Origin of the sequence: Myroides profundi (genome assembly GCF_000833025.1) — a bacterium.
GTDB classification, from domain to species: Bacteria; Bacteroidota; Bacteroidia; order Flavobacteriales; family Flavobacteriaceae; genus Flavobacterium; species Flavobacterium profundi_A.
The window spans coordinates 1,499,456-1,557,126 of the sequence record NZ_CP010817.1 but is presented as its reverse complement, the minus strand read 5'-3'; the positions used below and the strand labels follow the sequence as shown (position 1 = coordinate 1,557,126).

Below are 57,671 nucleotides of genomic sequence, written 5' to 3'. Positions count from 1 at the left end.
TGTCAATAAATCAAATACCTTAATTTTCCCCTATATATTTCATTGGATCATGATATCTTCTACTTCCTCCCTACTCACAGCTATTTTACACCTTTATTGAAGATATTTCTTCACTCAATATTATTATATTTTTCATTTTCTTGTATCATAACACGATGCCATTAGGTGTCACTTTTCTTATTTTTAATATCTTTTTTAAATTTTTTTAACACTTAAACAATCACTTTATTATTCAAAAACAAGCTATTAGCCCTAATTACTTTAAGATTATTTTATCATCCTATCTTAAAAAGGCTTATATTTGGATTGATTATAGTAGTTATTTGTTGTTGCACACATTATAGAGACAGTAATTCAAATAAATTATTTATAACCACAAACGGTAAATAATTTTAATAACAATAAAGAGTATTTTAATTTTCTTACTAGCGCTTTTTAATCCGAGTACACTAATACTCGGATTTTTTATTTACTATTTATAGGCTTATCTACTTAACTCCCTACTCTATTTCATTACGATTATCGACTTAGAATTGTAAATGGTCAAAAACATCTAACCTTTAATCAAATACAAAACTATTCTTTTCACAATAAATCTTACCTTTCTGCTTATTAATAAACTTTAAAAGAGTATTTATACTAACTCAACCCTAATTGATCTACTTGTGAATAAACATACTATCTCTCCAAAAAGAATATTCTATGTAATATTCTGGACAACACTCTTTATTTCTGTATGGCTTCAGATATTAGATCCTAATGATCCTTTTGAGTGGTTATTACCCACTCTTTTCTTCTTATTGATATCTATTAGTATATCACATTACGTAAGTGATTATGAGCTTCCTAAAGCTCTGAGAAAAGGAGAAATAAAACAGTTTATTGTAAAAGCATTACTGTTCACACTATTTCTATCGCTAACCTTAGCCCTTTACTTCACCTTCTTTCCGAGTTATATGAATAAGTACGAGCTGCTAATTCAACAAGAGCAAATATCAGAACAGACCCGATTTATAACCCAATTATATAAATCTTTTCCTTCTGCGATGGCTATCATAACTACTACTTGTGGTATACGTTTTTATGAAGAACACAATAAAATAGAACAAATCAATGCCAAATTAAAACAGGAACATCTAGAAGCACATTTAAAACTTTTGCAAGATCAGATTAATCCTCACTTAATGTTTAATATACTCAACCATATTTACACATTGATGCAGATAGATGTAGAACTAGCCTCTAATGTACTACTAAAGTTTTCGGATATACTGAGATACCAACTTTATGAATGTAACCATAAGACCGTTCTTCTAGATCGAGAGGTACAGTATCTACAAGACCTAATCGCTATAGAACAGGTAAGATGGGGAGACGAACTAGAGGTAAACTCCACTTGGTCAATTCACAATAAAGAACTACATATCACTCCCCTATTGTTAGTACCCTTAATAGAGAATGCCTTTAAGCATGTGTCTAGACTTCCAAATAAGAAAGGCTATATTATCATAAAATGCACAGAACTAAATAATACTTTACATTTATATATAGAAAACTCTTTTAGTACTAAATATAAAATAGAGAAAAAAGCAGGTGGCATAGGTATTGCTAATGTACGAGAAAGACTATTAATGCAATATAGTGATGCCCATTCGTTCCATATAACACATTCTGACGAAAAACATATCGTTGAACTAACTATCAATCTAAAAAATCAATAATGTCTACAGATAAAAAAACACCCATATTAAAATGCTTAGTCATCGATGATGAACCATTAGCTAGACGTGCTATCATTGAATATATTAATCAGGTAGACTTTCTTCAGACAATAGACTCTTGTGCTTCTGCCTTAGAAGCTCAAGAATTAGTAGAAAATAATAGTTATGATCTCCTTTTTTTAGATATCAATATGCCTTATCTAAGTGGAATAGATTTTTTAGAATCGATTACTCAGTCTCCTATGGTTATCTTCACGACAGCCTATTCGGAGTATGCACTAGACGGTTTTAGACTACAGGTAGTTGATTATCTACTTAAGCCTATCTCGTTTAAAAGATTCTATCAAGCAGCTATTAAAGCAAAAGAACTTTTCACACTGAAACAACAATCTAAATCAGAACCGCAAGATATAACTGATAATACAGTATATGTCAAACACGAAGATAGTTTCGTAAAAATAGATTGGAATGATATTATGTACATTGAAGCAATGCAGAATTATCTAAAACTTCATCTAAAGAACCGCTGTCTTATCATTCATCAGACCATGATTGCCATAGAAGAATTATTACCTAAAGAACACTTCTTTAGAATTCACAAATCCTTCTTGATCAATATCAATCATATTGAATCCATATCTGGTGGTCGAGTATTTATTAAAGAAACAGAACTACCTATCTCTAGAATGAGAAAAGAAGCGTTACTTAATGAAGTAGTATATAAGAATCTGCTAAGCAAATAAAACAATATACAATTATGAAATCAACGGAACAAGAATGTCAAAACCGCTTAATACTTTTTCTTTTATACATATCTAGACACCAAATTCTTTATAATAGCCCCATTTAGAAACATCAAAAAAGAAATTCACTCTCTACTACTATAAAACACATGAGCTCATTTAAAAAACTTTAAAACAACATCCTAATACCTATATCATTACTAATTTTAATGTAACTTCGCTTTGACTTTTAATCAATAACTAAACGAGTCTAATTATGTACCCTGTATTTAGCCCTAAACTATATTTTGACAAGATTGTATTTGAATACTTGAATTCTATACTAAAATCAAACGGTTTTACTAAAGGAAGAGGAAATAATTGGACAAGAACAAACGGAGCTATTTTTAGTAAAATAACAATTCAGAAGTCTAAAAGTCGATTAGAGAGAGAAGTGTCTTTTCGCTTCTATCTACATCTCTGCCCTGAGGGTATTCAAACTACAAAGGTAACTATTGACAATAAAGAAATGGATTGGACTTATAATGAACAAGCCTATTCTGTCGAATGTGAAGATGTACTATCTAAAGAAAGAAAAATGTTCAAGTTTAAAAACCACGGTTGGTTAGGTTGGTATGTAATCTTCAGAGAGAATGCATGTGATCAACTACTAAATGATGAACTCAAAGTTGATTTTGAAAACTACATCCTACCTGTTATAAATAAGATTAATACAATTGACATTTACCAGAAGGTCAAAACTGATATGAATACATATCCTAAAAAAGATATACACTTAGGGATATACGATTACCTTTTTGAGTAATAAATACAATTAGTTAAAACAAGTCTATAATCTTATAACTTATAAACTCACTTGTAAGTATTAAACAACATACAAACTAAAACACCCATAATCAGTTCGTACACCTAATTGTTCTCCTATAAATTTTATTTCACAACTTTTGACTACGTGTTCAATCTTAAAATGGTGTAGCTCTTTTTTATTAATAAAGTCAAATACATACGCATTAGTTCTTTGTACTAAAACTAATTTTGTTTGATCTTTATTAAAACAGAAGACATTCACATCTTTTGTATATTCAAGTATTTCCAGTTCTTTTAATTTAATTTCTTGATTCATTACTAAATCAAAATAACGCATCCCCCATGTACCATAGCGCTCTCTTACTACAAGTAATTGATTAGACTGAACAAATTCCATCTGTCCTACCTCTCTAAAATCTCCTGTAATAACCTGTGCAATACTTCCATCTGCAGTATTAAAGATCTGAATCTCCCCTACTTTACTGTGATAAGCGAGTAATGTTCCATCTTGTGACAACTTACCACAACACACTGCTTTACCCTTATGAGGTATAGGGAATACAGTTTCTTTTGAGGCATTGACAAATGCAATACTCTCTTCTAGACCTATTGCTATCTGATGCTCTGAAACTGATAGAAAAGAAACACTATCATTATAATCTTCTTTTAGATTAGTAAAACTATCTTTTTCGAGGTTGTATTGATAAATAGCATGATCTATATCTAAGACTATAGTATCACTATTTACTTGATATTCCATTGTCCAGGCAAAACACCTAGGCAACTTAATTTCATTAAGTAAGTTCCCCAACGAATCTAATACAACTAGAACATCTCCTTCAGTAGTGTTTTTATACACCATGATTCCTTTAGGCGTAGAAGAGAACACCAAGGCTCCCGTATATCCTCCGCCTATATAAGTATGTAAACTAGGAGTTCCTACTTTTGCGTTTTCATTAACTAATACAAAGCCTTTTTTTAAAGCTTCCCATTCCTTTTTATAGAAATTATTAATTACTTGTTCTTTATCTGAAAAAGCTTTTTCTGTTTTCCTTAATTTATCTTCTTTTCCAGTTTCAGTATACAGTACATTGTTTTTTACAGAGAGATTAAGCACTTTACCTGTTGCTCTATTGATCAGTCTATGACTATTTACGTTGTACTTCATTGCTTTCTATTTTTTAATTAAAAACGTCTGTATTCTCTCTACATAAACTAATCATAGAAAGAACCTAAACAAGATAACTAATTTACAGATATTAAAAGATTTAAAAAAACATTTTACAAACCACTTTCTTTCCATATCTCTTTAACCAAAAAACGTTTTAAAAGAAGGTGAACTATACCCTACTTTTAAAACGTTTTTTCTTATCTGTCTATAAGCTCCACTTCAAAGACATTCCTCCATAGAATGTAGTAGAGAATTTAGGATCAGCTACTTTTTTCTCCTTAAAGATACTCTTGATTTTTCTCTCATTATAAGAAAATGACCTTACTAAGGTAGTACCTGCCGTAAACGATAAAGTCATATTATCAGAAAACTTAATCACAGGGCGTAACCCTGCCACGATCTGCTGAAACCCAAGAATCTTGGTTTCATTATCTTGTTTTACGATAGCAGTCATTCCTTGCAAATCTACTGCTGCACTTAATGAAAAGTCATCTGTAAACTTGTACCCCAGCTCAGCACCTTTAGGGAAAGTTACCTTAACAAAGAAATCACCACTAGTCTCCCAATTCAAATAAATACCAGGCAATACCATAGGTACCCCAAAACTATTCGTCAATACAGGCCCACCTCCTAGTGAAAAATTAGGTCTAAAATGCTTGATAAAGAATACTGCTCCCTGCCCTAGGATAGCGTCTTTATTTATATTCTCCATATCTGTATACACCCCCACAGACCCCATCAACAATAATGACCACGAATCACTTATCGATCGAAAGTGTTTTACACCTACAGAAGCATTTAATAATTCTGACGGGAACAGCTGCTCTTCATAATCTTTATGATTCATCCTAGCATACCCTCCATAAGCCATCACAGACCATATCCTTGGCTTATCCCTGTGATCCATTTTCATAGAAAGAGGGATTTCTAGAGCAAGCTCTACTTTTTTAAAATCACTTTTTGAGTCCGTCTTTAGACTATCTATCGGTCTAATATAATTAGACATTGGGACATACTCTACCTTAAACTCTCCTTGTATCTTACTTTGAGCTTGTACAGTATAAATACTCATAAATACCAAACCTAAAGTCAGCAAATGTGTTACTATTCTCATCTGTTCTATTTTGGCACAAAAAAACAACCCCTCCACGAAATCATAAAAACTATTTGACGACTGACTCGTTACAAGTGATATACATAATGCATGCGATTACTTCTGTAATCCTGTGTCTGTACTCTTTAGACCAATATCATTTCTATACATTATCCCTTTTATGTCTATGCACTCTGAACTTTGTCTTAGGCAAATACACATTATCAATTACAAAAAAATCGTATTTTCTTATAATAAGACCACTAAAAACTAGTGATAAATTACTTTTTAAGCTATTATAGAGTTATTTTATGTCTATTTATATACTAAAAAAGGCACTCCTAAAGAGTTATGTCATAAAATCTTATCATTTTTTTTAGCCACATTAATTCATAACACCCTCAAAAATAATATATTAAAACAAAATCACTCAATATAGCGTTATATAACCAATACCTTACCACCTCAGCATATATAGGGTATATAGGCTATTCCTTGGACAATTATAGGAGAATACTAGGACTATAACTGGCTAAAAGACTCTTTTGCCCAAGAATACTCCTTTTATTCTCTGTTTACTATACTTATATATCCTCAGAATAATAACTAAAATCGCTCTTAAGAATAGAGATTTTTATCGAGATACGACTTTTTTCACCCTTTCTGTAGAGGTTAATATATTCTCATATAGCCATGGTCATATACACTTACTACTCTTCACTGCCTTTTATTTTTTAAAACATCATAAACATTTGTATTACTGTATTTTATATCTTGTATAAAGAAATAAATCATCCTAAAAAAAGCGTTGTTATGGCAGAGATTAAACAAGGAATATTAAGTGAAGTAATAGGAAAAGTAGGGACCATAGTAGGAGTCAGATGGAGAGGTAGAAATATCATCCGTGCTAAGCCTCATAAATCGCGTAAAAAAGCTACAGAAGCACAGTTGAGACAATGGGATAAAATGAGTCTAGTCTCTACGTTTACTGCTAAATTCAAGGACTTTGTGAATATGTACTGCCCTACTATCTTTATAGAAGGCAAATGGATGACGGGTAAAGAACAAATGATTTCTAGATTAATGAAACAAGGAATCGAACTCTACAATGGAGTACAGTATATTAATATACAGCAGGTATTACTCTCTATAGGAACTCTAGCCCCTGCTGTAATTAAAAAAATCAATCGCCTTAAAACGGGGAAGATTAAGGTACAATGGGATAATACACTAGTCAATGCCTTAACACTAAACACAGATACTCTTACGATGATGGCATATAATGAAGAGCTAGATGCGTTCATCGATATCCCTAATATAGGGACACGAGCAGAAAGATATGCGCACTTCAGCCTACCTGCCCATTGGGACAAAGGTAGAATATACCTATGGAGCATGTGGAAATCAGCAGACAATAGTATCAACAGCACTAGTTGCTTTCACGGAGTTTTAGAACTTGCTGAACAAGAAACCACAACAGAAGAGGAACATCAAGCTATAAAACAACAACAAACACCTGTCCATACAGATACGACTAACACAAAAGAAGATAAACCAATCCCCTCATCACCTACTGTACAAGAAAAGTCTATATCACAAGTAAAACAAGAAATAGAGACTGCTATACCTATTCAAATTAAAAACAAGGATATACCTCTTAGGGAACAACAACCCGTCGATGAACAAACAGAAGTAGACAATCATTTAGCTTATCCTCCTGGCTATATAAGGAAAGTCAGCAAAGAATTAATCAAAAGAATAAATGATCCCGAGAAATCACACATTCCTGATACAATGAATGAAGATTACTCTATTCTAAAGTTATTACTCCCTGACGACGAACAGCGAGAATGAATCAATAAATAAGCTATCTGCTTTAGATAAGTCTGTAAATAATTAAATTTTATGTACATTATACCTGTTTATAATCTAGTGGTATGCTATTATAATTTACAGTCCTACCCTATACAGACTCTGCTTTATTCTGTGTAGTATGACTATCTTTGTGATATGAATACCGTTTGATTATTATTCATAACTTTAAACAATCAAAACAGGTCAACTATGAGTATAGTACTAACAGACATAAAAGAAAACTTAGGAATTATCACCATTAATTCAGAAAAATCACTTAATGCGCTATCACTTGAAATCGTGAGTGAATTAAAAAGGATTTTAGAACAATGGAGAGATAATAGCGATATAAAATGTGTTTTTCTACAAGGTGCTGGTAAGAAAGCATTCTGTGCTGGTGGGGATATCCGCCAAGTAAGAAAAGCAATAGAAGACTATAAAACTATAGATCCTACTCAGGTACCTCCTATCTGTGAAGAATACTTTATTACGGAATACAGTGTAGATTACTTAATCCATACGTATCCTAAACCGATAGTTGTCTGGGGAGATGGTATAGTAATGGGAGGAGGCTTAGGATTATTAGCAGGAGCCTCGCACCGTATTGTCACAGAACGCAGTCTATTAGCTATGCCAGAGATTAGCATTGGATTATATCCAGATGTTGGAGCTTCTTATTTCTTAAATAAGATGCCTTCTGCTTATGGATTATACTTAGGGTTAACGGGGACTCGCTTTGATGGAGCGGATGCCTTATTTCTAGGTATTGCAGACTACTTTATACCTTCTACTGTGAAAAATAGTATACTAGACGAATTAGTACAGATCAGTAGTAGTGATCAACTATCAGATAGGCTTAATACCCTATTAGCACAGCGCAGTACTCCTAGTACAGGCTTACCTGTATCTCAGGCGATGTTACACAAGTCTCTTATAGCAGCATTAGAACCGATACACTCTGTAGCCGAATTTATCGCTATCGTAGAGCCTGTAGCTAAATCTGATGCATGGGTGGCGGCAGGATACTCATTCTTTACTAAAGGTTCTCCTACTTCTGTCCACGTTATCTTTAGACAGCTTACAGAGAGTAAACACTACAGCTTAGAAGAAGTCTTTAGATCAGAGCTTAACCTTACATGTCAGTTTACCGTTCATCCGGACTTCTCTGAAGGCGTAAGAGCTCTATTAATAGACAAAGACCAATCTCCTAAATGGACTCCTAACTCATTAGAACAAGTGAGTAACGAATGGATAGAAAGCCACTTCACTCCTCTGTGGTCTGCAGAAGAACATCCTTTTAAAAATATAAAACAAGCATAATCATGACGGAAGAACAAAAATTTATTGCTGAGTCTATTAGTTATCTCATTAAATCTGGTTTTTGGGACAGTGAAGATGTAGAAGAGTTTATTACTGAAGAAATCAATGAGAATGATTTACAAGGTAAAATAAACGAAAAGTGGGTAAACGAAACTATTCTAAAAGAAGAAAGAGCACTGCTTAAAGCAAGTAAAAATTGGCATGTACCAACTACAACACAAAGGTTAACGAAAGCCTTTGATCAATTAGTAGGTCAACATATCATCGCACTTCATTATGCTGGATATACTATAGACGATGGATACTATGAAGTAGATCAAATAGAAGAACAACTACAAGCAAAAGGTAAAAAATCTAAAGGTATCTGTTTCTATAATGAACAAGACCTTCAACGTGCTTTTAGAGAAAAAGAACCATATTTGACTCTTGCTTTCCAAGATATGCACTCTGAAAAAGAGGAAGACTCCATCGCAGTAGGTAAAAAAATTGTTCAAACCTTACAAGAAAATGGGTTTAAAACAGAATGGGATGGTACTGCGACACAAAAGATCACTATCTTAAACTTTGCGTGGCAACAAGCTTATAAACCAGAGAATGCCTTATTATTAGATTACGATTCAGTAGCTGAGAAGCTTCTTAAAACAATATAATTTTAGAAATGAGTAGTACGATATGTACTACTCATTCTTATTTATACCCTATACAGCATAGTCACCTATTACTTCATAACCTATTGTACTAAATAATACAGCTATAGGTAAATAATGAGATTATTTTAAAAAAAAACATGTTATTTATCATGTTTTCAACCTATTAAACCCCTTAAATTTGTTAGAAGAAATAAAACAATAAACAAATAGAATGATTATTACACTTATAGAATAGGTACATTTAGAATAGATTTGACTATACTTTCTCGTAAATATTTTATGGCTAACGATTAATCAATATTCTCACTAAGAGAAGAAAATATATTAATAAATTACGGTTAAAATTAGCTTTGTGACAGACGCAAAGTACCCATAGAATCACAAAAAAACTGTTTATTTAGACTGACAGGTAACCTTATAACAATTACCTGTACTTAATCCGACAGATCATAGTATGACAGAACTGTATGATAGCGCACAATTATACAACGTCTCTCTCATTCACTTCTAAATAAGAGTTACAGTTCAATTTTTTATCTCTCTATAACTCCCTTATAGAGAGTTTTTTATTTTCCTTAAGCTGTATCCTTAGCCTTTAATTTGTTGATAAAAACTGACGGAGAGTCTCCAGTCACTTTTTTGAAGGTAACAGTGAATCGGCTGTGAAAAAAGCTCACTACCTTTTATGAGGCCCTTTAACTATTAAATGATGATCACACTTAAAATCAAAAAATACGTTATACAGCACTAGATTAACTACAACAAAAAAAGGCGCCCTAAAAGGACACCTTTATATACTTAATAAAGTAAAATTCTTATTCTTCGTGGAAAGCTAACACAGGAACATAGTTGTGGTAACTTAATTTCTTAGTCATACTACTTGTAAATAGTTTTTCGAAGAAACCTCTATTTCTTTTTACAGAAACTAAAAGGTCAATATTCTCTTCGTCTAAGAAATCAAATACTGCTTTTTCTACATCGCTGCTTTCTACAATATAGAATTTCACATTGTCATTCTTAAAGTTCTCTTTCCAACTATTAATTACGGCAGGATCTGCTTTATCTTTTGCAGTTGCAACGTGAATACATTTTACAGTTGCATTAAACCCTTTAGCCATTTGAACAATAGTCTCTAAAGTAGTTTTATCTTGTGAACTGAACAAAGTTGTAAATGCAATAGAATTAATTCCATCAAAAATAGCATCATGAGGAATACTCAATACAGGAATTCCTAAAGAACCAATTGCATTAGCAGTATTAGAACCTAAGATTTTCTTATCTAATCCTGAGTTACCATTTGTACCCATCACTACTAAATCAATATCTTCTTCTTTAACTCTTTTCTTTAAGATAGTGTTCAAGAAACCTTCTTCTAAGATGAAGTGCATTGGAACGTGGTCTAAGTTATGCTGTTTTGCTATATCTCTAATTTGAGGTACTTGATCTTTGAAATTTTCAAAATTGCTCAACTCAATAGATTTATATACATCCTGTACCATTACAGGATTAGCTGTTGCAGAAATCACAGGCATCTCATAAGCATGTAGTACAAAAAGAGTTGCATTTTGGTTTTCTGCCATTCTTAACGCATATACTAGAGCATTGTTAGCTGTTTCTGAAAAATCTGTAGGGAATAGTATTTTTTTCATGGTATCCAATTGTTTTATTTGTATAAAGATATGAATAATCTTTATGTTTTTATAGTATTTTAAAGGCTAAAAGTTGTAAAATATGCTATAGAGAGCTTAAATAGCATGTAAACACATACTTTTATACCTATTAGGTATAAATAGACAAATTAGGGCACTATTCTACCTTTAATTAGCCTTATAGTGATAAACATTTCTAATTAAAATATACGTAACTAAACTCGCTACTAGTAGGCATACAAAGAACTTCTCTTCACCATCGTAGACATCATTAGATTAAATGAATTAATAGTATCTTTGCCTCATATTTAGAAAAGATATGATATTACAAGATACTATTGTCGCTTTAGCTACTCCTTCAGGAGCAGGTGCTGTAGCTATAATAAGAGTTTCGGGTAAAGATGCGATTACACTAGTCAATGGCATTTTTAAATCGATCAAGAATAAAGATTTAACGACACAAAAAACACATACTTTACACTTAGGTCATATTGTAGATGGAGAGCGTGTATTGGACCAGGTATTAGTGTCTGTTTTTAAAGGACCTAATTCATACACAGGAGAGAATACAATTGAAATTTCTTGTCATGGTTCTACTTTTATTCAACAACAGATCATCCAATTATGTCTGCGTAAAGGTGCTAAAATGGCGCAAGCAGGAGAATTCACCATGCGTGCCTTCTTAAATGGAAAGCTAGACCTATCTCAAGCAGAAGCGGTAGCTGACTTAATTGCCTCTGACAATGAAGCTAGTCATCAAATCGCTATGCAACAAATGCGTGGTGGCTTCTCAAGTGAGATTGCTAAACTTCGTGAACAATTATTAAACTTTGCTTCTCTTATTGAATTAGAGTTAGACTTCTCAGAAGAGGATGTTGAGTTTGCTGATCGTACACAATTCAGAGAACTAATCGACCGTATAGAATTTGTTCTTAAACGTCTTATTGACTCTTTCGCCGTTGGTAATGTAATTAAGAATGGTATTCCTGTAGCTATCGTTGGAGAACCTAACGTAGGAAAGTCTACCCTACTGAATGCTCTGCTAAATGAAGAGCGTGCTATCGTATCAGACATCGCTGGTACAACTCGTGATACAATCGAAGATGAATTAGTAATAGATGGTATTGGATTTAGATTCATTGATACTGCTGGTATCCGTGAGACAAAAGATGTAGTAGAAAGTATCGGTATCCAAAAGACATTCGAGAAGATCGAAGCTGCACAAGTAGTTATCTACTTAATAGATGGAGCTAAGCTAAATAGTAGTTCTCTTGATCAGATTAAAGTTGAACTAGAGAAACTAAAAAACAAATACCCTCTAAAACCACTTCTTGTTGTATGTAACAAGAGAGACTTGTTATCAGAGGAACAGATTGGTTTATACCAAGCAAATATTGACAATCTTATGCTGATGTCTGCAAAAGAAAATATGGGTGTAGAAGAACTAAAAGAGGCTCTATTAGGCTTCGTTAATACTGGTGCTTTACGCAATAATGAAACTATCGTAACGAATACTCGTCACTATGACTCTCTATTAAAAGCTTTGGAAGAAATCGAAAAGGTTAAATGGGGACTTCAGACTAATTTATCTGCTGACCTTATGGCCATAGATATCCGCCAAGCATTATACTTCTTCGGTGAAATAACAGGACAAGTTACGAATGATGAGTTGTTAGGGAATATTTTTGCGAACTTCTGTATCGGTAAATAACCTGTCTTTTTAATACTTTACCTTGATTTAAAATACTGTGAAAATCAAATAGTTAAGTGTTAAATATTTTTATAAGATGTCCTTATTTTCTATATTAGTCACAACATATTCGCAACATAATAAAAAAGTGTTGTGAAAGTGTTGTGAAAAATCGGTCTCCCTTAACCTAATATAGATATTATGAACATCACACTTAAACAACGAAAACTACCTAGTGGAAGAATCAGTCTTCTGATTGAGTATACAAAAGGAGTTGAAGTTACTTCTACTGGAAAGAAGAAGTATATCAGAGAATTTGAAAACCTAAAACTCTTCCTACATGGTGCTCCTAATAGCCCAAAGGAAAGAAAGGAAAACAAAGAAGCTCTTCAAATGGCTGAGAATATCTTAGCAATAAGACAAAGCGAGAACCTTAGAGGTAAATATGGAATTAAGAATAAGCATAAAGGGCAACGTTGCTTCTTGGACTTCTTTCTTGAAAAAACAGAAGAAAAATACGAAAGTCCTAAAAACTATGGAAACTGGACAGCTTCTTTTCTTCATTTAAAACGTTGTATATCTCCTACCCTTACTTTTGATGAAGTAGATGATGATTTTTTAAAAAGAGTTAGAGAATACATTGATAAAAAAGCCCTTACTAAAAGTAAACTTCCTCTTTCATTAAACTCAAAATACTCTTATCTCAATAAGTTTAGAGCTGCTCTTAGATTAGCTTTTGAAGAGGGCTATCTAACGATTAACTATGCCCAAAAGGTAAAGAGCTTCAAACAAGCTGAAAGTCAAAGAGAGTACCTTACGTTTAATGAGGTACAACGTCTGGTAGAAACAGATTGTAAATACGAAGTACTTAAACGTGCTTTTTTATTCTCTTGTTTAACTGGTCTACGCTGGTCGGATATTAACAAACTTGTTTGGTCTGAAGTAAGAGACGAAGATGATGTTTGTAGAGTCATCTATAGACAGGAAAAAACGGAAGGTGTTGAGTATCTTTATATCTCTAAACAGGCAAGAGAACTCTTAGGGGAAAGAGAATCACTGAATCAACTCGTTTTTACTAATCTTAAATACTCCGCTATTTACAATAATGAAATTGTCCGTTGGTGTAACCGAGCGGGTATTCACAAGCATATTACCTTCCATAGTGCAAGACATACCAATGCGGTACTCCTTTTAGAAAATGGGGCTGATATTTACACTGTTTCAAAGCGTTTAGGGCATCGTGAGATCAGAACTACACAAATCTATGCTAAAATCATAGATAGTAAAATGAAAGAAGCCTCTGAGCTTATTCCGGAACTTAAGTTTGGATTTTAAACTAAAAGTTTAATTACAGATTATAATTACAATAAAGCCAAGTAGTACTTAAAAGTACACTTGGCTTTAGTCGTTTATGATATAAGTGTAGTTTGCTTCTAAATCTAAAAAAAATGACTATGGAGACTATTAAACTTATACTTGAAAAGCTTAATTATCTAGAGCAACTTATTATCTCTAATCACAAGGAAATTCTGTCTGTGGAAGAACTAGAGAAATATACAGGTTTTAAAAAATCATATATCTATCATCTGGTTCACTTTAGTAAAATTCCTTACTCTAAACCTAATGGTAAGTACTTGTTCTTTCAGAAGTCTGAAATTGATGAGTGGTTGCTCAAGAACAAGTCTTTATCTGATGATCAAATCCAAGAAAAAGCGCGCGAATATGTCTTGAAAAAGAAAAATATTTAGGAGTTTTTTATTGAATTAAAATGTCGGCACAAAAAGTTATGGTCCTTTATTGGTGAAGGATAACGGAGGATGTGGTACACTTGAAATTTACATTTGAAAAAAAATGTTAGCGTAGAATTGTAAAAAGTAAAATTATGTAAACAGAAAAAAAATCTATCCCATTAAAAGTGTTCACCTTATTCCGATGGAACGTGACCATCTAAAATAACAAGTTCAAATGTGTCTAAATATCTTAGCAAAAAATATAGGAGATATGGTAAATAAAAATTTGACATGTTATAATGAAATTAACTACTACAACTATATACCAAAGGAATAAGTCAACTTCAAATAGTGGCAGGATTCGAACCACTCCTTGTAAATATCTTTAAAATCAATCACTTGAAGATCTTTTAAAAAAACCTACTCACCTAATTACTCACTCGTTTATTTATAGGTAATTAATTCAAAATTAATCATTTAATTCATAAAACAAATTTTATACGATAAATTTAGCTTTGTTATGAAAGATAATGTTCTACACTCCATGATTTTTTAGGTCATGGAAGTTTAATCACATGCTTTACTGTTTTATTTCCATTACTTGTTTTACTGCTGCTCCTTTTGGTTCTTTTCCAGCATTAAAAACAATCTCAATATCTTATTCAGAATCGACAAGTTTGCCAAATTGTGTTCTTCCTATTTCAATACTTTGTAAAGCTTTTCCAATTTGTCAATCAATACTCTAGTATACCCTCCTTAGCCACAAAGTGTCTAAGTTTGAAGAAACAGGTTACAATCACATCTTCTCTTTTATTGATGCGTTTATCGCTAAAAGAAAAATTCAATCGATTTTATAAAATAAAGCCTCTTACAATTCTAATTATGAGGCTTGTTTCTATAAATCAATAAAATAAATACTTTCTCTAGTGGGGAAATTTAGTTTTAAATCTTGGAAAAATACTATACCACCATCTATTTTTCTTCCATTTAACATTCAATTTATCTAAAACTTGTTCTTCTAAATCTTTCTTAAATTGTTTATTTTCATTTCTACTTAAATCTCTTAACAAAAAATAACTTCGTGCATTAATTGTCCTATTATTTAAAAATCGAGATCCTTCTCCTACAGATATCAATCCTAAAGTGGTAGTGCAATTATCTATTCTTTTTACATAGCACAATACTACTGTTTTTCTGTCTCTTAATAAAAAATATACATAATACATATTTCCATTTTTCTCATCAATTAATCCTCCAAAAGATGAACTATCTAATGGTACTTGTAATGAAAACTCTCTTTGTTTTAAATTTTGTATTTCATTTATAGTTTTATCTTCCGAAACATTTAAGATATAATGTTCTGCATAGGGATGGCTTCCCACCATAAACAAAGAATACAAAAAATTAATAATGAAAATAACAACTAAAAAACCAATCAATATTTTTAAAAATCGAACTATTTTATTCATAAAAATTATCTAAAATTAGACATACCTATATTTATTAAAACACGTTGTTCAGGTGTATATGGATAGCTATATTTTGGAGAAGGCAATATAAAATTCAACAATGTCTTTGGAGTTGCGGTAGCTCCCAAACCATACCCTAAAAGATTTGATTTGAATCTATCTACTGGACTTAAAAACCCGATCGAGACAAAAATATATGTTGACTTACAAAGGTCTAATCTGCCGAAATTGCACTCCTATCCATTAACAGTCCACTTGCACCTGTAATTTCTAACTTATCATATGCCAAGTCATGTTGTATAGCAGGAAATTCAACTAACGATGATGGATAATAAGAAAAATCTCGTATTGGCTGTCCTCCTGTTCGCCCTTCTCCTCTTGCTGATGGAGAATACCCCTTTATAGGTGCTGTATGTGTACCTACAAAAGATGGTTGTTTATAATTCATCATCGTGGTGTTAGTATTATTTAACTTTAAAGTAGCTGATGGAAAAGTATTAGTATAGGCATTTACTGATAAGTTCACACTCCCTTTATCAAAACTTATATTGAGCTTTTGTGCTACATCTACAACTTGGTATCCCATAGAGTTTAGTCCTCTTTTTTCAAAACTTGAAACACTTGCATGTTGTTCATAATTAATAGACATGCCTGATTTTGTAAAATAATTATTATTTCCATCTTCTCCTGGATAAAAATCTCTTCCTTGAAATTTACCAAAAGTCTTTCCTATCTCCGTAGTTTTTGTAGTACTTAATCCTGTTAATTCTCCACTACTATTTTCTGTGGCAGAAAGATTTATAGTTGTTGTCAATTTATCTCCCTCTGGAAGGCTTCCTAAAGGACCATCATAATTATCTGCTATAAAACTATTAAAAGTAAATGATAAGTTTCTTCTGCTTTAGTTGAAACTTGATCATTAGCCTTATTATCCCAATAAATAGAACCGTCTTTTCGTTGTACAAAATCCTCAGGCGCCATACCTGTAGGGTCGGTTAAATTAATAGGATTATTCATTGTATAGTTATACGGATTCCACCCTACAAACTTCTCCGCCAAAGGATCCACACTCAGAAATATACTCATTCCATGATCATAATAGAGTGCGCCATAATAGTAATAGCCTATGCTTTCGTCTAATTTAGCACTGTGTTCGGTTTGTTCGCCAAAAGCTCATCGCTTTCTCCTCCAAACTCGTTGAACTTATAAATGTTATCAAATATATTATTAGTACTCTGCTCTGTCATTACTTCCCCAAATGATAAATACTCTACATATTGACATGGCTTTCCTAAGATGTCTGTAATATAAAAAGAGCATCACTTTTAATACCCTAAACTTTAGCTTTAAAGCAAAAAAAGAGTATCCTCAATAAAAAAAATAGTTTATCCTCAATGTGATAACATTCGTCTTACTATATTAACTTTACTACCACTTTGACTACAAACCATTTTTAAAATACATTAAGGTATTTTGTGATTTTTAAATAATTAATCCTGTATTGGTTATTCAGGACTAGTCACAATCAAAATGCTTGTGGATAGTCTATGCTTTAATATTTATCATTTACCACAGAAGAATCAGTTTCGATTTCATGCAGTAAAAAAATTATAAAATCAAGTATATTAAAAACAATAATAAATGAACAAAACTAAAAAAATTTAATACTACTAAATCTTTCTTTTTTACTAAATCTACAATCAGAATTATAACCAACAGACTACCCAACACGCATACTATTAACCAATCTTCTTTATCTAAAGACAAAAAAGACAGAATAGATATTAATGTAATATATATTATATTGACTATTACTAAAATTCTCTTTCTTTTTGGTAGATTTCTACTTAAATTAATCAAAATGAAAGGTACTGAAGTTATTAAAAATATAATTAATACCCCCATAGCTATACCTCCTTCTCTTTTAAGAAAGAAATATATTACACATACCACAATTATATATATAACAAAATAAATATTACTTAACCCTTTTACCATTTACTGTCATATTATTTAAAGATTCTCTTACATTATTTCTAACTGTTCGACCTATAGAAGACTCCCTCGAAATAGATCCTGAAATATTCCCACTTGACTTTAACATTGAGTTAAATGTTCCTGGGCGTCTTCTATAACTATCACTTTCTAAAATCCCTGCTCCAATCAAATGATTAGAAACATTTGTTGTACAATTATTATAAATCAGATTATATTTCTCTCCCGAATTTCCTAAAGTTTCTCCTTTGAATGAAAGACTTGTTGATAAACTAGTTTTTTGTTCAGGACTAACTTTAGCAAAATAAGAATTTGCTAATGGGTACCTTTCTTTAAAATCACTTTGAGAAGACACAACTTGCTGTAAATCTGTACCAAACAAATTTCCTGCTCCAAAATCTCTTGTAGTTCCATCGTCTTTAGTAGGATAGTAATTAAATGTATTTCCATCGAAACCGATAGCACTGTGACCAATAGATCCTTCAACTTCAGCCATTATCTCAACTATTGCAAAATCTGGCGAAAACTCTTCTCCATGCTTTATATCTCCTTTCGAATTTTGAAACTTCATAGAAGTAGCACTATATGCTGATTCAGTAAAATATCTATCTTTACTATCAGTATATGTAACTGCTATTAAATTATTTTTATTATCAAATAAATAATCATTTTCTCTTCCTTCTGCTTCCATCCCGGTAGGGTCAACCAAATTAATCGGGTTATTGTGTACATAATGGTATGGATTCCATCCCACAAACTTCTCCGCCAATGGATCCACATTCATCCATCTACCAATGGCTGCATCATAGTTACGAGCACCATAATCGTAATAGTTAAGACCTAACTCTTCCTGTTTCTCCTTGCCATTGTATTGATATTTATAATCCTTCATTAAAGCATCATTCTTCTGATTATAACCTTTATGAGCCAATCCAAAAGGATAATAGTTTATTTCTTCAATGATCTTATGAGGTAATATTAAATTTTCATTATTAATATCACTATAGGATACTCTCACATTGCCCAGATGATCTTTAAATTGATACACATAAGAATTTGTTTCAGCATTAAAGAATCCCTCCGCTGTTGGTAAAAAACTAAGCTTGCCCTTTACATACTGAAACCCTCCTAGATAATCCGTTAGAGTTACAACTCCTTTCTCTGTTACTTTCTTCTGTAGTTTCTCTCCACTAGCTGTATAAAGATACTCTATTTTATCAGTTCCAAAGTTAATCTCTACAGGTAAATTTAGGTGATTATGCTTAATCTTAGTTATTTTCTTGTGCTTATCACTAGTAAGATTACCAAACTCATCATAGGTGTAATCAGAACCTACTGTATTTACTTGTTTAAAACCTTCTTGATTTCCAGAAGCATCTCTTACAGTGGATAATCTATTACTCCCTGATTCATATCCATAAGTAAGCTTATCAATTACTGTTGTTACTCCCCCTACAGAAGCTCCGTTTCTATCAAGTTTTAAAATATTTCCATTTTTGTCATAGGCTAGTTTTTCATCATATAGATTAGCTGTTGAAGCTGATCCTAAGTCTGGAGATTTAAAAGAACCTAATACTAATCTATTAGCTCCATCATAGACATAGCCGTAACTACGCTTTTTATTATCTATACCACTTGTCCATATCTGTTCTGAGATATTACCGTTATAAAGGGCGTTTACACCTGTAATACTTTGCTCAGGTTTGTTGTAGTTAAGTTTTAATAAAAATAATGGACGTCTCAAGTTAGGGTGATAATAATTAGCTATACTATTTATATCTGTTAACCATCCTCTAACATTGTATAAGTATAGATTTGTATTAAAAAATATATTTTTAGCAAGATTTCCTCCCACATCCTTTTTCTCTAAAGCTCCTAACTCATCATAAACATTTTTAAAAAGTACAACCTCTGCTAAAGTATTAACCTTATGGGTTTGCTGTAATAACCTTTCTGCGTGATCATAAACAAAGTTTTCTTCAACAATACTTTGCACTGCAACGTTATCTTTTTTATGTTTGGTGGTTACTTTTAAAGGAAGACCTGTAAAAGTATACTTTGTATCTACTTGTGTATATCCTTGTAAATAATTCTTAGTATAACTTCTAAGAACACGACTGTTATAATCATACAACATAAAAGTAATATTTGCTTTATTCTCACTAGAAGTAGTTAATACTCTTGTCCAATTTCCTGTGAGTAATCCTTTTGCATTTTGTATAACTGTTTGACCTTCTATTGCTGTAAAGTTAGTTGCTGCTCCAGGATAGGTATAGTCGTCATAATAGTTAACACTTAGTACAGTAAGATTATCTTTTGGAAAAACAGTATTAGTGTAAGTTACAGGTGCTCCTCCGATATTTGTTGATGAGGCTCTTTTCTCAAAAGATATAGCATTAGCATTTACATTATCCTGAAAAGTCTTACGCGTAGTTTCACTAACTGCTAATCCATTGTAAAACCCACTGTAAATCACTCTAGAATGAGCATCGTACTTAGTTACCATCCATCCTTTAGCCTCAGTGCCAAAAGGATTATATACAGGTCCTATAGCTACTAGTCTATCTGATTTATCATAGACCATATATTCCCAAGTCTTACCTGGTAGTTTTTTAGCAACTAGTCGGTTTTTGGTATCGTATTTATATTGATAACCTAGCTTGTCTACATTAGCCAAGGTAACATCACCATTTAATAGTGGAGAAGTTACTATAGATAGATTTCCATATTGATCATAGATATAATAAGTATCTAATGTTTCTCCAGTACCTGTAATCACTCCAGAGCCTCTTAAAGGGTTATTAGGCAACTGTTCTACTTCTTTTGTGGTATTATCTATCTGGTTGTCTACATTTTTTTCTAGATTTTCTACGATCTTGTCAAAATTATCAATGACATCCTGTACTGACTTTCCTTTAAGTTCATCACCAATTATATTACTTACACTAGGCATAGGGCTTGACATAGGTGCATTAGAAGCTGTACTAAATAAAGTAGGCACTCCTTGAGGATTGTTATAGACTCTTTTTAATACTACTTTTCCTTCTTGATCTTTAAACTCTTGTGCCACATTACCATTTTCATCTGATACAGAAGTTACATAAAGAGAATTTACAGGATATGTTCCTTTCTCTACAATAGTTACATTATAAATTCCTGTAGCTGAAGCTAAAGTTGCTTTTGCCTGTCTATACTTAACCTCATTTGCTGTATTGAATCGATACGAAAAATCGATTGTATTGTTACCACTAATTTTCCAATCCTCTCCAGGAGAACCTGTCTTTAATACTCTTTTAAGAGGTGATTTTTCATACAATGTCTCACTATAAGGATTAGTAGTTTTTTGGTACTTATCCGTATTGTAATAATTAAGTGTACCAGTTTTAGCGTTAGCTACATACTCAGAACTTCCACTAGCAACTGAATAACTTAAAAAATCTTTGGTTTGACCAATATTTAAATCGTATTCCGTGTGCTTTACAACACTATTTTTAGTTGGGCTAGCACCTACTGCCACTTCTTGTATAGGTCGTCCAAGACCATCGTAATACACTACCTGTGTTTTCTGAGCTACAGTAGTACTTGCTTGTTTGACAGGCTGTGTATATTGAGTAGTCTTAATATAATTTTGAGACTTCGTTTGAGCGACTATAGTATTTAAACAACAAATACTAAATAGTACGATATATTTATACGTTTTCATCTCTGCTTAGTTTTTAGTTGTTCTTATAGTTATACTCATATTCATTTAAAATATTACCATCCTTATCTTTTATCGCCTTTAAACGATTAGCCCCATCATACTCATAAGTTATATATACACCTTTAGGATCTGTGAGCTTAGTCACTCCCACAAGCGGCCTATGTTCATAAGTTGTAATCGATGCCTCTTTTAAGTTAGCATTAGCTCTAAGATTATTGATTTGAGTTAGTTTACCCTCATCTATAGTTGATAGATTAGCAACAGACACTCCTAGTGCACTTGCAACCTCCTCCTTAGATGCATTCTCTATCTTCGCTATTAAAAGGCTGTTGTTGTAACCGTATAAAAGTGTTTGTTTTAAGCCATTACTATTCACAAGTTCCATTATGTTTTTATAGTCTTTATCATACGTTAAAACACTTTTATCCTCTAGTTTATCATCTTTACCATATACCATTACTTCTTTAGGACTAACTTGGTTACTAAAGTTTAATACTTTTCTTGTTAGCAGTATATCATTTTTATACTCTTTCTCTTCTAATGGTATCCCAAGTATATTCTTACCTATTAAAAATGTATTATTAGTATCCAAAGCATAACTATAATCAACTCTAGACTTACTTAAGCCATTTGATAAAATAGATTCTTTACTAACTACATTTTGATTCTTATATTTAAAGTTTGAAGTTTGAGTCATAAATAAATTACCTTGTTCATCATACTCATTAGTTGTAACAGAGGTAATATTATTATACACCATAGAATTAAAATAACTAGTCACTGAAAATGGATCTAAATCAAACTTAAGTTCAAAACCGTCTCCATCCGAGGCATAATAATTTCTTCGAATAACGTAAGACATTAGTTTTTTACCTGAATTAAAGGTTTGATACTGATTTTTTGTTTCTTTTACTTTTCTATAGTTCTTTGGTGTAATTGTTTTATAATAATTTTCACTCATAAGTAAATACCTCTCTTGTCTAGTTGAACTCATCGGTACATTAGGTAGGTCCAAGTCTATTTCGGCTCTTGCTCTTTCATCTGTATTTATACTATAAAAACTCTCCTTATATCCAATATTTTCTACTTCTTCTGTTAAAGCACTATAATACACTTGATTTCCTCTATTCATAAAATCATTGTTAATACTATTATCTTGTAGTACATATCGATATCGATCTCTTTTAGGAGTAAGTGTAGTATATAAACTAAACATCTTATTACTTCCATATCCCTCTTTAGCGATACAAATAGGGTAGGTTTGTGTTTTAGATAAAAATTGCCTATCCCATCGTTTAATTATGGAACCTTTACCACTTTCTATTTCACTAAGAGAATTATAATAAATCTTTTTACTTTCTTGCTTTTCTCCTTTTTCATTATAATTTTCTATTAAAGAAACACGGGATCCCCCAGCAATAATAACATCTTTAAAAAGCCTATCGACTATTTTTTCGTTATATGATATTCTAAAACTAGCTGAAACTTCATTTAACCTTGTTAATGCTTCAAAAATCACTTTATATTTTCTACCAGGAATAACATAAATTGGACAATTTTGCCCTCCTTGAGTACATGTTGCTTTACTTTGATTAATCCTTTCCTTAGTGACATCTCTTGATACACTAAAAATAGTTTGATTGGTAACCATATCTTCTACTGAAACAGCAATACGATCATGAAAATCCCAACCACTGTGCCCAATTGGATTTCCATTAGAGTCTTTACGCAAACATCTTTCATAATCTACACTACCACTACCAAATATTTCAATATAATTCACTCCATTTAATGGAATTTCAATAATAAACTCCTTTGAGGCGTCCCTTGGATAATCAGTACATTTAGTTCTCAGATTAATACCATTTCCATCTGAAATAACAACTTTCCTCATTTCACTTCCATAATGAGGCTCATAACTAATTCTAGTTATTCCTTTGGTCGGATTTTCTATTTCTATTAAGTTACCTACTCCAACATAATTATTATCATATTCAAAATCTGATGCTAAATACTGTTTCCCGCCTGCTTTATTTACAATAGCTTCGAAATTCTCTAAATTTAAACTAGCCATGGTAGGATAGGGACTAGTATTAGAATAGGCAGATTTAGGATATCCATCCTTATCCTGCTCAAAAGAAAAACGGCTAGGTAGAGAACTTATAGCGCTGTACTTAAATTTATAATTTGTTAGTAACTTATTATCTACTACAGATGATAAAAAATATCTTTTTTCGATTGTATTTGTGTTAAGTCTATACCATGTAGCCATTCTATAATCGACTCCTCGATTAACTTGCTCATAATTTAATGTTATATCTTTTACAACAATATTATTTAAATTACTTACCTTGACTCCAGTTAGTAATTTACCAGAACCATTAATAATATCTTCTCTAATTTTATTGTAATCAAATAAAACACTTCCTATGCTACTTGTTATTTTCTTTAATCTTTTACTTTTCACAGTTAGATTATAAACATCTCTAATATCTGTCATCTCCCATCCTGTATCAAGCCCCCCAACAGTATTAGGATCAGAACTACATTTTATAGCATAAATCAGTGAATTAGATACTGATGAATAATAATCTAAATCGTTATCTTCATATTCTAAATTAACTACTTCATTACTTCTGGAAATAATTTGCTTTAAAAACCATGCACTTTCATACTCTGTTTGTCTAAAAGATTGTTTTAAAGCTTTATTTTTAGACTCTTCTATAAATTGCTCTGCTCCTCCAAAAACATATCTATTTCCTAGATTATCTATTATCTCAAACTCCAAAAAAACACCTATACTGGGATTCACTCTTTTTGCAGATATCTTTATATTATCCTTTCCGTTATAAGTGATATTAAGTTTTCTATCAATAAAAAACTCACCACTAATCCCATTGGAAATATTAAAACTAAACCAATCGTATTCAGAATCATACTTAGAATTCTCTAAACTACTATCTTTGAACTTTTTCCATTCTTCTGGATCATAACTATGGATTTTACTAAGGTTAGGAGAGTATTGATCATAGCTTTCATCTGGTTTTCCTCTAAGTACTCTAGATATAACTCCTCCTGCATTTAGATTCCATGACATACCTACACTTCCTCCTATATCATTCACCTTCACTCCACTTACATAGTCAAGTGTTACAGGAATTGATACATCTTGTAATTGTAAATTATAAATAGGTACTTGATAAGAGAATTGCCCTGTGGGTGAACTTTTTAGGTCATCTAAGATACTTTGCTTAAAAACCTCACTACTAGGTGGATGTATCTCTGGCACATTCCATTGTTGTCCAAAAATGATATTGGTACTTAATAGACTAATTATACCTCCTAATACATATATATACTTTTTCATACCTTACTCTTTTACAATGTTAACACTATCTTCTATCTCATCTGTTTTGACAGTGATAATATAAGTTCCTCTAGAATACCCACTTAGATTCAGTGGTTCAGTTTGATTTTTGATTACTTGTTGATATAAAATTCTACCTGTGATATCATATAGCTTTAGCACCCCTGCCTTATATTCTACAGGTATAATGATATTGGTATAAGTAACTACAGGATTGGGGATAGCCTCTATTTTTAGTTTTTCTTTACTTGTATCATTATCTGTCTCTTCTTGGGTTTCATTGTTCTTATCAGATGTTTTCCCCTTTACTTTAACAAGCCAAAAATCATTCATCCCCTTTTGACTACTTTTTTCTCTATCTGGTTTAGAGTCTGAGGTTCCTGCAAATACATATGATCCATCTCTAGTTTCTATCAGTTTAGAAAGCACATTTTCTCCCTTGCCAGAGATACTATTTTCCCATAGCACATCTCCTTCTTTGTTAAGTAGTGTGCCTAGAAAACTTACCTTAGTTCCTTGTTTTGTCTTCTCTAGAGTTGTACCACCAAGTAGGATTGTACCATTATCTTTAACTAGACCATTACTTAAAAAGTTTCTTGAGCCATAACCATAGGAAAGTTCTTGTTTTACCTCTCCCTGATTATCAATATCTAGTGACCAATAATCTACCTCGGATTGCAATCCACTGTTTTTAGCAGTCCCCACTTCTGAATCCGATATCCCATATAGTCTATAACCATCCTTTGAGACTTCCTGTATTTGCTTTAACTCATCATTGCCCTCTGAACCATACGTCTTTTGCCAAAGTTCCTTACCATCAGCATTTATCTTAATTACCCAATAATCATTGTTGCCAAAAGAATCACTTGTTTTATTTCCACTTACTCCTGAATTGCTATAACCTCCTATTAAAAATCCCTTATCACTTGTAGCTATAATATCTGATCCGATATCGTCGTATTCTCCCCCGAAACTTCTCTGCCATTTTATTACTCCTTCAGAGTTAATTCTTATCACCCAAATATCCTGTCCTCCATAATAAGGTACAGCCTTATTTCCTCCACTAGATGAGTTGCTATTGATCAAAAGAATATAATCTCCTCCTATTAAAGGAAGTACTTTAACAAGTTCTTCTTTTTCTAATCCTCCATAGGCTTTTTGCCATAGCACATTACGCGCTGCATCGAGCTTTATAATCCAAGCGTCACTCTTTCCTATTAAACTTTCTGTTTTGTAATTATCCCTATCACTACTTGAGCTAAGACCTAAAATAAAGCCTCCATCTTTTAAGGTATGAGCAACACTGTTTAGAAAATTGTCTCCATTGCCTCCTATACGCAAGTCCCACTCTTTCTTACCACTAGCTCTCATTTTCCACAGCCAGGCATCATAGTTACTACTGCGCTCTTTTGTAAGATCTCCGCTTTTAAAAGATTGAGTTGCACCAGCTAACAAAAAACCGTTATCTGCTGTGGGAATCATATCTAATAAGTATTCAGAGTTATTACCTCCTAAAGTTTGTTCCCACAAAATCTTTTGCGAATAACAGTTTAGGGACAAACAGAAAAATAAAGGATAGAGTAGTTGTTTTTTCATCGTTTAGAATTAATTTAATTATGTTAAAATTAATATAATATTAACTATAGATTACAAGTGTAAAAAAATATATCAAAAAACGATACTTTTATATTTAATACAATAAACAACAAAACAAAAACATACTATAAAAGACATTATATTATTATTTTAATAAATAACACAACTATAAATCAGTATCTAAAAACCTTAAGTTATTCTAAATAACACATAAAAGCTTATATTATATTCTTAAGGTAAATAACCTCTCTTTTTAATGCTTTATCCTTACAGAAAAGAAAAATATTACTCAAAAGAATAGAGTTTACTCTTGCGTTCATTATCGAGATTTAGATAAATTAGGATTAATTTTATTACCATAATACTTATACTTTCTTTTTCTTAGTAAGTGATTCAATAAAGTATTAAAAGAAAGTTCCCGAATTGAAAAAGAATTTGTAACTCTGTATAAACCATTTTAATTATGAAATTGAAACCTATAAAATCAGAACAAGATTACAAAGCAGCTTTAGAAAGACTAGAGTTGATTTTTGATGCACTTCCTGAAACAGAGGATAGTAATGAATTGGAGAGTTTAGGAATGTTGATTGAAAAATATGAAAAAGAACATTTTCCTATGGATCTACCAGATCCAATTGAAGCAATTAAATTTAGAATCAAGTAAATGGTTACACAAAAAATACAATGTAAAAAAATAACACTATGATAAAATTACCCTATTTTGAAATACTAGACCTAAATGAGGATTATTTCGAAGCTAGCTTCACTACAACAAAAGGACAAGACGTTTCTTTAGCCATAGACTTTGAAGGTGATAAACCAAAAGCATCAGATTTACAACGTGTTGAAAGTTTTTTGAACTACATAGAAGATCATATACAAACCGTACAATACAACCTATTAAGTAGTGCTTATGCTTCAAATGTGGAGGATTATATCAATCATCATCGAGATGAATTAGCAGATGAGCCTCAAATGCAATCAATTACTTCTTCTGAACAATTTGTTGATGCACTAAAAATATATGCAATCAATATCTACCCTACGTTAGAAAAACGCTTTGTTTCTATTGACTTCACTATTGATCAAGATTTAACTCAATATTTATTGGTTGTTGATTTAACACCAGATCTTTCAATTCACTATATCACCATGGAAAGTTAAATCGCTATACGATGACACCATCTCAACCAATCAATCACTGTGATGAATGCAACAGTGCATACTATACACATACTTCATCTATGGAGGGGCTATGCCCTGCTTGTGCACATGTATTATATGGGTATCCTAACTGCAACCATCTTTTTGATGGTAATCGCTGTGTCCATTGTTATTGGAATGGAAGCACGAGTTCTTATATTAATTCGATACTAGAAGCTAGGAAAAGGTAAACACAGAGTTTACCTTTTTTATTTTGTATTACGGTAGTTAGTGCTGGTTTGAAATTACAGTAGTATTATCTAAAAATTCTTGATTCTTTCCAAACAAGCCAAGTACTACCCTCAACTACACTTGATATTTATTCTTCAATGGTTAACTGTATTTTGCTCTTAAATCTAAAAACAATTGACTATGGAACCTATTAAACTTATACTTGAAAAGCTTAATTATCTAGAGCAACTAATTATCTCTAATAACAAGGAAATACTATCTGTTGAAGAACTAGAGAAATACACTGGTTTTAAAAAATCATATATCTATCACCTGGTTCACTACAGTAAAATCCCCTACTCTAAACCTAATGGTAAGTACTTGTTCTTTCAGAAGTCTGAAATCAATGAGTGGTTGCTCAAGAACAAGTCTTTATCTGATGATCAAATTCAGGAAAAAGCGCGCGAATATGTCTTAAATAAAAAGAGCATTTAAGCTCTTATTTAGTTGAATTAAAATACTGGTACAAAAAGTTATTGACCTTTGAAAGTCAAGGGTTACAAAGAATGTAGTACATCTGAATTTTACATTTTAATAATTGTATAATACATATATTCTAAAATAAATCACATTAACTCTTTTGTAGTTTTGACTGGCTATAAAAAAATTAAACCTCTCAATGAAGAACATTGGAGGTTTAGCTTTTTGTCGTTTTATATTAACTAATTCATCTCTTCATTTAATCGATAGCTATCTTCCATAAAATGGTATTTTACTATTTTACCATCACGAACCTTTAAAATATTGACAAATTGGGTATTAAATGTCTTGTTGTATTTTAAAATTACTGAAGATAACTGTCCTACTGCTACAGCATGCTCTCCTTGTATGGCAATATATTCAACAGTAAATTTTTCAGATCTTATGTTCTGAAAAAGAACTTTAAAAAAATCTTCCACCTCTTTATTGGTATGCCTTTTACCTACCCAAGGGAACTTTTGTTCATTTCCAGGTAAATCAAAATCAACAGTATCAGCAAAGAGCTCAACTAAACTACCTTGTTTTCTTCCTGATTGAATATCATAAAATTCATCAACCACTTTTTTGGTTTGGGCTTCGATTTCATTTTGATCTATGACTTCTCCATTTTGGTTGTGTTTTTTTAATAAAGCCAATATCCTTTCATCCTCCGCAGCATGGTCCGGATCTACATAGCAATACATTCTTTTTATTCGATTACCTTCAAATTCAAAAACAGTACAAAACTTTCCATAAGACACTTTGTTATCAGGAAAAGTAAGTCCAGTATAAACCTCTCCTTTTTCTACTCCCTCTACCACAACAGTATTGTCTGTAACGATAAAATTGAACTTGTCTAACTCAAAAGTAAGACTTTTAAACAAATTCCTTACCTGTTCACCAAATCGTTTAATACCGGCTTTACCTTCAGCAAAGCCAAATTTAGGATAGAATAACTTCACATCCTCTGTAAATAAATCGTAATACTGGTCGTTATCAAAATTTCCACTATTAATTTTTTCATAATAGGATTTGGCAACCTTTAGTTGCTGTTCTTGTAATGTATTATGTATCATAACATCTTTTTGATTAAACATTTGTGCTTGCAAACTACTAACGGATAGTAAAGTCATTGATGCGATTATTATTTGTTTCTTCATTGTATTAATTTTAAACCGATCGTTCCAAAATAGGACAAAAAAAATTTATTTCTTAATTTGCTCTAATAAAAATTCTACCATTTCCATAACTTCCTTTTTGTTTTTACTCAGAATGTAGTGGCTCCAATAGCTACTAAAAGAAGATAAGATATATCGAGCAATAACACCAGGACTGCTCTTACTTACAATATCGCCTTCTTCTTGTGCTTGAGCTACTAAATTTTCCAAAATGGATTGTAATGCACTACCACTTTTCAGAAGAGTTTTTTTAACTTGCTCATCTGAAGGCGCTACTTCAAAGATGGTATTGACAATTAGACAAGCCTTGTTATCATCCAATGTTTGATTAACCACATCAAAAATAACATACTCCAAGGCATCAATCCCCTTACTCTTTTCTTTAGAGGCTTTTAGATACTGCTTTTCTTTCAAAGAAGCATAATCCAATAAACATTTTAAAAATAATTCCTGTTTATTACCATAAGTATCATAAATACTACTCCTGTTCAAATTCATCACAGCAACAATATCATGCATAGAGGTAGCATTGTAGCCCTTTTCCCAAAATAGGTCGCGTACAACTTCTAATTTTTGCTGATAATCAAACTCTTTTTTTCTTGCCATAACAAAGCAAAACTACAATATTAAACCGATTGTTCCAAAATAAATTTAGAATTTAAAGCTACCTCCCACTCACATTAACCTTGAGTAAGTCAACATAATTATTATATCTAAAAAAATGTTTTACTTTATTTGAGACTAAAACATTGTATATGAAAAAACTACTCACAAGAAAAAACCTATATGAACTAGTATGGAGTACACCTCTAAACAAAATAGCGCAGAACTATAATATATCAACGAAACAACTCAAAGACTCTTGCTCTATAAATAATATTCCTCTACCTGAAATAGGTTATTGGTCTAAATTGAAATACAATAAACAATCTTTAACTCCTACATTAGATAATTCTATTCCTTTAGATCAAGAAATTACATTACACAGCGATCAAAATAAAAAACAGAAAACAAAACTTAATACAACAAAGAATCCTAAAAAATCTAATAAAGATGAGCCAAAAGATATCCTAATAATAGACTATCTAAAAAGAAAAACTAACCAAAAAAACGGAATCCACACTAAGAGCAGCCCAATCTTAGATATAAGTTCTTCAGAGGATCAGGAAAGTCGCGCATTAAATTTAATGAATGATTTTTTAAAACTAATACGACAAAGAGGATTTACCTTTATAGGTAAGTATGGTCTTATTGTACTAGAATATAAAAATATTACAATCTCTTTTTCAATAAGAGAACATCGAAATAGAATTCCAACAACAGATGGGCCTTACTATTACTCTTCTATCTATAAGTACTCTGGAAAGTTAATCTTTTCAACTGGACCATCTTATCGAGATAAACAATGGGCTGACTCTAAAACTATCAAATTAGAAGACAAACTATTAAATATCATACAAGCTATAGAACTTATGGCTCAAGAAGAATATCAATGGAAAATTAAAGTTGAAGAATCGCGAAAACAAAGAGAAGTAGACGAAAAAAAACAAAGAGAGATTGAAAAAATAAAAAGACAAGAACATACTAGATTTGAGCTTCTAATTAATCAAGCTCAACAATATGATACTTGTACTAAAATTAGAAACTATATTCAAGAAATTGAACGCAAAACTTTATTAGACAACAATTTAAATCCAGAAATACAACAATGGCTTAATTGGGCTAAAAGTAAAGTAGATGCCATCGATCCAACTCTACATCTGGATTTAGGCAAATACTCTTAATAAAAAAATAGATAGTTAGTTCAACTTTTATTCACCTCTATCTTAAATGATATAAGACCTACACATCACTAAAAAGAATATTTTACAAATTAAAGAATCTTTCGATATTTTTCTAATTCTAATACCAACAAAATTGATAAAAACTATCACCTTTTAATTATTATTCCCCTATTGTTTTCCTACAATAGGGTGGTAAATATTTCTTAGTTCCTTTTCAACCAAAGGGACAATCCAATCATAATGATCTACATTTATCTCTAATACTTTGACTCTAAAAATTTCTTCATTAAAATTCTCACGAGCCGCTAATTTCATAGCAAAAGTATTTTTCTCAAGTGGTTTATAAATGTGCTCTTTTATACGTGTAGAAACTTTTCTTGACTTTCCTATGTATAAAGGTATCCACTCTTGGTTTTCTATTAGTTTATTAAGTCTACTCTTTCTAGTGTTTGGAACAAACTTGCGTTTATAAGTTCTTTCTTCCCAACGATCAATAAAATCTTGTTTCCATTGCTCAATATCATCAAATTTAAGATTATTCTTAATTTCAAAAAAGTAGATACCTTTAAAATTACACTCATCTATTAAATTGTCTAACTTACCAAAATCATCTACTTTAAATTCACCAATCTCACGCCAAATAATATCTTTTCTAGATTCTCTTATTATCTTTTCAAAAATTTCTTTTAATAGTCTGTCTTGATTTAAAATATCATCCATACTTTATGCATATCTTCTGTTACAGGGCACTAAAATAATCTATTTCTTTTGAGTTTCTTAGAAACTTCCTTTACCTTAGTCTCCATGATTTTTTTATAAACTCTTATAATGTCTTTATTCTTTCAAGATAACGATCCTAGTTTAGAGTCTCAGTGGAGAGCTTTAATACTATTTGGAAAAAACTCTGCTACCTATAAATTTGCTTTTGGTCAAGCTTTACTTAATCTTATTGATAAGGAAACAACCTCTGTTTCTTTATCTCAAATCGCACCTTTGTACGTAGAAAGTATCTTAGAACATCTAAAGACCAATGATAAACAAGGCAACTCCACCTCTAGTGTGTTTTTAAATGCTTGTAGAGCTTTTAATGACAATACAATCACTTATGATCAGTTACTTCACTTAACTGAAAAACATGGTTTTAATAACGTTGTAGACGCTTTTCAAAATATAAATGGAGGTACGATCAATAATCGTTTTTATGAAAAAAATTATCAAGGAACTTCTAAAAATATTATCATTACAGATCATCTTTTAAAGCTTAAAGAAAGTATACAATTCAGTAATCTAAATAGTGAAGTTCAGGCTAGATGGAATCTTGTTGAAACGGCTTGGAATTTAGATCTTAATCCAAATTTGTTAGAAGTTAAAATAGATGAGGATTTAAACACTTTGTTCTTAGAAAACAATCTAATGCGTCGCAAGGATATTACCTCTTCAAGAGCCTCCTTAAATGGATATCAAAAAGGAAAGTGTTTTTACTCCTTTCAAGATATTTCTATAGTACCTGGAAATGATAATCTATGCGCTGTAGATCATTTCTTTCCACATATGCATAAACTACATTTAAATGAAAATGGAGCCAATGTAAATGGGATTTGGAACTTAGTGCTTGCCGATAAATATGTCAATCTTGACAAAAGCGCTAAAGTCCCTGAAATAAAATACCTAGACAGGCTTTATAAAAGAAATGAATTCTATATCTTAAGTAAACACCCCCTTGGAGAAACTATTGTAAATCAAACAGGAAAAACACCCCTAGCAAGAAGAGCATTCTTACAAAAACAATATAACTTAGCTGTTGATTTATCTATTCAAAAATGGAAACCAAAAATTGAACTAGAACCACTATTTTAAAATGAAAGATTTTACACAAATACCACAAGATAGAATTATATATAAAGATGAGTACTTCTTTATAATTGAAGATATTTTTCCAGTGAGTCCCGGTCATTTACTTATTATTACTAATACTATTAGACAGGATTACTTTGCTCTAACACAAGAAGAGCAGCACGCACTTCCTAAAGCTATAGAAGAAGCTAAGCAGATAATCCTTAACAAGTATAATCCTGATGGATTTAATATCGGTATGAACTGCGGGGCTACTGCTGGTCAAACAGTTTTTCATTTTCACTGTCATCTAATACCACGTTATAACGGAGATATGGAGAATCCACGTGGTGGGGTTAGGTATGTGATTCCTTCTAAAGGGAATTATTAAATATAAATGATATATAAACAAAAAAGAGGCCTTTAAACAGGTCTCTTCTTTGTTTATTATTTTATTCATATCCATGAGATTCTCTATGATACTTAAGATTAAGAAGATTTATTTTATGCTTTGTAGATATTCTTAATTTTCCGTGTATATTGTTCCCAATTAAATCAAAAGAATCAGAAATTGAAAAAGCTCCTCTATCAAAAAGAACATGATCATTAGGACATAAGCATAAGATATTATCTAATTTATCTTCTCCATCATGAGGCTTCCCCAAGGGCTTTATATGAGCACCTTCAGCATACCTTAAAGTATCAATTTCTAAAATGACACCGCATACTTGGCATTGATGATTATATAACTTTTTTACTTCTTTAGATACATTTGTATCTCTAACTACTCTTAAAATAGTCGTTTCCTTTCTTTGAGTAGTAACTTGTTCTACTGGATTAATATCACTTATTAAAGCACTAGCTATATCTGAAGAATTCTCCTCAATACTCTCTAGTCTATATCTACAAACTTTAAAACCACTTTTACCTTTCTCCATCCAAAAATCAACTACCGAAAATAATCCACCATAGGTATATCCATGGGTAGGTGAGTATTCCGATTTGTGCTGATAACCTCTTATTACTCTAACAGGTACCCCCTCAATCATACTTTTATAAAGCCCTTTATTACTAGTATTTTCTAAAGATTGGTCTTCAACTTGTTTTCCATTTTTATTCCCGCCAGCTCCAGTATATATTATTTCATTACCTAAATCAATATCATCTTCATATCCACCAGATAAAACAATCGCTGCTACTCCTTGATTCTTATTTCCATCAATACCACTACCCCATTGACGATGAAATGAAGTAGTCATCATCTCTTTTCTACCTTCAAACCACTGTCCTTTTTCAATACCGGGAATCTCTCCAAAAATTATACTTTTACTCATAATTTCACATAGTTATTTACTCAATTCTTACTTTAAAAATATTTCTGGTTGATCTTCCAAAGGATTATAAACAACATTTAGTATTTCAGAACCTGGCTTTGGTTTCCTTAACTCAGGTATATATTCTTTAAAATCAACATAAACGATAGATGCGCCATAATCCTTTCCAAATATACTAGCAGAAGCAACCATTGATTTCTTTCCACCTGTTATATCAATAATAACATTTGAGCGATGTAACTGACTATTATGAGTATCTATGTAAAGAAACTGTTCTTTCATCGTTCTATAAATTGTTTGAAAACTCTCATCTTTAAAATAAACAACTTTATAATTAGACTCTAAAAACTGTTCAATATAATTATTCGAATCCATCTTACCTTCTGTAGTAAAAATAATATGAAGTTTAGGCTTAATTGCTTTGGCCGTCAGAATAATAGGTTCTGGAGAAAAACCAAGAATAGAAAACAAAATACTTCCATTCTCAATTTTACTTCCATATGTGTGTTCAAATTCTTCTATAACATTTATAAAAAGCTTATCATAATATAAATCCTGTGCTTTTTTGAAATTCCCTTCAGAAGAAATTCTGATCCATTCATCTAAGTACTCTATATTTTTCATTATAAATAACTTATTTTTAATTGATTAAACTTAAAAATATATGATTGATATTTACTCTCTTGTCCTGGTTTCTTCTCCTGTTCTATATAACAACGAGAATCTTGAATAGTACAACTATAAAGCTTGTTACCACAACTTATAAAACACTGATTATCTTTTATTTTTATAAAAGCAATATTACTTATTATCAACTCTTTTAAACTACTATGTTTTTGAGGAATAATAATCTCTTTTATTTTATAACCGAAAGGATTATTTATATTCTTTTCCTTTTCATACATATCATAACTTTTAAATAGCTCACTAAAAGAAAAGCTCTTTTTAAAAATATAAAATGCTTGGTTTATTAACCTAATGTGTAAAGTTTCAAACTCTTTTCTTTGTTGTTCATCTAAAATATAACCAATTTCAAAACCTGATGTTAAACCATGTTTTCCATCTAAATTAGCTGTAAAGATCATTCCCTTTTTTTCATTAATAATTCCTTTAGAATGATTATAAAAATCCCCATACAATCTACATCCGTAATCATTTAAAAGCTTACTCCCCAGCAAATGGTCAGAACGATAATTCATTCCTCTACAAAAAACATTAATTGATACTTGTCTTAAAAGACATCTTTCAATTGCTTGTATAAAATCAGGTAATTTTTCAAGTTGTACAATACTGTATGTTGATATATAAACATACTCTTTTGCAGAATCTAATATATTAATAATCTCTTTTAAAAGACTATTATCTAAATCATTATAAGTGAATCTTAATGCTGACTCATCCGGTTTTGGTAGATAATTATTTTTTACCTTATCTTCAATCTCTGTCACATATACAATATCTGAGTTATTCGATGCTATCTTAAACTCAATATAATTAGCTCCTTTTTGGTAGATTACATCAAATAGATGATCGAGTTTTTCTGTTGCTATTCTATCTAAATAGAACCCTGATTCTGTATTAAATAATAGAGAGGGACTAGTTAAATTTGCACTTGTAATAAATCCCTTATTACGATCTATAGTTACAAACTTAGCATGTAGATTCCTTGCCGCTCTAATAAATACACCATTTCTATGCAATTCACAGATATTGTTAAAGTGAGGGTCTATCTCTTTTTTATCTTCTTCAGTTAATTCATCTAAATCTCTTAGATTTAATCTATCTTCACTTAAATGAGTTAAAATAAAAATAGAACATGTACTATTTTTTGCTTTATTTAATATTGCTTCAAACAACTCTTGATCTGTTATTAAAAAACTACATATTTTAATAACATCTTCAGCTGATTCAATAATTTTTAATAATTCTTTTTTTAAGGATAAATTGTCTTTTTGTATTAAATACAAAGAAGAGGTATTCTTCATTGGTTGATATTCATAGGCCATTTCGTTTTTTAAAAATGAACTGCCCTTTATTATTACATCACTTGATAAAATCATTTCCTTATTCATAACACTCTAGATTAATCATAAATTCACGAATAGCTCTTTTTTCTAAAACTTCTTGTGCACCCATTATATTTAAATAAACTCTACAAGAACTCCCATAATTCTGTTTTAGTTTTAAGTAATCTTCGTCTAATAAATCCTCATTTAACAATTTCATAGCAGTAAATTCTTTATAAAATTCAAGTAATTTTTCAACAAAACAACCTTCTGGTTTAAAATAATACATGATTAAAAAATAATTATTTTCTAATCTAGTTGTATTAATTTCATAGTCTCTACCACGCACAAGAGAGTCTAATAGATTCTTAGGATTTCCAGAATTTAATAAAAGTTCTTTATTAACTTTTATAGATATTTTATCCGGAGTATTTTCAAGATCTTCACTAGTTAGTTTATGATTTAATTTATAACTAGAATACCTACTATTAAGATAACCTAAAAGATCATAATCAGAGAAATTATAACAAATATTCTTATCCACACTTGCTCTATCTACTTCAAACCAATTTGTTCCTAAATAAAACTGAGTCTGTTCATCTATTTTTTTTGAAGAACCATTATTGTTATTGTTAATTTTAAAAGATAGTTTTTCTATTTTATTTAATATCACTTGTGAATTAAAACTTTCTAGTCCTTTTTTAAGAAACTCATAATAATCACAATCCAATTCTTGTTTATTATAAAAAGCATGTCCATTAATAAATTCTTTTGTTATTGTATTTGTTTTACAACATCTTACTACTGATACTAACAATTCTAAAGCCATACGTTTTGGCTCGATTCCAATTAAATCTTTTAGTCCTTGAGGTATTTTAAAATCTTTTCGATTGTCTTTAGAGATTTGTAAAATATTATCTTTAACAATTTTTAAATCAGGTACATTTGAAACAACATCTGGTTGATATTTTTTTTGTCTTCTTTTATTAAAGGCCTCTTTTTCTGTATCGATAAAACTCTCTTCTTCAATATAAGAATAATTATAAAAATCCTCAGACAGAGGTCTTAATCCAACGCCATCAACATAAAAATCATAAGATCCTTCATATACTCTTTCTTCTTTTTTATCAATATAAACATCAATTGCCAACTTAGTCAAGTTATAGTATGTTTTTTCCTTAATCAAAATTTTATCTCTAACTAACCCTCTTATTCGTTGATTAAGTATTCTAGATTTTAATCCTAAAAATGGACCTATACTCTTTACATCAATTTTAGGATTGGCTAATATAAAATATACTATCATAGCATCTATTCCATTAAGTTCATCATTATATGTATGATGAATTTGACTATTTAAACAAAAAACAGGATATTGAATACAAAAAATTCCAAGTAACTCTTTTGAATTCTTATTTAAAGAATCATTTAAATCTTCAATATTTACACGAAACTTAGCCATATTTACTTTTTAATTGTTACTTTTCTTCTTTTAGACAAATCAACTGATTTAATTGTTACACTACAAAAGTCATTAACATTTACTTTAGCTAGTACTTCTGAACTTAGATATAAAATACTAGTTATACTCTTGTCAAAAAGCGACACAATAATTGCATTGTTTGTCTTTCTAATAATCGTTGCATTGACTTTTTTTCCTATATTATCCAATATTTGCTTCCAATATTGATCAATAATAGCAACTTCCATCTTTTTCTGCTCAAAGTTTATATCTGTAATAACTACATCTACATAATCATTATCCTTAAAATCCATAAAGTTAGAAGTCTGGCTCTCATGTGCTAATACCGATAAACCATCTATTGTTAAAAACAAGCCGTAGGGTTTAATATTACCAACCTTAGCCTTTACAATATCATTTTTTTGATATTTAGATACGATATCTTCGAATTTCAGTCGTCTATTTTCAATACTCCTTTTAAATATTTGTCCATTATCATCACAAATAGCCACTCCTATCTTTTGTGTCTTATCATTAATATCTGTAATAACTACATCTACATATTCTCTGTCTTTATAATCCATAAAATTAGGAGTCTGACTCTCATGCGCCAATACCATAAAATCATCTATAAGTAAAAACAAGCCATAGGGCTTACCTCCATCCTTAGTTCTTCCTACATTATCAACTGTTGCTTTGACTCTATCATTTAATTTATAACTAGAGGCAATATCGTTGAAAACATTTTTAGCTATTTCCTTATAATGATTAGCTATTTCCTTATAATAATTAGCTGTACTAATAAACTTACCTATGCTTTCATCTTTACAAAGGCTTATCACATTTTTAAAAAGATTTGTATAATTAAATAAATCATCATTATGGGATCTTTGATCTTTTAATGTATTAGCATGACCAATCATTATCAATTTCTTTTTAGCTCTACTAAAAGCGACATTTAAGCGACGTGCATCATCCAAGAATCCGACTTTTTGATATTTACCCATTGAATTATTAGAATGTTTAATCGCTCTTGTAAAACTAAAAATGATAATATCATACTCTTTTCCTTGAAAAGAATCTAGTGTAGCAATATCTAATTCATCAATATCAAATTGATTTGTAGTTGAATTACTTAAGATCTTTTTGATCAAATTAACCTGAGATTTATAAGGAGCTATTATAGCTATAGAACCCAATGAAACATCGTTTTTAATCAATTCTGATAAGATAATTTCAACTATAAATTTAGCTTCAAACGGATTAGATACAGATACAGAATCATCATCTTTTTTTTCTAATGAATCCTTAGAAGATGATGAGTCAAAAAATATCAACTCTTTATCAAACGGACTAGGAAGACTCAAACGATTAGAAAGGGTATTACTACCCATTTTTACATTATCATTATAAAATGTTCTAGATACAAATTCTCCAATTGTAGGATGCATCCTATATTGATAATTAAGCATTACTTTATTATCCTCAGGAAATTTATCACTTTCAATACGATTAATTAAAAACTCAAAAAAAGAAGACTTCAATGCATCTTTTACATCTGTAATATCACTAAAAACATTTTCTTTCTTTTTGACACTAACAAAACTCTCCTTATCTCTTTCATCTAAATGAGAACTATCAAAATAAGGAGGTAATTGCATTTGATCTCCCACTAATATTACTTTTTTCCCTAACTGTAAAGCCACTAGAGTTTCAGCAATACTTGCCTTACCTGCTTCATCTATTATTACAGTATCAAATTTAGATTCCATCTTACTAAAATAACTATCTGTTCTAATACCAATACAAGTGGCAAATACAACATCAACAGAAGAGTATAAAAAGCTTGACAAAAAGCTATCATCAAAAACTATTTCTTCACTAAGCCATAGCTTGGTATGTTTTAAAAGCCCTTCTACCCCTTGAAGTGATAAACCATTTAATAGATCAGTAGTCTCAGAATGATTACTTAAAAATTCTTTATCTAATTCCCCGTATGAATTTTTAAAACTAGCTACCTTCTCTAATAGTAATAGTTTTAATTGACTTGAATCTAATGATGTATAATTATCAACAAATAACTGCATTAAACGAACTTGATTGTCCAGGAATTTTCTATAATATTCACTAAACAAGCTCTTCTGTTCATCTAAACTATATTTTAATACATCTTTATCAAATCGACTTGAATTACCAACCCTTAAACAATTTAATTTAGAGGCTTCAACTAGTTTTAAAAACACATTATCTACTGCCACATGATTTTGTCCAGTAACAAGTATTTTCTCACCTCTTTTAACAAGCTGTTGAATTACTTCTACTATTACAGTAGTTTTTCCAGTTCCAGGAGGTCCCTGAATAAGCAATACATTTTTATTACCTACAGCTTTTCTAACAGCCAAAATTTGATTGTTATCAGGCTGTTCTTTTTCAGTTTTAGCTAAACTCTTATTTATAAAGTTAAACTGTGCTTTAATAGGTTTTTCTACTTTATCTGGAGCGATTAATAATGATTCAATATGACTAATTTCAATTTTCTTATTAAGAAAGTCCTTAATGATGTTCTGTTGAATTTTTAATTGACTAGTTGAAATTTTCTTTTCTAAAAAGAATTTAGTAGCTAAATCATTAATATTAAAAAGTGAATCATCTTTTATAGAAATAAGATAATTCTTTTGTGCTTTTACAACCTCTCCTTCACAAAAATTTTCATTTTTACCGTTATCTTTTAGTTTAAAAATAACCAAATCATCTTCTTTTAATTCTAATTTATCACCTACTTCTTGATCAATTTCAATACTCAACTCTGCACCAGAACCTATTTTTCTTATATACCCTGGACACTCAACGATATTATTTTTGCTTTTTTGCTCAACTAAGGTTAATTGATAATCAATAAAACTGTCAATGATTTTTAAAGCCTTTGTTTCTTTACTTAAAATCTCATTAGAATTAAATTTCAAAGTTTCTACTATGTCAAAACATTTTGATTTTAATTTAAGGTGTCTAAGTATTTCACTTTGGTATTTATTGAGTAATCGACTTCCATAAGGTTTTGTAACTAAAAAATTACTAGTTAATGTAAAAGGTTTTATTTGCTCTCCTCTTCTCAACCTTTTTCCAAAACCTTCTATTTTATTACCATAAACAAAGTTTTCAATTATAAATACAATTTCATCATTATCTTTTTGCTGCTCAACAACACAATAAATTGAAAATAAGTTATTATAAATATATATACCTTCTTTACTTTCATAGTTGTCATATCGTAACCAATAAATCTGCTCTGATATAAATTTTAAAAATAATTGTTCTTGAACTATACTTGGCTCTTCTTGATTAATAAAAAATGGGGCTGAATCTTTAAACGAATTCCATGCACTAGTATTTTCTCCAAATTCAATTATTAAAGTATTACTTGAAATGAAACTTTCAAGTAAAATACTTTTATCAACTTTAAACCCTGTTTCAATAACTAATAATTGATCGTCAGTAGCATTTTTAGCTATACTAGATTCACTGAAGTTTTTAAAGCTTTGTAAATAATATTTACTACTATTTTTTAAATCTAAAAAAAGTAATTCATCCTCCAAAGAAACTGGTTCAGTAACATCGCTTTGTACTACACTATGATCATCCTTTTCTTTATTATCTGCCTGTTTTTCTTGGATTAAAGAATAATTACTTAACTCCGGTTCTAATTTTTGAAGATCTTTTGATAAACTTTCATTATCAGCTTGATTAAACTCTAACTCTGACTCTAAAAAGTCATAAGTAGTGTTTACAAGATTTAAAAGTCTATATTTACTATCTTTAAATAAAACTTTAGCTTTAAATTGTTTGTCTTTTGTTAAAAGATCTTTTTTATTTAAAACTCCTATAAGTCCATTTGCGGTACTACATAAAACAACGTTTTGCTGTTCTTCTAAAATAGTAACTTCTACTTCATCTGCTTTTTGAATTGAGTTCCAGTACTGATTAAAGTTATTTTCATATAAAATATTTACTGCTAAAATAACCTGCTTAAGCTCATGATTTACCTCAATTACTACAGCCTTAATTCTACTACCAACAACTAAAGAGTCAAATATTTTCTTAGATTCTCCATAACTCCAAGCCAAATCTAAAATAGATATTCGACCAATATAGTCATAATCAAAATTAGTTATAACTAGAGAGGGTTTTAATATGTCAATAATACTAGCTTCAATAACTGTACCTAGTTCAAAATTTGAATTCATAATTTAGAAATATCAATTTTTATTTATATAGTTGGCTCATCAACTCAATTCTATTTTTCAACTCTTTACGCAATACTGGCGGTTCTATTAATTCCACATGACTTCCAAAAGATAATATCTTCGCATATAACTCATTATTAGGTAAAACAGTAATACTTATAGTCTGCGGGGCAATTTCTTTTTGTGATGAGTGTATTTTTTTTGTTTTAATATAAGGGTAAAAACTCTCCGTAAACTTAAGTACAACCCTTGTTTTTTGAGCTCCTTCAATTAAAGTTACACCTATGACATCTTTATACTGATTAATAGTTGAAGCTTTAGGTTTAAAAGTTTGTTCAATACATTCTACACTTACTATTCTATCTAATGCTAAATTCATAGTAAACTTGCTTTTATCGTTATCAAAACAAATTAAATACCATCTACTATTATAGAGCTTTAATTGATAAGGATGTAAATCTTTAAAATAAGTCTGTTCTTTTTTATTAAATGGTTTATATATTATCTTTAAAACTTTTTTAGAATAAATAGCACTAAAAAGTTCAAGCAAATACTTTTGTCCACTACTAAAGTTATCTTGCATGGTGATAATACTTTTTTCCTTATAATCTACTTGGAATTCTTTTTTTAAAAACTCCATAAAAGCATTAACTATATCTATCTCAAGAATATTAACAAAGTTTCCTAATAATTGCAAAACCATATTATATTCTTTTCTTATAAACTCGTCATAACCATTTTTAAAAAGTCCTTTTTCATTAGTATCATACTTAAAAATTTTAGGCTTCTTTGATACTTCAACAATATTTAAATTACAGTTCTTTAAATATTCAAAATCTGATTGTAAAGTTCTTTTACTAATTATTATATCATGTTTTTGCTTTAATGTCTCAAGAATTTGTTCATAAGTCCCTCCCCTTTTTAATATTTGATCAAGTATAATATACCTTTCAAAAACAGTTTTACTAAAATATTCTTTTTCCATATTTAATCATTTTTAATAATTAAAACACAATCACTTATTATCTGACAGCATCTTTAACACTCCATAGGCAAGTAAACCTAAACCACTACCTATTGAGATAGGACCTCCTTTTGACGAATCTAAAATTTTTGCTGCTTTAGATAATATATTTACTATAGTTTGTGGATCGAATTGATTATTTTGATCTTTCATAATGCTTAGTTTATTGTTTAACACAAAGCAAAGATTAGTCTAATGTGTGAAATAGAATTTCACACATTTAAAATTAATAATAACAAAAAAACTACGTTATAATTCTAGTTTGGTATGGTTAAAAACAAAACTCTTATATTGATTAATGACAATATCTGTAGCCTGCTGATCTATAAAATCAGACATATTATATTTAATCATAAGAAATTTACTGTTTTGGCATTTTCCATTTGTTGTATCAAATACTTTAAAATTCTCTTTTGATTCTAAAAATGGATATAATTCTTTTCCTAGTTTATCCTTATCATTCCAATAAGATTCAGCACCATCGATTTTTGATTCAAATACAAATACAAAATAAGATTCTGAGCTTTTAACGGCATTAAATGTTTGTGTATCTAGCTCTGTTTTATGTTCATTTTCTGAATCCCAGAAACCTGTATCAGAAACCTGTACTACTGACAAATCAAATCTAAAAGATAAATCATCTATTTTTATTTCTTGATTGCCAAAATAAAATTCAAAACAATAAGAATAAAGGAAATCCCAAGCCCACATACCTGAGCTTGTCCAAACTTCAGGGTAATCTGCTCTTTTAATACTAATAGGATCAGAAAAAAACTTATTTCCCCCATCAGCCTTCATACCAAATTTATCCTTGATATAATCAATAGTATTTAATACTCTTTTCTGATGTTCAAATATTAATCTATAAGCACTTCTGACATTTATTAAGCCTTCGTTTAGTTCTTGTTTTGTTATATTAGTTTTCATATTTCCAGTTTAAAATATTATTAATAGTTTTCTCATTAAAATTGGCTTCATATGTAAATGAATCAAACCAATCCATAGCATACATGTCATGTAGATTAAATCCTATAATTGCATCTTCAATTATCCGCAACACCGTCATTTTGTTCACCTGAAAATACTCCTGTTGAGAAAACTGCTTATGAATATCAGAAATAACATTTAATAATGTAAACCAATTTGATTTAAAAACTTGAACATCAAATTTAAAATCCTTTTCAGTCCTATCATTAACCTCTATTAGATCATTTTGAGTTATGGTCATAAATTCTGAGTTCATTTGTTCATTTCCTCCTAAGGCTATAAAATGTAGTGGCCTGTCAATATTTTGTAAATCTTTATTTAATAAATACGCAATTACTTCCTTTCTCCATTGCTCTTGCCCCATTAATTGTCCTGATTTATCACTAACTTTTGCCTCTATAATTAAATCAAACTTTTCAAACTCAATATAAACATCTGGCTCTACTCTATTTATATATTTCCATCCACCAGGCCAAAATTCAATATTCAATATTTCTCCAGAACTAGATGGAAGAGCAAAATTTTCTTTACATGATTTTCGCAATATTTGCCAAAAAAGCTCTGCTGGTAAATTCTTTAATATTCCAATGGTTGAAGCAACCTGCGTATCTTCACAATAGTTACTTTGCAGGTTAGTTTTCTTTCTATCTAATGCATGTATCATATAACATTTATTTTTTCTTAAACACTTTTAAATAATCTGTGTGAGTATCTACTTTGTTTTGAACTAACTCAGATAGGATATCGTATCTCACTTTTCCAAAGGGAAGTTCTGACCAATCTTTTTTACTTGTGCTAATTCCTAAAGCTTTATGTTTTAAATTAAGTTTCGGAAATGTTTTTTGAATAGACTCTAAAACCTCTCCTTCTTGATATACATAATAATCAATAAGGGCTCTTTGAACTACTTCTTTATGAGCATTATATATATTGATAAGTTTAAAAAACTTTGCGCTTTTATCAAACTTAGCATAATCACTTTCTTTAAAAAGAGCATTTATATTGCGTGAGTAATCTATCTCAAAACTGTTTTGATCTAGAAAATACAATACATTAAAATTTTCTTTATCAGATAACAACTTCAAAGTATATTTAGCCGAATCTAAACGATCTTTAATAGGATGAATATAACTATCATCTAACTCTCTTTTATTCTTAAAAGCGCTATTACAAGGCTGACATGAAGGAATTAAATTATAAAATGAGATTCCCAGTAATGGATAATCATTTTTACTATAGTAATGATCTAAATTGATTCCCATATTGTGAGTTACACCATCTATTAAATTGATATAATTACGACTACAATAAGGACATAGCTTATTTTTAATAGATGATATAATTAGTTTTCGTCTATTTAATTTAAGTACTTTTTTATAACAAAATAAATTTTCTTCTAATAGAACTGATAAATCAATTAATTCAGCTTTTCTTTGAGTAGGTTTACTATAAAATTCTACCATAAATGGATCTGGAAAAGCTTCACAAAGTTCTTCATATTCTGAATTGATCTTTAATAACTTATCAACATTACCGATTATAATATCATCTAGGTTCTTGTTCAAAAACTCAAATAATAAAAAGCTATTACTTTTATCTTTTAGCTTATTTTGCTTAAAATAATTAAGCTTAATTTTATAATATAAACTATCTGACTTATATAATTCAAACTCTTTTTTACCTGAATCTTTCTTTTTATTATTTAGGCCCATTATAAAAGACAAATACTCATCAAGCTTCTCTTTTATATTTAGCTGATAAACTATTTGATTCATAGATCCTTATTATTATATTTTTCAAGTTTGGTTAAACGTTCTTCAAGCTGATTTAAATTACTCTTAATAGATAGTAGATTTGCCTTTAATCTTTGCTCTAGAATTTCTAATAACTTATTCTTTATTAAATCCTCACCTATTAAATTTATGCGTTTTTCAATCTCATCCATGTGCTCAACTAGATATGTTGTATCTCTTTCATATAACATATCAATAAGCTCTTGAATCTTGATTTGAGCAAATTCACCAATAAAACCATCTTGAATAAAGAATGTATCATTTAATAGATTGAAGATATTACCACCAAAGGTGTTTCGATAATTATCAAAATGTTGTTTTTGATCTTGTCCTAAAAGAACAACATTGTGTTTTAATACATCAGATACAGGAATAGCATTATTAGTTGTCATGATAATTTGAACTTTTTTATCATGAAATACAGTATTGCAGAACTTTATAAAGTTACTAACTATTTCTTTTTGCCATTGAGGATGTAGATATAAATCAACTTCATCAACTAAAATAATTAATGAATTACTCTTAAGTTTATCTTTTAAACTATACAATCTAGAAAATAAGTTCAAAAAAGCTAACTCTCCTGAACTTAATCTATGGAATTTAACTGTAAAATAGTTATGTAATAATTTATTAAAATCAATAAAATCACCAATATTCTCAGTAAACATAGATTTAAATTCAAAAAAACTTTCAATTCCTTCAAATTCTAATGAATTAGAATCCATATATGCTACTTTATCAAAATCTATAAAATCAAAAGCTTTATATAATGGTGCCTCTTCAATCATAAATCTATTCTTAGTATAATTAAGATCGCTTAAAAGGATATTTTCTATTTCATTTAAGTCTGTATCTGTAATAGAAAAATAATCATTAAGGATTTTATCTGTTATTTTAAACAAGCTGATATCAAAAACAAGCCTTTCTTTAAGATTTTTAAGTACAGTTTCATTAGGTAATTCATTTCTACTATAGTTTCTAGAACTTGCTTTAGTGTTATTTTGTTTTTCTTCTAAGTTAATTAGATCTTTAAGTAAATTAATAGCCTTACTAATATTTTTATCTCTTGAACTATTACTATTAAATACTTTTAGTAAATAATCATAATCTTTTATTTCTAGTTTTCTAGTTAGATCTGGTTCTTTATCAAAAATATAATCAAAAAAGAAAATATTCACTTTATTTAAAATAGATTCTATTTCTTTTATTTTCTGAGTTTGTTTATAACTCTCTCTAATTGTATTAACTATGTCTGATTCTAATTTACAAAGAGTTCTATTAAAAATTTCAGATACATGTATAAAAAATAAGATTATAGATCTATTGGATTTATAGAAAAGATTAGATTGATCAAAATTAAGTGCTTCGGTTGAAGTTAGAAAATTTAGGATATTTCTACGATTTTCAATTTCTAATAAAATCAAGCGATCTTCTTGATAGATATTTGAATAATAGTTATTTATTTCTTCTTTAAGCTTTATTAAAATTCCCTGATTGCTTAAATCAAATACTTTTTCATTATTATTTAAAGCAGCCTTATAAGATGTACTATCAAATACATTTGATAAATATATTGTTTGTGGCAATAAGGTTAAAAAATCAGTGTTTTTTTCAGGTTCTAAATGCTTTCTTATTGAATCATTAAAAGGTATACTTTGATTAAAAGAGACATTAATATCTAAATCTTCGCTAGAATTTAGATTATAAAAATTGTCTTCTGAAAATATTATAAGATAAGTCGAATAATTTTTAGAGTTAATTGTATTAAATAAATTATCTAAAATACTTGTTTTTCCACTACCATTAGCTCCAACTATTAGAGAAAGATTTTGGATAACTTTTGAATCATTTTCATTATAGAAAAAGGGAATGTGATTAATGTTCTTTTCAACATTTAAGACATTATTTTTAGGATCAAAATTATATTTAAATTCTGATCCAAAATCAATTGAGTATTCTTTGCCCTTTCTATCTTTATAATAAAAAAAAACAATTCCTTCAGGAGTTTCATTTTGATTATTACTATTCATTATCTATGACATTATATTTTTAAAATACTCTCTAGTTTCTTTATCTGTACAATAGATATAACACCCCTTCATGCCTCGTGTCATTAGGGTGCGGTATGTGTTTTTTATAATAGCTCTAACAAGTTCTTTGGTGTCATTTGGATTCTCTTTCATTAGTTTTTTATAGCCAAAGATTGTCTTGTCTGACTTATCTCTTTTTGTTGGATCTACTAGCACTATTCCATTTCTAACAATTAAGTCATCTCCAATTATAACTCCAATATAGTCTACCTCTAATCCTTGAGCTGTGTGTATACATCCAGCCTCTGTTACAGAGTTTGGATCAATAATCCAAGTTCCTCCATAATCAGTCATATTCCACTTCATCTTAAACTCAGAATCCTTAAATGTAATATCAAACGTCTTAGTGTCTTTTTTACTATTCCAAGGCCAACAATAACCAGCTACGAGTCTAGCTCTGTTATTTGTCTCTATATTTCTTTTATATATTAATTCTTGAAGCTCCAAAGGATCATCTAAAACTTTAAAATCATAAACAATATCTTTTAAAGTAGTATTTGCTGTTTCTCTTATTTGAAGAGCATGGTCAACCCAAGCTAAATAACCATCAGAACCATTGCATCTAAATTGAGACTCTAATGATAGTCTATGTATATTAATTCCTCTTTCTTTAGCAAACTGTTCAATAATAGCTATATCTCCATAATCATCAATATGTACTCTTTGATTTTCATCGATAAAGAAAATAGAAAACAAACTAGATTCTAAGATCTCTTGTATTTGATTTTTTCCTTGACGCAAAAAACCTGTTTTCTCTGTTAATCTATGAGCCTCATCTACAATAAGGGCGTTAAACACATTAGGTGGTGTATTCATAAAAGAACCTGAGCCTACAAAAAGCTGTTTTAGCTCTACTTTTTTCTTATCTCCTACTAGTTTATGAAAATATACATCACGTGGAGCTGCAGTCTTAGTTACATACTGAGCCAGTTTGCCCATCTGAGTAAGTTGTACTAATAAATTAATAGCTACTACAGATTTTCCTGTTCCTGGGCCTCCCTCAACAATAAGTACGTTTTTATTCTCAGGTCTAGAGGTAAAGGCAAGTTTTTTAGCAGTCTCAAAAACAATTTTTTGATCATCTATCATCACAAACTCTTGATTGCCTTTCATCATACCAGATAAAGCATCTGCAAGAGATTTATTAGGTCTTATCTCTCCGTTTTCTATGCGATATAAAATATTAGAGTTATCACCGTATTTTATAAACTGCTTAATAAACTCTATTAGCTTTTTAGCATCAGATTTTAAAAATACTGGCGCTTGATTTAAATACTGCTGATAAAAACTATTTGTTATAACATCATCCTGAGCATAATTATGCAAATAAGCGCAAGGATGAAGTTTAATATCATCTTGTTCAATAGTTGCATTAAAAGAGTTTAATAAACATGCATATGAGTAGGCTTGATAAGAAGGATGTGCTGTCTCTTGTATACCATGTTTAAAACGAGTTTTTACAACTCCATCTTTATCTGTAATCTCCGCCTCTTGCCATTGCTTAAGTTCTATTATAATAACATGATCCTTTTGTCCATCATTACCTGTTATAATAAAATCAACTCTTTTAGAAGTTTGTGGAATATGATATTCTATTGAAATATTACAATCCTTAGGAATACCCGAATCACTTACAACATTATTAATAAACATTAAAGAATTTCTAAAAGAATTAAGCTCAGCTTGACCAACAGACTTACCTGTTTTATCAATTAGTGCGTTTAAAATAATATTGTCAATATCATTGGTAAGGATATCATTACAGAATCCTTCTTTGGTTTTATGGTAAACAATCATTTAAATATAATTAGTGACACAATACGTCATATAAAGGCATAAAAGCCGTTTTCAAGGTAAGGAAGAATTTAGAGATATTAAAACAAAAAAGATATAATAGTAAGCCTCTGTTGTTTTAAAAAAACAAGAATTTAATAACTCGAATTTATAGAGTAATTATTGCTAGTATTGGCTTAATGGGTATAAAAGAGAAACGGTATCCTAATTCAGGGTACCGTTTCTCTTTTTATTTAATACGAAATAAATTGCTTCATATAATCCTGTAGGTTTTTATCCATACAATAGATGTAAACCCCATAGATTCCTCTATACATCATATTTTTATAAATATTAATAATAAAGTGTTTTAATTCAATGTCCGTAGTTTTATTCTTTCCCTTAACATCAAAATAAAAATCTCTATTGATTTTAATTATTCCATCTTTTGGATCTAAATAAATCTCTTTTCCAAAGACTAATCCCACATAGTTTAGATCATACCCTTGAGTGGTATGTATACAACCAATTTCATTTATAGCGTTATTAGAGTTTATCCAATCTTGGTCAGTATTATTCCACTGATAATCAATTCCATCAACATTGATATCCATTATATTTTTATCATCCTTACTGTCCCATTTCCAGCTAAATCCCGCAATTACTCTGCTAAGTCCAACCTGAGTCTCCTTTTGTTTAATTTGGTCAACCAAATCTTTAAAAGAAGGCATTAGCTTTAATTCAAACTCTGAAAACTCTTCTTTTTCTAATGCAGTAACTTGTTGGTTAAGAATATTATCTATATAATCAATATAGAGATTACCTCCCTTAGATCTTAACTGCTGTTTTAAGTCAATAAAAACAGACTTATTTCTTTTAAAATATTCTTCAAAGTGTGTATTTGGCACATCTGTTTTTTTAATCGTTTGATCTTTGTCATAAAACAAAATCTGAATATTAGTTGATTTTTCAAGCCAATCTAATTGATTCCCATTTTGCTCGTCAAGCCCAAGTTCAATATTGTATTTTTTAAAAGTTTTATACTCTGAAGGACTGCTAAGGTTCTCGCATTGTTTTAATCTATGCGCTTCATCAACTATAACAAGATTAAACTTCTTTTTTATAGCTATAGAAGGCCCAACAGCCATTTTCTTTTTCAATCCATCAATACTTTTAAAAACATTACCTAAAGTCTCTCTTAAAGATTTCATTGAAATAACTAAAGCGCTATTATCACTATTAAAACTAATCTTTTGCTCTTTAATCTGTTTTAGTAACTCATATACTTTCTTAGAGTACTCACTATATAAACTCTCTTCATCAATACTACTTAAATCGCTAACCAATAGCTTTAAGAGATAAATAGCCACAATTGTTTTTCCTGTTCCAGCAAGACCTCGAACTACAAAAGAAGTCTTTCCTTTAGTAATACCTTCAAGTATTGTTATTATTGCGTTTTGCTGATCTTCATTAAGTTCTTTATACGGTGAATATTTATAAACATCCATGTTCTTAATATCATCATATCTTAAATTAGGATCAATAATTTTAGTTTCTTTTAAACGCTCCCAGATATTAGGGAATAAAGCTTCATATTTATGCTTATTATAATACTTATGCTTAGAGGTATTTAAAATTGTATTTGATACTTTTCTGTTAACTGGAATAAAATTCTGTAATAAAAAAGTCTCTAATCCTAAGGCTACTGACTTATTAAAAAAAGGAGAGAATATAACAAGCCTATTTTTAAGCTTTTTATTTTGATCGCTCTTTGAATGGGTTAAAAGTCTATTTTTAATATCAGAGCTCTCCCCTATATAAATCTCGTTATTATTATATAATATATAAACCACTGGGTAATCTAAAATATCCAGATTCCCATCAAAATACTTCTCAATCTCAGATATAGAATCAACTTTATATACATTAAAATAAAAGTCTTCCATTTTAAAGCTCATTGTATTTCTTAGCTGTTCCTTTGGCTTTATCTACAGGATATTTTTCATTGTTTCTAGCAATCTTCTTAGATATAATATCCGCTATATTTAAATTATTTTTTTCAGCTAATAGTAGTCCATACATAAATACATCTGCAAGTTCCTCCTCTAACCTCTGTTTATTACAGTCTTCATTGCCTTTCCATAGGAAGAGTTCTAAAAGCTCCGATGCTTCAATAGATAAAGCTAAAGCTAAATCTTTAGAATTATGAAATTGCTTCCAATCTCTAGCATCCCTAAAATCAGTTAGTTCCTTTATTAAATCATCTATAGTTTTCATTGTAATTACTTTTTTAAACATACTTTTTGTAAAGGTAATCATACTAATTAAAAACTATTCTTTTATTTCTTAAAAGAGTAGCTCCCTCCTTTTAAAAACATAACAAACTCAATATAAGTATTTTAAACAGATAACTACTTAACTTGATTTCTGTTCACCCCTGAACAAGAAAATGATTTAAAACTAACTCGACATAGATTTGTCTCAGAAATCAAAACCAATATCAAATGCAAAATAATCTATATCAAACTAAAAATAAGATCGACTTAACTAACATTAATAGAGATCTAAAACAGCTTGCTGTATTAAAAATAAGTGCTAACAAAAAAACTATTTAATTATGAATTTAAGAACTCTAATCACAGTAGCATCATTAGCTATAACTATCTATAAAAGATTCAGATAGACCTTTTAAAAAACATAAAACAAGTATTAATAATAAAATAAATATAATATGAATTCAAAAGAGAATTTAAAAATCGCATTAGCCATCTTTAGTGGAATAACAATAGTTATGAAGGCTATAATTGATCGTCATGATGATCAAAACAACAAAATCGAAAAACAATAGAAAGCCTATTGTAATTAATTAACATTTTAAAATTTAAAAAGATGAACCCAAGAACCGTTTTAAGCTTATTAGGGCTAGCCTTAACAATCTTTGAGTTGTTATCAGATAACAAACAGAAAAGTATTAATAATTAAAAAACCAAGATTATGAAGTCAAATGAAAATCTAAAAATCGCATTAGCCATCATAACTGGAATTGCAACTATTATAACAGCTGTGATTAACGCTGATAATACTAATGATCTAAAACAATAAGATATGTACCTAAGAATCTTTTTTATAGTATGTACCGCGGCAGCGTCCATATTTAAAGTTGTAGATGACAATAAGAAGTAAAAATCTTAATTGTTGAGAAATAAAATAAATACTAACCTAGCTAGTAAAGTAATACAACTAGTATTATAAGATTACAGCAATTCTAAATATTGCTGTAATTTTTTTAAAAATCAAATGCATTTTAGACCAAATAATAACTTATTAAATCCATATAGAATGATTCAATTTCCAAATCAAAACATACTTAAAGCAATAGCTAATTATGCTAACGATAAAACCTCTATAGACCAAAACGAAATAGCTCTTCTTTTAAAACAAAAATTTCAAATTAAACTAACCCCTATTGGCTATAGAACATTTATTAGACAAACTTATAGCTATCTAAGAGAAACTAAATCTCATAAACATGCAACAGAGTTTAAACTAAAAATAATATCTAAGAGCCTTTACTCAAGAAATAATCTACTTTAAAAAAAAGTTCATACTTAATTAAAAAACTCTTGTTACCTTGAGAATAAAAACATGAAGAATTTAATAATAACTCCATCAGAACTATTAAACATAGAATTAAATAGTTTGGATGACAATACTGATTATTTAGATCATCTTTTGGAAAGTAAATTCTTTGAATACAACTATCCTTTGGGACAAATCTCTCTTTATGATAGTGATAAAACACAAGTTTTGCTTGAACATACAACTCAAGAGAAAATCAATCAATATCTGAAGGGTAAAAAATTAGAATCCTTAAAAATAACTAGTTTATATCCAGATCAAAATCTTCCTTATGATATTGACTCTATAGATTTATTAATCTTACATGGAAATTCATTAAATACTTGCGCTTTAGATAAAAAGCATCAATTCTATAGCTTAGCAAATCAAATTAAAAATGTCCTTCCGCTGAGTAATTTTATTGAAAATATCAATGAGCGTATTGAGCTTGAGAATAATTTATTTAAGCTTTATGACAAGGTACTTGATTTTAAACAAGATTTTATTTCTGATGATCTAATTGAATTTATAAGAAATAAAAACATTAAACAACTCGAAATAGGTTGGTTTTTTCTCTCTGAGAATGACTATAATAAAATAGCTAGTCTTGATTTAGAAGTGTTTTGCTTACAATATAGCTTTACAAAGCAAATTAAAATACTTCCAAAACAAATAACAGACTTAGTAGTTTTAGGAAATAGTATTAAATCATTAAACGAGATCCATTATAAAAAACTAAAACTCTCTAATATAGATTTCTCAGGAAATAGTATTAGTGATTTAATTAAACTTAGTGATTTTAATAAAATACTAGAAACCTTAGCTCTTGCTAATAACTTAATAACCCAAGTTGACTTTACAAATACAAATAAGTCACTTAATCTTTTAGATCTATCTGTTAATCAGATAACAAATGAAGGTTTAATTATACCTGAGCCCTGCAATAATATTACATTCTTAGATTTAAGATACAATAAAATCAAAGTTAACCTTGATTTTTTATTTAAAATAGATAAGTACTTTCCTAACTTAGAATATATAGATCTAACAGGAAATGAATTTACCAATGCCTTTACTAAAGGAGTTCTAGGCTCTATGATTGATGAAAATCAGATTCAAGCCATTAAAGATTATCTCGATTTAATTGAGTTTAATGAATCTCTTTGCTTTCAAGACATTGAAAAACAAATAAATAATTATAACCGTCATTGTTATCTCAAATTAGAATGGACAATATTAAATTCTAGCACACAACTACTGATAAAAGAGTTGCAATTTTATTTAGATAACTATCTTAAACAATTAAGCGAAGATGAAAGATATTTCTTTGCAGAAGGTGTATACATAAATCTTTATCATAAAAACATCTCCATTGTCTTAAATAGTACAAAAGACACTATAACCTTAGAGATCTATAGTAGTGATTTAGCAATGACTAAAGATTACTTTTATAAATATTTAGAACTGATGCACTTTGTTGTTTTTGATGTAACTCATCAATACTTACTACCTACTTTACAGACTAGTAATAACATAAGTGATTTAGCTGATTTCTTCAAAAAAGTATATAGAATTGATGCTAAATTAAAACAGAAAAAAACAGCTGGTTATTTAGTTGAATTAGATAATAAAACTAATAGATATACATTGCTTGTTAATCAAACGCAAGATTATAATGATACTAGAGTAGATATAGATAGGGTAATGTTTGCCATAGTATCTTCAAAAAGTGTTATTGTGTATACCTTATCAGATAACAATACAATTAGTAACTATATCCTTGATAAAAAGGATAAAAGGTTAAATAGTCTTACTCTAAGAAAAGCTGATGATAAAGAAAAATATAAAACAACACTGCTTAATCCATATCTAAGTCATAAACCATTTCAAGATATAGATGCTTATGTAGATGGCGAAATAAAAAAGAAATTTAATCTGATTATTAATCCTCTTTATATCTATCAAGACCAAGATCAGCCAGGTGTTCTATATCTAAATACTGATAACTATAAAGTAGATCCTAACAATAAAAAAACTGAACATAGTTCTGAAATAAAAATTCAAAAAGCTGAACTATTGTTTGTAAGTAAAAGCAATGATTAGTTTAGATAAAATAACTACGCCTTAAAGAAATATATTACTTTAAGGCGTAGTTATTGTTTTTTATTATAGCATTATACAATCAAAAATCTCTTGACTGCTTTCAAGTATAATACTTGGTTTACTTTCTATAAGAAGGTTATTGTTTAAATTACCCCATAGACAGCCCACAGTTTTAATACCTGCTTTTTCTGATCCTACAATGTCTGTATGTTGATCTCCAAAAGAGATAGCCTTTTGAGACTCTACCTTAAAGTGATCTAATATTTTTATAAAACCCTCTGGTGAAGGTTTTCTATGTCTTACATCGTGATAACCTAAAAGCAAATCATAATTTAGATTATGATGGTTTAATACTTTTTGGGCGTACGACTTTGGAGAAGATGTAAAAACAGCAACCTTTATATTTTGGTTTAATAAAAAGTCTACAGATTCTTTTATAGACTCATAAACTCTTGTTTTATCAATATCTCTATAAACCGTATTCCACTGTCTTTGTCTTCTTAAAGCCTCTAACATAGACGTATCTACTAGAGTCTGATCTAAGTCAAAAATAACAAGCTCTTTATCCATACTTAAAATCTTTTATTATTAAATAATTGCATTAGGTAATCTATAGTACTATCTATATTTTCTGACGTTAATGATTTAGCTTTTCCTTGAGAAACTAATAAAATATTACCTTGTACTTTTTCATGCATATTCATCTGATTGGATTTATATCCTATTACATACAAAGGTTTATTGTTATCTAAAGTAGTCTCCACTGCATGCATCGTACCTCCTTTTACTCCTGTATGAATAACAATCGTAGCATCAGAGAGTCCTGCTTGAATTCTATCTCTCTCAACAAGTTGAGGACCTCTTACTTTAGTCCCTATAGGATATTCAGAAATCAGAACCCCTCCTCTATTTAATATCTCTAAGGCTAAATCTTTATTTTCTTTTGGATATACTGAATCAAGCCCTTGAGCAAGAACAGCTGTAGTTATCCCTTTAGTGGCCTTTAAAGCACCTTGATGTGCAACTGTATCACACCCTAAGGCTAAGCCACTAACTATATTAAAATTCTGATTGGCAAAAGTCTTTGAGATTACCTCTCCAGATACAGCCCCATCAGGTAAGATATCTCTAGTTCCAATAATGGCTACCGTTGGCATTTGATTTAATTTTGCAATATCTCCTTTATAGTATAAAATAATAGGACTATCATTCTTACCTGCCTTAGATAATGATTTTAGCCTTTTAGGGTAGTTAATATCAAAATATGACACAATACCTATACCATTAGTAAAAGATTGCTCTAAAAGATTCTGAGATTGCTTAATTGCTAACTCAAAGTCTTCTAAAATATAATCTTTCATCGCTCTAGCGATTTTTAAGGCTCTACACTCGTTGTAAAAGTTTAATAACTCTAGAGCATCACTCTTAAAGAATTTATACTCTTTAAAATCATAATACTCCACTAATTTAAAAGCAGTAGCTCTACCTAATCCCTTAAGTTGAAGATAAACTAATATATCACTGGTTTTCATATTTTATAATTTTAAGTTATTACAATAGGTTATATATACTTTTATTTAGCTCAATTAACTCTGGCATAGGCAAATTATTACCTCTCACATAATAAGTTTTAGCTAAAACAATACTTTGTACCTTGTGGGCTCCAACCTCTTTAAGCTTGTCATTAAACTTAGAGACAGAAGTTCCCATAGTGCTAACATCATCCAGTAAAATTACTGTTTTACCTTTAAGTTTACTACTAAAGCTAACACCTTCTAAAACATCAATATTTTTTTTACATTGTTCCCTGCTATCAAGTCTGTCTGTAGATCTAGTTATTAATTCAAATCCATTTTCAATACCTAAAAGATAGCTCACTTTATTTATGAGCTCTTGAAACCTTAACTCACAACGTGGCTTTGTTGAAGAAGGTATTACACATATACAAACATTACCTTGCTTTAATAACTCTCCATATTTTCTATAAAGGTGAT

The 57,671-nt window shown here is 29.8% G+C and carries 46 protein-coding genes (1 of these 46 cut by a window edge); 17 read left to right on the top strand and 29 right to left on the bottom strand.

The window, feature by feature from the left end:
- Positions 1 to 665: 665 nt before the first annotated feature.
- The 3 genes from MPR_RS06855 (at position 666) to MPR_RS06845 (ending at position 3,269) form a co-directional block, all read left to right on the top strand.
- Complete coding sequence (locus MPR_RS06855) at positions 666 to 1,721, top strand: sensor histidine kinase (protein ID WP_235280620.1); 1,056 nt, start codon at positions 666 to 668, stop codon at positions 1,719 to 1,721.
- A complete protein-coding gene (locus tag MPR_RS06850) occupies positions 1,721 to 2,464 on the top strand; it encodes a LytR/AlgR family response regulator transcription factor (protein ID WP_041890649.1) in 744 nt (247 codons plus the stop codon). Before MPR_RS06855 ends, MPR_RS06850 begins: the two co-directional genes overlap by 1 nt.
- A 256-nt stretch (positions 2,465 to 2,720) precedes the next feature.
- Entirely contained in the window at positions 2,721 to 3,269 is a 549-nt protein-coding gene (locus tag MPR_RS06845; RefSeq protein ID WP_041890646.1) for a DUF4304 domain-containing protein, read from the top strand.
- Positions 3,270 to 3,329: 60 nt separating this feature from the next.
- Here MPR_RS06845 and MPR_RS06840 read toward each other — a convergent pair whose 3' ends face one another.
- Both MPR_RS06840 and MPR_RS06835 read right to left on the bottom strand, forming a co-directional pair.
- Positions 3,330 to 4,439, bottom strand: coding sequence for a hypothetical protein (locus MPR_RS06840; RefSeq protein ID WP_041890644.1), 1,110 nt, complete (start codon positions 4,437 to 4,439; stop codon positions 3,330 to 3,332).
- Positions 4,440 to 4,647: 208 nt separating this feature from the next.
- A complete protein-coding gene (locus MPR_RS06835; RefSeq protein WP_041890642.1) occupies positions 4,648 to 5,556 on the bottom strand; it encodes a DUF6268 family outer membrane beta-barrel protein in 909 nt (302 codons plus the stop codon).
- Between the two features lie 792 nt (positions 5,557 to 6,348).
- Here MPR_RS06835 and MPR_RS06830 point away from each other — a divergent pair.
- The 3 genes from MPR_RS06830 to MPR_RS06820 all read left to right on the top strand — a co-directional run bounded on the left by MPR_RS06830 (position 6,349) and on the right by MPR_RS06820 (position 9,359).
- Entirely contained in the window at positions 6,349 to 7,389 is a 1,041-nt protein-coding gene (locus MPR_RS06830; protein ID WP_041895259.1) for a DUF6266 family protein, read from the top strand.
- A gap of 210 nt (positions 7,390 to 7,599) precedes the next feature.
- The gene (locus MPR_RS06825) at positions 7,600 to 8,709 is read left to right on the top strand and encodes an enoyl-CoA hydratase/isomerase family protein (RefSeq protein WP_041890639.1); all 1,110 of its coding nucleotides are present in this window, start codon (positions 7,600 to 7,602) and stop codon (positions 8,707 to 8,709) included.
- Positions 8,710 to 8,711: 2 nt separating this feature from the next.
- On the top strand, positions 8,712 to 9,359 hold the full coding sequence (locus MPR_RS06820) for a DUF6891 domain-containing protein (protein WP_041890637.1): 648 nt from the start codon (positions 8,712 to 8,714) through the stop codon (positions 9,357 to 9,359).
- Between the two features lie 815 nt (positions 9,360 to 10,174).
- On the opposite strand, the gene MPR_RS06815 is transcribed toward MPR_RS06820, so the two are convergent.
- Entirely contained in the window at positions 10,175 to 11,008 is an 834-nt protein-coding gene (locus MPR_RS06815; RefSeq protein ID WP_041890634.1) for a universal stress protein, read from the bottom strand.
- A 319-nt stretch (positions 11,009 to 11,327) separates the two neighbouring features.
- Here MPR_RS06815 and mnmE point away from each other — a divergent pair, with 319 nt between their 5' ends.
- The 3 genes from mnmE to MPR_RS06800 all read left to right on the top strand — a co-directional run bounded on the left by mnmE (position 11,328) and on the right by MPR_RS06800 (position 14,446).
- Positions 11,328 to 12,719 (top strand): tRNA uridine-5-carboxymethylaminomethyl(34) synthesis GTPase MnmE, encoded by a 1,392-nt coding sequence (gene mnmE / locus MPR_RS06810; RefSeq protein ID WP_006259236.1) that lies wholly within the window; start codon positions 11,328 to 11,330, stop codon positions 12,717 to 12,719.
- A 180-nt stretch (positions 12,720 to 12,899) separates the two neighbouring features.
- Entirely contained in the window at positions 12,900 to 14,033 is a 1,134-nt protein-coding gene (locus MPR_RS06805; RefSeq protein WP_041890631.1) for a tyrosine-type recombinase/integrase, read from the top strand.
- 119 nt (positions 14,034 to 14,152) lie between these two features.
- The gene (locus MPR_RS06800) at positions 14,153 to 14,446 is read left to right on the top strand and encodes a helix-turn-helix transcriptional regulator (RefSeq protein ID WP_041895257.1); all 294 of its coding nucleotides are present in this window, start codon (positions 14,153 to 14,155) and stop codon (positions 14,444 to 14,446) included.
- 905 nt (positions 14,447 to 15,351) lie between these two features.
- On the opposite strand, the gene MPR_RS06795 is transcribed toward MPR_RS06800, so the two are convergent.
- The 6 genes from MPR_RS06795 to MPR_RS06765 all read right to left on the bottom strand — a co-directional run bounded on the left by MPR_RS06795 (position 15,352) and on the right by MPR_RS06765 (position 26,492).
- A complete protein-coding gene (locus MPR_RS06795; RefSeq protein ID WP_139177131.1) occupies positions 15,352 to 15,897 on the bottom strand; it encodes a hypothetical protein in 546 nt (181 codons plus the stop codon).
- A 214-nt stretch (positions 15,898 to 16,111) separates the two neighbouring features.
- Positions 16,112 to 16,711: a hypothetical protein gene (locus MPR_RS06790; protein WP_041890624.1), complete on the bottom strand. Its 600-nt coding sequence runs from the start codon at positions 16,709 to 16,711 to the stop codon at positions 16,112 to 16,114.
- Positions 16,712 to 16,758: 47 nt separating this feature from the next.
- Entirely contained in the window at positions 16,759 to 16,983 is a 225-nt protein-coding gene (locus MPR_RS18410; RefSeq protein ID WP_041890620.1) for an RHS repeat-associated core domain-containing protein, read from the bottom strand.
- 892 nt (positions 16,984 to 17,875) lie between these two features.
- Positions 17,876 to 21,595: a DUF6443 domain-containing protein gene (locus MPR_RS18120; RefSeq protein ID WP_052472671.1), complete on the bottom strand. Its 3,720-nt coding sequence runs from the start codon at positions 21,593 to 21,595 to the stop codon at positions 17,876 to 17,878.
- Between the two features lie 13 nt (positions 21,596 to 21,608).
- Entirely contained in the window at positions 21,609 to 24,962 is a 3,354-nt protein-coding gene (locus MPR_RS06770) for an RHS repeat domain-containing protein (protein ID WP_041890614.1), read from the bottom strand.
- A 3-nt stretch (positions 24,963 to 24,965) separates the two neighbouring features.
- Positions 24,966 to 26,492 (bottom strand): T9SS type A sorting domain-containing protein, encoded by a 1,527-nt coding sequence (locus tag MPR_RS06765; protein WP_052472669.1) that lies wholly within the window; start codon positions 26,490 to 26,492, stop codon positions 24,966 to 24,968.
- Positions 26,493 to 27,021: 529 nt separating this feature from the next.
- Between MPR_RS06765 and MPR_RS06760 the strand changes: the two genes are divergently transcribed.
- The 3 genes from MPR_RS06760 to MPR_RS06750 all read left to right on the top strand — a co-directional run bounded on the left by MPR_RS06760 (position 27,022) and on the right by MPR_RS06750 (position 28,427).
- Positions 27,022 to 27,222, top strand: coding sequence for a helix-turn-helix domain-containing protein (locus MPR_RS06760; RefSeq protein WP_041895252.1), 201 nt, complete (start codon positions 27,022 to 27,024; stop codon positions 27,220 to 27,222).
- Between the two features lie 38 nt (positions 27,223 to 27,260).
- A complete protein-coding gene (locus MPR_RS18405) occupies positions 27,261 to 27,722 on the top strand; it encodes a DUF2004 domain-containing protein (protein ID WP_082027820.1) in 462 nt (153 codons plus the stop codon).
- A gap of 411 nt (positions 27,723 to 28,133) precedes the next feature.
- Entirely contained in the window at positions 28,134 to 28,427 is a 294-nt protein-coding gene (locus tag MPR_RS06750; RefSeq protein WP_041890608.1) for a helix-turn-helix transcriptional regulator, read from the top strand.
- Positions 28,428 to 28,654: 227 nt separating this feature from the next.
- On the opposite strand, the gene MPR_RS18115 is transcribed toward MPR_RS06750, so the two are convergent.
- A complete protein-coding gene (locus MPR_RS18115) occupies positions 28,655 to 29,611 on the bottom strand; it encodes a nuclear transport factor 2 family protein (RefSeq protein ID WP_052472666.1) in 957 nt (318 codons plus the stop codon).
- Between the two features lie 45 nt (positions 29,612 to 29,656).
- Positions 29,657 to 30,235 carry a TetR/AcrR family transcriptional regulator gene (locus MPR_RS06740; protein ID WP_041890605.1) on the bottom strand — a complete coding sequence of 193 codons (579 nt, stop codon included), beginning with the start codon at positions 30,233 to 30,235 and terminating at the stop codon, positions 29,657 to 29,659.
- 149 nt (positions 30,236 to 30,384) lie between these two features.
- Here MPR_RS06740 and MPR_RS06735 point away from each other — a divergent pair, with 149 nt between their 5' ends.
- Positions 30,385 to 31,413: a hypothetical protein gene (locus tag MPR_RS06735; protein ID WP_041890602.1), complete on the top strand. Its 1,029-nt coding sequence runs from the start codon at positions 30,385 to 30,387 to the stop codon at positions 31,411 to 31,413.
- Between the two features lie 168 nt (positions 31,414 to 31,581).
- Here MPR_RS06735 and MPR_RS06730 read toward each other — a convergent pair whose 3' ends face one another.
- On the bottom strand, positions 31,582 to 32,133 hold the full coding sequence (locus MPR_RS06730; RefSeq protein ID WP_041890599.1) for a hypothetical protein: 552 nt from the start codon (positions 32,131 to 32,133) through the stop codon (positions 31,582 to 31,584).
- Positions 32,134 to 32,241: 108 nt separating this feature from the next.
- Here MPR_RS06730 and MPR_RS06725 point away from each other — a divergent pair, with 108 nt between their 5' ends.
- The gene (locus tag MPR_RS06725) at positions 32,242 to 33,270 is read left to right on the top strand and encodes an HNH endonuclease family protein (RefSeq protein ID WP_041890596.1); all 1,029 of its coding nucleotides are present in this window, start codon (positions 32,242 to 32,244) and stop codon (positions 33,268 to 33,270) included.
- 1 nt (position 33,271) lies between these two features.
- Positions 33,272 to 33,637, top strand: a complete 366-nt coding sequence (locus MPR_RS06720) for an HIT family protein (RefSeq protein ID WP_041890593.1) — start codon at positions 33,272 to 33,274, stop codon at positions 33,635 to 33,637.
- Positions 33,638 to 33,698: 61 nt separating this feature from the next.
- On the opposite strand, the gene MPR_RS06715 is transcribed toward MPR_RS06720, so the two are convergent.
- The 14 genes from MPR_RS06715 to MPR_RS06655 all read right to left on the bottom strand — a co-directional run bounded on the left by MPR_RS06715 (position 33,699) and on the right by MPR_RS06655 (position 52,233).
- Positions 33,699 to 34,580: a YDG/SRA domain-containing protein gene (locus MPR_RS06715; RefSeq protein WP_041890590.1), complete on the bottom strand. Its 882-nt coding sequence runs from the start codon at positions 34,578 to 34,580 to the stop codon at positions 33,699 to 33,701.
- Between the two features lie 27 nt (positions 34,581 to 34,607).
- Positions 34,608 to 35,204: a hypothetical protein gene (locus tag MPR_RS06710; RefSeq protein ID WP_041890587.1), complete on the bottom strand. Its 597-nt coding sequence runs from the start codon at positions 35,202 to 35,204 to the stop codon at positions 34,608 to 34,610.
- Positions 35,204 to 36,652, bottom strand: coding sequence for a phospholipase D-like domain-containing protein (locus tag MPR_RS06705; protein WP_041890585.1), 1,449 nt, complete (start codon positions 36,650 to 36,652; stop codon positions 35,204 to 35,206). Before MPR_RS06705 ends, MPR_RS06710 begins: the two co-directional genes overlap by 1 nt.
- Positions 36,645 to 38,048, bottom strand: coding sequence for a hypothetical protein (locus tag MPR_RS06700; protein ID WP_041890583.1), 1,404 nt, complete (start codon positions 38,046 to 38,048; stop codon positions 36,645 to 36,647). The genes MPR_RS06705 and MPR_RS06700 overlap by 8 nt, the downstream gene beginning before the upstream one ends.
- Positions 38,049 to 38,050: 2 nt before the next feature.
- Positions 38,051 to 42,289, bottom strand: a complete 4,239-nt coding sequence (locus MPR_RS06695) for an AAA domain-containing protein (protein ID WP_041890581.1) — start codon at positions 42,287 to 42,289, stop codon at positions 38,051 to 38,053.
- A 19-nt stretch (positions 42,290 to 42,308) separates the two neighbouring features.
- Positions 42,309 to 43,274, bottom strand: coding sequence for a helix-turn-helix transcriptional regulator (locus tag MPR_RS18110; RefSeq protein ID WP_052472664.1), 966 nt, complete (start codon positions 43,272 to 43,274; stop codon positions 42,309 to 42,311).
- Between the two features lie 30 nt (positions 43,275 to 43,304).
- On the bottom strand, positions 43,305 to 43,466 hold the full coding sequence (locus MPR_RS18665) for a hypothetical protein (RefSeq protein WP_158438867.1): 162 nt from the start codon (positions 43,464 to 43,466) through the stop codon (positions 43,305 to 43,307).
- Positions 43,467 to 43,562: 96 nt separating this feature from the next.
- On the bottom strand, positions 43,563 to 44,240 hold the full coding sequence (locus MPR_RS06685) for a hypothetical protein (RefSeq protein WP_041890578.1): 678 nt from the start codon (positions 44,238 to 44,240) through the stop codon (positions 43,563 to 43,565).
- Positions 44,230 to 44,964: a hypothetical protein gene (locus MPR_RS06680; protein WP_041890575.1), complete on the bottom strand. Its 735-nt coding sequence runs from the start codon at positions 44,962 to 44,964 to the stop codon at positions 44,230 to 44,232. Before MPR_RS06680 ends, MPR_RS06685 begins: the two co-directional genes overlap by 11 nt.
- A 7-nt stretch (positions 44,965 to 44,971) precedes the next feature.
- Positions 44,972 to 46,075 (bottom strand): hypothetical protein, encoded by a 1,104-nt coding sequence (locus MPR_RS06675; protein ID WP_041890572.1) that lies wholly within the window; start codon positions 46,073 to 46,075, stop codon positions 44,972 to 44,974.
- Positions 46,072 to 48,123, bottom strand: coding sequence for an AAA family ATPase (locus tag MPR_RS06670; protein ID WP_041890569.1), 2,052 nt, complete (start codon positions 48,121 to 48,123; stop codon positions 46,072 to 46,074). The genes MPR_RS06675 and MPR_RS06670 overlap by 4 nt, the downstream gene beginning before the upstream one ends.
- 3 nt (positions 48,124 to 48,126) lie before the next feature.
- Positions 48,127 to 49,980, bottom strand: a complete 1,854-nt coding sequence (locus MPR_RS06665; RefSeq protein WP_041890566.1) for a DNA/RNA helicase domain-containing protein — start codon at positions 49,978 to 49,980, stop codon at positions 48,127 to 48,129.
- Positions 49,981 to 50,210: 230 nt separating this feature from the next.
- On the bottom strand, positions 50,211 to 51,902 hold the full coding sequence (locus MPR_RS06660; RefSeq protein ID WP_052472653.1) for a DNA/RNA helicase domain-containing protein: 1,692 nt from the start codon (positions 51,900 to 51,902) through the stop codon (positions 50,211 to 50,213).
- Between the two features lies 1 nt (position 51,903).
- The gene (locus MPR_RS06655; protein ID WP_041895237.1) at positions 51,904 to 52,233 is read right to left on the bottom strand and encodes a nucleotide pyrophosphohydrolase; all 330 of its coding nucleotides are present in this window, start codon (positions 52,231 to 52,233) and stop codon (positions 51,904 to 51,906) included.
- 1,062 nt (positions 52,234 to 53,295) lie between these two features.
- On the opposite strand from MPR_RS06655, the gene MPR_RS06650 reads away from it, so the two are divergent.
- A complete protein-coding gene (locus MPR_RS06650; protein WP_074761240.1) occupies positions 53,296 to 53,550 on the top strand; it encodes a hypothetical protein in 255 nt (84 codons plus the stop codon).
- A gap of 51 nt (positions 53,551 to 53,601) precedes the next feature.
- Complete coding sequence (locus MPR_RS06645; RefSeq protein WP_041890560.1) at positions 53,602 to 55,677, top strand: leucine-rich repeat domain-containing protein; 2,076 nt, start codon at positions 53,602 to 53,604, stop codon at positions 55,675 to 55,677.
- Between the two features lie 63 nt (positions 55,678 to 55,740).
- Here MPR_RS06645 and MPR_RS06640 read toward each other — a convergent pair whose 3' ends face one another.
- The 3 genes in view from MPR_RS06640 to MPR_RS06630 are tightly spaced (at most 19 nt apart) and all read right to left on the bottom strand, a layout consistent with a single transcriptional unit that may run on beyond the window.
- Positions 55,741 to 56,247 (bottom strand): HAD family hydrolase, encoded by a 507-nt coding sequence (locus MPR_RS06640; protein WP_041890556.1) that lies wholly within the window; start codon positions 56,245 to 56,247, stop codon positions 55,741 to 55,743.
- A gap of 2 nt (positions 56,248 to 56,249) precedes the next feature.
- Entirely contained in the window at positions 56,250 to 57,209 is a 960-nt protein-coding gene (locus tag MPR_RS06635) for a DNA-processing protein DprA (protein ID WP_041890553.1), read from the bottom strand.
- A 19-nt stretch (positions 57,210 to 57,228) separates the two neighbouring features.
- Positions 57,229 to 57,671, bottom strand: the end of a protein-coding gene (locus MPR_RS06630; RefSeq protein WP_041890550.1) for a phosphoribosyltransferase. The gene runs 541 nt beyond the window's last position; the window shows 443 of its 984 coding nt (coding positions 542-984); the start codon falls outside the window, past its right edge — the gene reads right to left on this strand; the stop codon is at positions 57,229 to 57,231.

Excerpts from the sequence above, each read along its gene's own strand:
- MPR_RS06695 (WP_041890581.1), bottom strand. The coding sequence starts at position 42,289 with ATGAATTCAAATTTTGAACTAGGTACAGTTATTGAAGCTAGTATTATT.
- MPR_RS06845 (WP_041890646.1), top strand. The coding sequence starts at position 2,721 with ATGTACCCTGTATTTAGCCCTAAACTATATTTTGACAAGATTGTATTT.
- MPR_RS06825 (WP_041890639.1), top strand. The coding sequence starts at position 7,600 with ATGAGTATAGTACTAACAGACATAAAAGAAAACTTAGGAATTATCACC.
- MPR_RS06740 (WP_041890605.1), bottom strand. The coding sequence starts at position 30,235 with ATGGCAAGAAAAAAAGAGTTTGATTATCAGCAAAAATTAGAAGTTGTA.
- MPR_RS06675 (WP_041890572.1), bottom strand. The coding sequence starts at position 46,075 with ATGAATCAAATAGTTTATCAGCTAAATATAAAAGAGAAGCTTGATGAG.
- MPR_RS06830 (WP_041895259.1), top strand. The coding sequence starts at position 6,349 with ATGGCAGAGATTAAACAAGGAATATTAAGTGAAGTAATAGGAAAAGTA.
- MPR_RS06715 (WP_041890590.1), bottom strand. The coding sequence starts at position 34,580 with ATGAGTAAAAGTATAATTTTTGGAGAGATTCCCGGTATTGAAAAAGGA.
- MPR_RS06850 (WP_041890649.1), top strand. The coding sequence starts at position 1,721 with ATGTCTACAGATAAAAAAACACCCATATTAAAATGCTTAGTCATCGAT.
- MPR_RS18120 (WP_052472671.1), bottom strand. The coding sequence starts at position 21,595 with ATGAAAACGTATAAATATATCGTACTATTTAGTATTTGTTGTTTAAAT.
- MPR_RS06815 (WP_041890634.1), bottom strand. The coding sequence starts at position 11,008 with ATGAAAAAAATACTATTCCCTACAGATTTTTCAGAAACAGCTAACAAT.
- MPR_RS06835 (WP_041890642.1), bottom strand. The coding sequence starts at position 5,556 with ATGAGAATAGTAACACATTTGCTGACTTTAGGTTTGGTATTTATGAGT.
- MPR_RS06710 (WP_041890587.1), bottom strand. The coding sequence starts at position 35,204 with ATGAAAAATATAGAGTACTTAGATGAATGGATCAGAATTTCTTCTGAA.
- MPR_RS06645 (WP_041890560.1), top strand. The coding sequence starts at position 53,602 with ATGAAGAATTTAATAATAACTCCATCAGAACTATTAAACATAGAATTA.
- MPR_RS18405 (WP_082027820.1), top strand. The coding sequence starts at position 27,261 with ATGATAAAATTACCCTATTTTGAAATACTAGACCTAAATGAGGATTAT.
- MPR_RS18110 (WP_052472664.1), bottom strand. The coding sequence starts at position 43,274 with ATGGAAAAAGAATATTTTAGTAAAACTGTTTTTGAAAGGTATATTATA.
- MPR_RS06800 (WP_041895257.1), top strand. The coding sequence starts at position 14,153 with ATGGAGACTATTAAACTTATACTTGAAAAGCTTAATTATCTAGAGCAA.
- MPR_RS06665 (WP_041890566.1), bottom strand. The coding sequence starts at position 49,980 with ATGATTGTTTACCATAAAACCAAAGAAGGATTCTGTAATGATATCCTT.
- MPR_RS06795 (WP_139177131.1), bottom strand. The coding sequence starts at position 15,897 with ATGAATAAAATAGTTCGATTTTTAAAAATATTGATTGGTTTTTTAGTT.
- mnmE (WP_006259236.1), top strand. The coding sequence starts at position 11,328 with ATGATATTACAAGATACTATTGTCGCTTTAGCTACTCCTTCAGGAGCA.
- MPR_RS18665 (WP_158438867.1), bottom strand. The coding sequence starts at position 43,466 with ATGAAAGATCAAAATAATCAATTCGATCCACAAACTATAGTAAATATA.
- MPR_RS06730 (WP_041890599.1), bottom strand. The coding sequence starts at position 32,133 with ATGGATGATATTTTAAATCAAGACAGACTATTAAAAGAAATTTTTGAA.
- MPR_RS06725 (WP_041890596.1), top strand. The coding sequence starts at position 32,242 with ATGTCTTTATTCTTTCAAGATAACGATCCTAGTTTAGAGTCTCAGTGG.
- MPR_RS06640 (WP_041890556.1), bottom strand. The coding sequence starts at position 56,247 with ATGGATAAAGAGCTTGTTATTTTTGACTTAGATCAGACTCTAGTAGAT.
- MPR_RS06720 (WP_041890593.1), top strand. The coding sequence starts at position 33,272 with ATGAAAGATTTTACACAAATACCACAAGATAGAATTATATATAAAGAT.
- MPR_RS06770 (WP_041890614.1), bottom strand. The coding sequence starts at position 24,962 with ATGAAAAAGTATATATATGTATTAGGAGGTATAATTAGTCTATTAAGT.
- MPR_RS06670 (WP_041890569.1), bottom strand. The coding sequence starts at position 48,123 with ATGAATAGTAATAATCAAAATGAAACTCCTGAAGGAATTGTTTTTTTT.
- MPR_RS06700 (WP_041890583.1), bottom strand. The coding sequence starts at position 38,048 with ATGGCTAAGTTTCGTGTAAATATTGAAGATTTAAATGATTCTTTAAAT.
- MPR_RS06805 (WP_041890631.1), top strand. The coding sequence starts at position 12,900 with ATGAACATCACACTTAAACAACGAAAACTACCTAGTGGAAGAATCAGT.
- MPR_RS18410 (WP_041890620.1), bottom strand. The coding sequence starts at position 16,983 with ATGAGTATATTTCTGAGTGTGGATCCTTTGGCGGAGAAGTTTGTAGGG.
- MPR_RS18115 (WP_052472666.1), bottom strand. The coding sequence starts at position 29,611 with ATGAAGAAACAAATAATAATCGCATCAATGACTTTACTATCCGTTAGT.
- MPR_RS06840 (WP_041890644.1), bottom strand. The coding sequence starts at position 4,439 with ATGAAGTACAACGTAAATAGTCATAGACTGATCAATAGAGCAACAGGT.
- MPR_RS06760 (WP_041895252.1), top strand. The coding sequence starts at position 27,022 with ATGAAATTGAAACCTATAAAATCAGAACAAGATTACAAAGCAGCTTTA.
- MPR_RS06750 (WP_041890608.1), top strand. The coding sequence starts at position 28,134 with ATGGAACCTATTAAACTTATACTTGAAAAGCTTAATTATCTAGAGCAA.
- MPR_RS06635 (WP_041890553.1), bottom strand. The coding sequence starts at position 57,209 with ATGAAAACCAGTGATATATTAGTTTATCTTCAACTTAAGGGATTAGGT.
- MPR_RS06705 (WP_041890585.1), bottom strand. The coding sequence starts at position 36,652 with ATGAATAAGGAAATGATTTTATCAAGTGATGTAATAATAAAGGGCAGT.
- MPR_RS06820 (WP_041890637.1), top strand. The coding sequence starts at position 8,712 with ATGACGGAAGAACAAAAATTTATTGCTGAGTCTATTAGTTATCTCATT.
- MPR_RS06660 (WP_052472653.1), bottom strand. The coding sequence starts at position 51,902 with ATGGAAGACTTTTATTTTAATGTATATAAAGTTGATTCTATATCTGAG.
- MPR_RS06650 (WP_074761240.1), top strand. The coding sequence starts at position 53,296 with ATGATTCAATTTCCAAATCAAAACATACTTAAAGCAATAGCTAATTAT.
- MPR_RS06685 (WP_041890578.1), bottom strand. The coding sequence starts at position 44,240 with ATGAAAACTAATATAACAAAACAAGAACTAAACGAAGGCTTAATAAAT.
- MPR_RS06735 (WP_041890602.1), top strand. The coding sequence starts at position 30,385 with ATGAAAAAACTACTCACAAGAAAAAACCTATATGAACTAGTATGGAGT.
- MPR_RS06655 (WP_041895237.1), bottom strand. The coding sequence starts at position 52,233 with ATGAAAACTATAGATGATTTAATAAAGGAACTAACTGATTTTAGGGAT.
- MPR_RS06680 (WP_041890575.1), bottom strand. The coding sequence starts at position 44,964 with ATGATACATGCATTAGATAGAAAGAAAACTAACCTGCAAAGTAACTAT.